Genomic DNA, 56,224 nt, shown 5'->3' with positions numbered 1-56,224 from the left:
GGAGTGGACCTGCCGGAACAGCCCCGGCAGTTCGCGCGGCAGGAAGTGGCCGAACGCGCCGAAGCTGACGACCAGGTCGAAGGCGGAAGCGAACGGCAGGGCACGCGCGTCACCGCGCACCAGGTGGCGGCGCGGCCCCGCCGGGCGGGCCTGCCGGCCGGCCACGGCGAGCATGCCGGCGCTGAAGTCGACACCGGTGACGCTCCGTCGGCACACCCGCGCCAGCATCTGTGTCCCGGCGCCCGTGCCACAGCACAGGTCGAGGCCGTCGTCGAACGGGCCCAGCCGGCCGAGCGCCGTGGCCACGGCATCCAGGATGTCGTCCGGGGTGCGGAAGGGGGTGTGGTCGAACTTCGGGGCGAGCAGGTCGTAGCCGTGCTCGACCGACGACAGCGCCTGGACGGCGAGCTCGCGCAGGCTGGGACCCTCGGGGCGGAACATGCGTTCAGCCTAAGCACTCCGCTGGAAATGCCGCGCTATGCCGTCTGTCGCCTGTCGTCTGTCGTCTGTCGTCTGTCGTCTGTCGTCTGCGGCACCATCGTGGCTGGTCGCGCAGTTCCCCGCGCCCCTTCGGAGCGCATCGAACCGCGGCAGACTTGCGCACCGGCGCGTGGTACTGTCTAACCAGCACTTGTGTACGCCCCGTCGCGGGCGCCGGTGCGGTTCCCTTCAGTTCTCTTCTCGGTTCGCCGATGTGGCCGCCGTCTTCCGGGCGGCTCCCCGGCTTCCCGCACACCTCGTCGGCAGTGGCCGTGGCCCTGCCCTCGCCGGGGTGTCGTCCGCCGCCAGGCGCTCTCGCGCGCCCTCCCCGCGGCCCTCTCCCTCTTCCCTCGCCCTTGTCTTCCCTCACCCGCCTGATGCCGGGCCCCGCGTCCGCGAAAGGACCACCCACATGACCATCGCACTCGAACATCCCCCGGTGCCGTCTCAGCCCGCGGCCGACCGGACCGTCACCGGTGTCCTCGACATCGACGCGCAGGGCAAGGGCCGGCTGCGGGCCGAGGACTGCCTGCCCACGCCGTCCGACCCGCAGGTGCCGCCCGCGCTGATCGGCCGGCACGGCCTGCGCAAGGGCGACCTCGTCGAAGGGGTACGCGGACCGCAGCGCGCGCTCACCGCCGTCGGCCGGGTCAACGGCCGCTCGCCCGAAGAGCCGTGCGGCCGGCCCCACTTCCGCGACCTCACCCCCCTGCACCCGCACCGACGGCTCCGGCTTGAGCACCCCGCGTCCGGTCCGGCCGGCCGGGTCATGGACCTGTTCACGCCCGTCGGCAAGGGCCAGCGCGGGCTCCTCGTGGCCCCGCCGAAGACCGGCAAGACCGTGCTGCTCCAGCAGCTCGCCGCCGCCGTCGCCGGCAACCACCCCGAGTGCCGCCTGATGGTCGTACTCCTCGACGAGCGCCCCGAGGAGGTCACCGAGATGCGGCGCTCGGTGCGCGGCGAGGTGTACGCCTCGACCTTCGACCGGTCGCCCAAGCAGCACATCGCGCTGGCGGAACTCGTGATCGAACGGGCCAAGCGGCTCGTCGAGGACGGCGCGGACGTCGTCGTCCTGCTCGACTCGCTGACCCGGCTGTGCCGGGCCCACAACAACGCGACGGCCGGCAGCGGCCGCACCCTCAGCGGCGGTGTCGACGCGGCGGCGCTGCTCGGCCCCAAACGGTTCTTCGGGGCCGCCCGCCAGGCCGAGGAGGGCGGCTCGCTCACCATCCTCGCCACCGCGCTGGTGGAGACCGGCTCCCGCGCCGACGAGTTCTTCTTCGAGGAGCTGAAGAGCACCGGCAACATGGAGCTGCGCCTTGACCGGCAGCTCGCCGCGCGCCGCGTCTTCCCGGCCGTCGACCTGCCCGGCTCCGGCACCCGCCGCGAGGAACTTCTCCTGACGCCCGCCGAGTTGACGACCGTACGCGGCCTGCGCCGGGCCCTGCGGGGCAGGGACGGCGGGCCGGCGCACGTGGAGACCCTGCTGGAGCGGATGCGGGAGACCCCCGACAACGCGACGTTTCTGCGCCGAGTCCAGCCGACGCTGCCGTCCGGGTGAGCCGTCCGGCCGAACACCCCGGCACAGCGGGCCGCCGGAACCGCCCGAACCGCCGGGACCGCCGGAAGCACAGTGCGTGTCCCGCGGCGTCCGGCGTGCCGGACGGGCATCCCGGACCTGCCGGACGGGCGTCCCGGTCCGCGCGGGGACGGCGGGTCCGAGGCGCCCCGTGTGGGGCATCCGGGTTGCTCGCGGACTCCATGCGGCCCAGACAGCGCGCGCCACGGCACCTCCGTTCCTACGTTTCTCATATGGAAATCGGACCTTCTTCCCGGTTGGCCGTGTCGGCCTGCGCCCTCTGTGTGGCGGGCATGCTGACCCTCACGCCCACCGTGGCCGTCGCCCAGCCGAGCACCGCCGCCTCCGCGCCGCCGGGCGCGCCCCGAGCCGCGGTGCCCGAGCCCTCGGTCCTCTTCGGCGACGGCACCCAGGTCAGGCCGCACCGCGACGCGCCCGAGCTGCCCGACCTCACCGCGCTGTCCTGGCTGGTCGCCGACGCCGGCACCGGCGAGGTGCTGGCCGCGCACGACGCGCACCGCGAGCTGCCGCCCGCCAGCACCCTGAAGACGCTGTTCGCCCTCACCGTGCTGCCGGTCCTGCCGGGCAGCACCCGGCACACGGTGACCGCGAAGGAACTGGCGGACATCGGGCCGGGCAGCAGCCTGGTCGGCGTCCAGGAAGGGGAGAGCTATCAGGTGTCCGACCTGTGGCGCGGCGTCTTCCTCAGCTCGGGCAACGACGCCGTGCACGTGCTGGCCTCGCTGGGCGGCGGCTGGGACGCCACGGTCGCCCGGATGCAGGCCAAGGCCCGCGCCCTGGGCGCCCGCGACACCCACGTCGTCTCGCCCGACGGCTACGACGCCCCCGGCCAGGTGTCCTCGGCGTTCGACCTGGCCGTCTTCGGCCGGGCCGGACTGCGCGACCCCGACTTCGCCCGCTACTGCTCCACCGTGTCGGCCGCCTTCCCCGGCCTCGGCGGTTCGTACGGGATCGAGAACACCAACCGGCTGCTGACCGGAGAGGACGGCGTGGAACGCTACCCCGGTCTGCTCGGCATCAAGAACGGCTACACCAGCGACGCCGGCAACACGCTGGTGGCCGCCGCCCACCAGGGCGACCGCACCCTCGTGGTGACCGTGCTCAATCCCCAGGAGGACGACGGCCTCACCGTCTACGAGGAGGCGCGCGCGCTGCTGGACTGGGGTTTCGCCGCCGCCGGGCGGGTCGACCCGGTCGGCTCGCTGGACGCGCTGCGGGACAAGCCACGCCCGGCCGCGGCCCCGTCCGCCGCGCCGTCCCCGGCGGCGGTCGCCGCCTCCGTGCCCGACACCGGCTCCGGCTGGTCGGAGACCGGTGTCATCGCGGGCGTGGCCGGGCTGGGCGCGGGCGCCGTGGCCCTGGCGCTGCGGGCCAAGAACCAGCGGGGAGCGCGGGACTGACCCACCGGCAGTCCGAGCAGCAGGCCGAGCGTGATCCACGTGTAGAGGTTGCTGCCGAGGAACCCGTCGACGCCGGAGGCGTCCTCGAACCACAGCCACACCACGCTGGTGCACAGCACCGCGTACAGGGCGCCCGCGGTCCGCGGGTGCCCGGTGCGGACCAGCACCGCGAAGGAGGGCAGCAGCCACACCAGATGGTGCACCCAGGTGATCGGGCTGACCAGGCAGGCCACCAGGCCGGTGAGGGCGAAGGCCGCCGCCCACTCCCCGGCCGCGGCGGCCCTGCGGGCCCGCCACGCCCACACGCACAGCACCAGCAGCACCGCCGCCGCCCACAGCGGGCGGCCCGGCTCGCCGAGGCGGGCCAGCACGCCCTGCACCGACTGGTTCGAGACATAGTCGAGGCGCCCCACCCGGGTGGTGTCCCACAGCGCCTCGGTCCAGTAGAAGCGCGAGGCCCGCGGGTCCGCCCAGGCCGCGAGTGCGGTGGCCGCGAGGGCGACGGCCGTCGCGGTCGCGGCGGCCCGCCAGCGACGGGTGAGCAGCAGCAGGCCGATGAAGACGGCGGGGGTCAGCTTGACGGCGGCGGCCAGGCCGATCCCCACGCCGGCCCAGCGGCCCCGGCCGGTGGCCAGCAAGCGGGCGTCGAGCAGGACCAGGGCCAGCAGCAGCAGGTTCACCTGGCCGAAGCTGAAGGTGTCGCGCAGCGGTTCGAACAGCGCCAGCAGGCAGGCGAGCAGCGACCAGCCGAACCAGCCGTGACGCCGCCAGTCGGGCCCGGCCAGCAGGCGCAGCACGACGGCCAGCGCCCCGAGGTTGAGCAGCAGACAGACCGCGATGGCGGTGTGCAGTCCCAGCAGGGCCATCGGCAGCATGGCGAGAGCCGCGAACGGCGGGTAGGTGAAGCCGTACGTCGTACCGGGGACCCGGTAGTCGTAGAGCCCGCCGCCGTGGTGGACCCAGGTGTCGACCGCCCCCTGGTAGACGCGCAGGTCGAAGAAGTCGCGCAGCAGCGGCACGGTGGCCGTGAACGCGGTCACGGCGGCGGCGAGGACCAGGACCAGCAGCAGCCGGCCCCGTTCGGTGCGCGGCGGCCTCATGCGGCCCGGCCCAGCGCCGGGGCCTGCGCGGCCTGGTGGGCCTGCCAGAGCACCACCACGGCGAGCGTGCCGCCGGAGACGGCGAGCACCAGTTGCCCGGTGTCGGCGGGGGCGCCGCTGGGCAGTACGGCCAGGGCGAGCAGGGCCGTCACCGCGGCCACCCGGTGCCGCACCGAGGTGCTGGGCGCGGCGGCCGCGATCAGGAACAGACCCCACAGGGCGTACCAGGGACGGATCGCCGGGCCGAAGGCGGCGACCGCGGCGAGGCTCAGACCGAGCGCGTACACCGGGCGCGGGCGCAGCCGCAGCCAGATGAGCAGGACGGCGACGGCGGTGGCGGCGAGGCCGAGCGCATGCCAGAAGGGGACGGCCAGCGGCGCCAGATCGCTGCCGAGGTGGGCGAGCAGCGCGCCGGTGGCCCGGCCCAGCAGGCTGGTGAGCGCCCAGTTGTGCGAGGAGACCGGGGTGTCGAGGGCGGCTATCCAGCCGTATCCCGTGCCGGCCACGGCCGTCGCGACGACCGTGGTCGCCGCGGCCGCGGCCGCCGTGGTCAGCAGGGCACGCAGCGGGCCGCGGCCGGCGCGTGCCTGGAGCGCCACGACGGCGAGCAGGCCGAGCGCGGCAGGCGCCTTGACCAGGGCGGCCAGCGTGACCAGGACGGCCCCGACGGCGGGCCACCGGCCGAGCGCCGCGACCAGGCCGGCACCGAGCAGACCGAGCATGATCGCGTCATTGTGGGCGCCCGCGACCAGATGCAGCAGGACCAGCGGGTTGAGGGCGCCGAGCCACAGCGCGGCGGCCGGGTCGGCACCGCTGTGCCGGGCGAGCCGGGGCAGCGCCGCCGCCATCAGCGCGACACCGAGGAGCGCCACGATGCGCATCCCGACGAGCCCGGCGGGCAGTTCGCCGCGGGTCGCACCGGACAGGGCCGAGGCGACGGCGAGGAAGGCGGGGCCGTAGGGGGCCGCTGTGTTCTGCCACACGGGGGCGACCTCGTCGGCGAGCGGCCCGCCGAGCTGTGCGGGCCCGTACGTGTAGACGTCCATGTGGGCGTCGACCATGGCGCCCTGCGCGAGATAGCTGTAGACGTCCCGGCTGAACAGCGGCGGTGCGAGCAGCAGCGGGCTCGCCCAGACCACGAGGACCAGCAGCAGGGCGCGCGGGCGGGGCGGTTCCGGGCCGCGGACGACCCGGCCGAGCAGCGCCCAGGCCGCGATCAGCAGGACGACGCCGAAGTACACCCCGACCAGGCCGAGGGCCGCCCTCGCCGACGCGGGGGCCACGAGTTCCCCGACGGGCAGGGCTCCGGCGCTCTCACCGCCCAGCGCGAGGAAGGCGGTACCGGCCAGGCCGAGCATCTGGCAGCGGCGGAGATCGACGGGAAAAGCCATGGCCAACACTCGGCAAGCGTGTCAACGCCGGGTGGCCGCGAGGCGACGGGCCACTCACCGGCGGGAGACCTGCTCGTGACCGGCGTGTGACCGGGCCCGCGCCCTGTGCCGGTCAGAAGACGGACAGCCCGGTGAGTGTGGTGAAACGGTCGAGGGCCGCCACCCCCGCCACGGAGTTGCCGCGCTCGTCGAGGCCCGGGCTCCATACGCACAGGGCGCACCGGCCCGGCACGACCGCGATGATCCCGCCGCCCACGCCGCTCTTGCCGGGCAGACCCACCCGGTAGGCGAAGTCGCCCGCCGCGTCGTAGGTGCCGCAGGTCAGCATGATCGCGTTGATCTGTTTGGCCTGGCTGCGGGTGAGCAGCCGGGTGCCGTCGGCGCGGACGCCGTGCCGGGCCAGGAAGGCGGTGGCGAGGGCGAGGTCGGCGCAGGACGCGGCGAGGGAGCACTGCCGGAAGTACTGGTCGAGCAGGACGGGGACCGGGTTGTCGATGTTGCGGTACGCGGCCATGAAGTGGGCGAGGGCCGCGTTGCGGTCGCCGTGCGCGCTCTCGGAGGCGGCGACCTCCAGGTCGAAGTCCAGGTCCGGGTTGCCGCTCTCGGCGCGCAGGAAGGCCAGCAGTTCGCCGGCCGCGTCCCCGGTGCGGGTCTGGAGCCGGTCGGTGACGACGAGGGCGCCCGCGTTGATGAACGGGTTGCGCGGGATGCCGTTCTCGTACTCCAGCTGCACCAGGGAGTTGAACGGGTTGCCGGAGGGCTCGCGGCCGACGTGCTCCCACAGTGCGTCGCCCTCGCGGGACAGGTCGAGGGCGAGCGTGAACACCTTGGTGAGGGACTGCGCCGAGAACGGCCGGCGCCACTCCCCCACCCCGTACACCGTCCCGTCCGGTTCGGCGACGGCCATGCCGAAGCTGCGCGGGTCGCGGGCCGCGAGCGCCGGGATGTAGTCGGCGGGGCGCCCGCGGCCCGGGGTGCGTTCGATCTCCTCGGCGATGCGCTCCAGGACCGGCAGGAAGGCGGGTGACGACGTCGTTGCCATGATCGCCATTGTGCCGCCGCAGGGGTCGGGTACGCCGCCGCGGCTCAGGCGGTGCGTGCGCCGTGGCCCGCGGCTCAGGCGGTGCCTGCGCCGTGGCCCGCGACGATCTCGGGGCGCAGCAGGCCGGACAGGGTGGCGGCGGGCAACAGGCCCTTCTCCAGGACGAGTTCGGCCACGCCGCGGCCGGTGGCCAGGGCCTCCTTGGCGATGTCGGTGGCGGCCGTGTAGCCGATGTGCGGGTTGAGCGCGGTGACCAGGCCGATGGAGTTCTCCACGTTCTCGCGCAGCTTCTCGGTGTTCGCGGTGATACCGGCGACGCAGCGCTCGGCGAGCGTGACGCAGGCGTTGCGCAGCTGGGTGATGCTCTGCGACAGGGAGTGCAGGATGACCGGCTCGAAGGCGTTGAGCTGGAGCTGTCCCGCCTCGGCGGCCATGGTGATGGCGACGTCGTTCCCGATGACCTCGAAGGCGACCTGGTTGACCACCTCGGGGATCACCGGGTTGACCTTGCCCGGCATGATGCTCGAACCGGCCTGCACGGGCGGCAGGTTGATCTCGCCGAGGCCGGCCCGCGGCCCGGACGACAGCAGACGCAGGTCGTTGCAGGACTTGGAGAGCTTGACCGCGACCCGCTTGAGCACGCCGGACACCTGGACGAAGGCGCCGCAGTCCTGGGTGGCCTCGACCAGGTTGGCGGCGGTGACCAGCGGCAGCCCGGTGATCTCGCACAGGTGGCGGCGGGCCGACTCGGCGTACCCGGCGGGCGCGTTGAGGCCCGTGCCGATCGCCGTGGCGCCGAGGTTGATCTCGTGGATCAGCTCGACGGCCTCCGCGAGCCGGCTGCGGTCCTCGTCGAGCATCACGGCGTACGCCGAGAACTCCTGCCCGAGGGTCATCGGCACCGCGTCCTGGAGCTGGGTGCGGCCCATCTTCAGGACGTCGCGGAACTCGACGGCCTTGCGGGCGAAGGCGTCCTGGAGGACCGCCATGGCCTTGAGCAGGCCGCGCACCGCGAAGACGGTCGCGATCTTCACGGCGGTCGGGTAGACGTCGTTGGTGGACTGGCCGAGGTTGACGTCCTCGTTGGGGTGCAGCCGCTCGTAGCGGCCCTTGTCGTGCCCCAGCAGTTCCAGGGCGCGGTTGGCGATGACCTCGTTGGCGTTCATGTTGGTCGACGTGCCGGCGCCGCCCTGGACGACGTCGACGACGAACTGGTCGTGCAGTTCGCCGGCCCGGATCTCCCGGCAGGCGGCCACGATCGCGGCGGCCTTCCGCGGTGCCAGCAGCCCCAGTTCCTCGTTGGCGAGGGCGGCGGCCTCCTTGACGGCGGCGAGGGCGTCGATCAGGTGCGGGTAGACGGATATCGGCGTGCCGGTGATGGCGAAGTTCTCCGTGGCGCGCAGGGTGTGGATGCCCCAGTACGCGTCGGCGGGGACGTCGCGGTCCCCGAGCAGGTCGTGTTCACGGCGGGTGGCGACGGCGGTCATGGCGCGGCGGGTCCTCTTTCGGGAGGGTGCGGGTGGGCGGAGGGTCGTTTCGCCGGGGCGGGGTGTCAGGCGCAGGCCGGCAGGGGCCGGGGGGCGAGTGCGGGCACCGGGCGTACGCGGCCGACCGGCGCGCCGCCGCCGAGCTGGGGCTCGCCCGCGAACCGGGTGAGCAGCGCCGGGTCGACCCCGGCGCGGGCCAGGGCCGCCGCGGCGACCGGGATCCGGGCCCGGGACGCGCCGTCGGCGATCTTGACGGCGATCGCGCGCCCGTCCGGCAGCGCGGCGACCTCGACCCCCTCGAAGCCGTCCTTGGCGAGCAGCCCGGGCACGGCCCGCATCAGCGCGGCCACGTCCCGCCGGGACCCGGAGGCCATCTCGGGGTGCTCGCGCATCGCGTCGGCGACGCGCGCCTCGGGCGTGCCGGGCGCGGCGGTGGCGATCCGGGCGGCGGCGCGGGCCAGTCCGCGCAGGGAGACGGCGAACAGCGGGGCGCCGCACCCGTCCACCGTGACCCGGGCGATCGGCTGCCCGGTGAGGTCCTCGACGGTCTCGGCGATCGTCTGCTGGAGCGGGTGGGCCGCATCCAGGTAGTCGGGCAGGGACCAGCCGTTGACGCGCGCGGTGTGGAGCATCGCCGCGTGCTTGCCCGAGCAGTTCTGGGCGAGCCGCGAGGGCGGCCGTCCCTCGCGCACCCAGGTGTCCCGGACGACGGGGTCGTACGGCATGTCCGGCACGTTGCGCAGGTCGTCCTCGGTGAGACCGGCGCGTTCGAGGATCCGCCGGGCGCCGGCGAGATGGCGTTCCTCGCCGGAGTGGCTGGCCGCGGCCAGCGAGAGCAGGGCGCCGTCCAGCGGCAGCCCGGCCCGCACCATGGCCACGGCCTGGACGGGCTTGACGGCCGAGCGCGGATAGAACGCGGCCTCGATGTCGCCGAGTTGGAAAAGGACCTCGCCGTCGGGGCCGAGCACGACGACGGAACCGTGGTGGATGCCCTCGATGACCCCGCCGCGCAGGACATGGGCGACGGGGACGTGGCGGGGTGCGCGGACGACGGGCGCGCCCGCGGGCGAACTGGTGTGCATCACTGCCTGGCCATGGGTGAGTCGGGACGAAGCGGCGCGGGGTGGACGCGTCGGCTTTGGTGGACGTGCGCGCCGTCCGGCCGCGGATGGCGTACGGGCCCGCCACGGGGCCTGCGACGATCGGCGGCGGGCACGGCGCGGGTGTGGCCTGTCCTGGGGAACCGCTCGCTCACGCATCGGGTCCGCCTTCCGTGGACAGGCCGGCGCGACCGCGGCGCACGATGTCGGTGAGGGTGTTCTCGACGCGGTCCAGATGGTGGGACATGGCGTCCACCGCGTCGCGCTCGGAGCCGTCGATCAGCGCCTCGACGATCGCCCGGTGCTCGCGGTTGGACTGCTCGCGCCGGCCGCCGAGTTCGTTGAGGAACGCGGACTGGCGGGCCAGCGCGTCCCGGATCTCCTCGATGACCCGGCGGAAGACGGGATTCTGGGCGGCCTCGGCCACCGCGAGGTGGAAGAGGGTGTCCATGGCGACCCAGGCGGTGGTGTCCGTCTCCCGTTCCATACGGTCGAGGAGGTGCGCGAGGTGGTCCAGGTTCTCCGGGGTGCGGCGCGCCGCCGCGTAACCGGCGACCGGGATCTCCACGTGCCTGCGGACCTCCAGCAGGTCGCTGGCCGCGTAGTCGCCGAAGGTGGGGTCCTCGACGGCGTTCGCGACGACGAAGGTGCCCTTGCCGGTCCGGGAGACCGTGAGGCCCATCGTCTGCAGCGCCCGCAGGGCCTCGCGGAGCACGGGCCGGGACACTTCGAGCGTGCGGCACAGCTCCGCCTCGGAGGGGAGCTTGTCGCCTATCGCGTAGGTGCCGCGCTCGATGGCACCGCGGAGGTGGGCGAGCACCGCTTCCATCGCGCTGACGCGCCGCGGGCCCTGGCCACCTGTCTGGCTGTCTGACAGGTTCACGAGAGTGATGTTCGGGGTGATGCCGGCCAAATGTCAAGACCGCCGGGTCCCTCCGGGGGTTGGGCGGGCGGGCGCCGTGGTGCGGGAGGCTCGGGGCCGGGTGCGGGTCTCGTCGTGGCTGGGCGCGCAGTTCCCGGCGCCCCCTACGGGGCGACGTGACTCCGTCGGGTTGGGCCGGGGCGGGCGGGCGCCGGGCGCGGCAGGCTCGGGGCCGGGTGCGGGTCTCGTCGTGGCTGAGCGCGCAGTTCCCCGCGCCCCCCTGCGGGGCGACGTGACTCCGTCGGGTTGGCCCGGAGCGGTCAACTCGCCGTAGTACGGCAGGGTGGTGGCCGGGTGCGGGCATCGTCGTGGCTGGGCGCGCAGTTCCCCGCGCCCCCTTCGGGGCGGCGGGGGCATCGGGGCGTATGGCCCGGTGGGGCCGTGCGCCCCGCGCTTGGCCGGTCGCGCGGGGGGGGGCCTGGGGCGTCAGCTGCCGAGTACGCCTGTGATCAGGAGGCCGAAGAGGGCTACGCCGATGACGAGGCGGTAGAGCACGAAGGCGTTGAAGGAGTGCCGGGCGACGAACTTCAGCAGCCAGGCGATGGAGGCGTAGGCGACGCCGAAGGAGACCACCGTGCCGATGGCGAGGGGGGCGGCGCCCACGCCGGCGCCCAGGGCGTCCTTCAGTTCGTACAGGCCGGCGCCGGTCAGGGCCGGAATGCCGAGGAAGAAGGACAGACGGGTGGCGGCGACCCGGTCCAGGTCGAGGATGAGCGCCGTCGACATGGTGGCACCGGAGCGGGAGAAGCCGGGAAAGAGCAGGGCGAGGATCTGCGAGCAGCCGACCAGCATCGCGTCCTTGAAGGAGGTGTCGTCCTCGCCGCGCTTGTGCCGGCCCATCTGGTCCGCGGCCCACATGACGCCGCTGCCGACGATCAGCGAGCCGGCGACCACCCACAGCGAGCCGAGCGGGCCGTCGATCAGCGGCTTGGCGGCCAGACCCACGACGACGATGGGGAGGGTGGCGTAGATCACCCACCAGGCGAACTTGTAGTCGTGGTGCACCCGCTCCTCGCGGTCGCGCAGACCGCGGCCCCAGGCGGAGACGATCCGCACGATGTCCTTGAAGAAGTACACGAACACGGCGGCGATGGCGCCGACCTGGATGACGGCGGAGAACCCGACGACCGACTTGTCGTCGACCGGGATGTCCATGAGCCCTTCGGCGATCTTGAGGTGGCCGGTGGAGGACACGGGAAGGAACTCGGTCACCCCCTCGACGACTCCGAGGACGACGGCCTGACCGACGGAGATGGCGCTCATGGGATCCAGTTCTGAGGAGTTGGTCGACAGTGCTGTAGACAGTCTTACTACGCCCGGGCGTACCGCAAGCACCCGCACCGGGACGGCCCCCCGGCCGTCGACGGCCCGGGACGGGGCGGCCTGCGGTGGGCGCCGCGCGAGCGCCCCGCGAGAGGGCAGGGTCGGGCCGCGACCCCACCGTACGGGCGGCCGGACGGCACGGCCCCCGCACCGGACCCGGCACCGCGGGGCCCCTCACCGGTTCACAACGACTTCTTACTCTTCACGCCCGTATCGTCCTGCTTTGTCGAACCCGGGGAGCGGGCGTCGACCGCCGGGCCAAGGCGGCGTCCCGGCCCCGAACCGCTCAGCGCCCACCCGGGGTGACCAGTCCGGTCTCATAGGCGAGGACGACGGCCTGGGCGCGGTCGCGCAGACCCAGCTTGGCGAAGATGCGGGCCACATGGGATTTGACGGTGGCCTCGCTCAGCGTCAGTTCGACGGCCAGCTCCGTGTTGGACCGGCCGTGGCCCAACAGGGTCAGCACCTCGCGTTCGCGGGGTGTGAGGGCGGCGAGGTCGGCGTGCACGGCGGGCCCCGACCCCGCCTCGGCGGCGTAGCGCTCCACCAGGCGCCGGGTGATCGACGGTGCCAGCAGCGCGTCGCCCGTGTCGACGAGCCGTACCGCCGCGGCCAGGTGCGCCGGGGTGACGTCCTTCAGCAGGAAGCCGCTCGCCCCGAGCGACAGGGCCGCGTACACATACCGGTCCAGGTCGAAGGTGGTCAGGATCAGCACACGGCAGTCCGGCGCCTGCGCCAGGATGCGCCGGGTCGCCTCCAGGCCGTCCATGACCGGCATCCGGATGTCCATCAGCACCACGTCCGGCCGCAGTTCACGGGCCGCGGCCACCGCCTCCGCCCCGTCCGCGGCCTCCCCCACCACCTCGATGCCGCGCGCGGTGAGGATCAGCCGGAAGCCGGTCCTGATCAGGGTCTGGTCGTCGGCGACCAGAACCCGGGGCGCGGGCTGCGGCCCGGCGTCCGGTCCGGACCGCGCTTCCCCCCGGACAGGGGCCGGCGCGGGCTGCGGCCCCCGCGGGCGCGCGGGCGCCGCCGGGGACGGGCCCTGCGCGCGCCCCGGGGACGGTGCGGCCGTCGCCTGCGCAGGCGCGGGCGACGGTATGGGTGCGGGACAGGTGGCCGCGGAGGGCGTCCTGCGCGGGCCTGCCGGGTGGGTGCCCGAGGTCACGGCCGGTCCAGGGGGATGCGTGCCCGCACCCGGTAGCCGCCGCCGAGCCTGCGGCGGGCGTCCAGGTCCCCACCGTAGACCGCGACCCGTTCGCGCAGCCCGAGCAGTCCGCGGCCGGTTCCGTCACGGGGGCGGGAGGGCGCCGGGCGGGCGGGTGCCGTTCCGGTCAGCACGCTCGGGCCGGTGTTGAGCACTTCGACCCGCAGGGCATGGGCGGCGTACCGCACCGTCACCTCCGCCTTGCCGCCGTCGCCGTGCCGGAGCGCGTTGGTCAGGGCCTCCTGGACGATGCGGTAGGCGGTGACGTCGATGCCCTGCGGCAGCGGGCACACCTCGCCGGATATCCGCACCTCGACGGGCAGGCCGGCGAAGGATATCCGGTCCACCAGCGGCCCCAGCCGGTCCAGTCCGGGCTGCGGGGCGGGCACCGTCCGCCGGCCGTCCTCGCCCGGTGGTCCCGGATCTGTGTCCGCGCCGTCCTGCGCGGGCGCGAGCAGGCCCAGCAGGTGCCGCAGGTCGGTCATCGCGCCGCGGCCCGCGTCCTCGACGGCTCTCAGGGCCGTGGCGGCCTCGTCCGGCATCGTGCCCAGCACCTCGCGGGCGGCGCCGGCCTGGACGACCATGAGACTGACGTTGTGACTGACGATGTCGTGCAACTCGCGGGCGATGCGGTCGCGTTCGGCCGCGACGGCGGCGCGGGCGGCACTCTCCCGCTCCCGTTCCAGCAGCCAGCCGCGCTCGCCCACGGCGCTCCGCCAGCGGCGCCGGGTGCGCACCAGCGCGACCGCCAGCCACGCCACGGCCGCACACGCCGCCACGAGCGCCGTCGCCCACACGTCCCGTTCCCCCATGCGCCCACTCTCCCAGAGGGCTCCGGCCTCCGCATCGGCCTGTGGATGCACCTTCCTGCATCCGCGGTATGACATACCCGCGGCGATGCCGTCCGGGGAGGGATGCCCGCGCCGCCGTCGCCGCCCTACCGTCCTGTCCATGGTCACTGAGGCGGGAACGGAAGACGCCGTCGTACGGCTCGACGGTGTGCGCAAGGAATACGGCGAGACGGTCGCCCTGGACGGCGTGTCGCTGCGGATCCGGTCCGGGGAGGCGGTCGCGGTGATGGGCCCGTCGGGGTGCGGGAAGTCCACTCTGCTCAATATGATCGCCGGCCTGGACCGTCCCTCGGACGGCTCGGTCCTCGTGCACGGCGAGAGAGTCGAAGAGCTGAGCGAGAAGGGCCTCGCGCTGTACCGGCGGCGGCGCATCGGCATGATCTTCCAGTTCTTCAACCTCGTCGACGACCTGTCGGCGCTCGACAACGTCGCGCTGGCCGCACAGCTGACCGGCTCCCCCGCCCGGCAGGCGCGCCGCCGCGCCCTGGAACTGTTCGAGGAACTGGGCATCGCGGACCGCCGCAACGCCTACCCGGCGGTGCTCAGCGGCGGCGAGCGGCAACGGGTCGCCGTGGCACGGGCGTTGATGAACCGTCCGGCGCTGCTGCTGGCCGACGAGCCGACCGGCGCCCTGGACAGCGCCGCGGGCGAGCAGGTGATGGACCTGCTCATCGACCTCAACCAGATCGGCCAGACGCTGATTCTGGTCACGCACGACGAACGGCTCGCGCGGCGGTGTGCCGGCCGGCTGGTGCGGCTCGCCGACGGCCGGGTGACGGACGAGCACACCCTGGAGCCGGCCGGATGAGCGCGGTGTGGCGGGCCGCCCGCGCGGCCGTGCGCAGGCGCAGACTCCAGACCCTGGTGATCTGGCTGGTCACCCTGGTGTCGACCGGGGCGATGGTGGTCGCGCTCGGACTGATCGACGCCGCGTCGGCGCCGTTCGACCGGGCCTTCGCCAAGCAGCGCGGACCCCATGTCGTCGCCGCGTTCGACCGGGGCGTCTCGGACGCCGAACTGGCCGACGCGGCGCGACGGCCGGGGGTCCTTGCGGCCGGCCCGTTCGCGCTGGCGACGGTCGGCCTCCCGCGCGGCCACGACGACTTCGGCCTCGGCGGCGAACTCACGGTCGTGGGGCGTCCCGGCCCGGACGGACCGGTGGGCCGGGTGAACCTGTGGGCGGGGCGCTGGGCCACCCGGCCGGGCGAGGTGGTGGTGAACCGGCAGCCGGACTGGACCGCGGACGACCTGGGCGGCACCCTGCGGGTGCCGTCGGGGCCTGACCTCACCATCGTGGGGTTCGCCTTCGACCTGAGCGGCACGGCGGACGCCTGGGTGGCCCCCGCCCAGATGCCGGCGCTGCACCCGTCGGCCACCCAGATGCTGTTCCGGTTCCAGGACGCGTCGTCCGAGGACCGGCTGCGCGACGCACTGGCCACGGTGACCGACGGCCTGCCCGACGGGGCGCTGACCGGTGCCCAGTCGTATCTCACCCTCAAGCATCAGATCGGGCGCTCGGCCCGGGCGTACACGCCGTACCTGATGGCCTTCGGCGTCCTCGGCCTCGTGGTGGCGGTCCTGATCGTGGCCAACGTGGTGGGCGGTGCGGTGGTCTCCGGTTTCCGGCACATCGGCATCCTCAAGGCGGTGGGCTTCACTCCGGGACAGGTGCTGGCGGTGTACCTGGTGATGGTCTCCGTCCCCGCGGCGGCGGGCTGTGCGCTGGGCACGGTCGCCGGCAACCTGCTGGCGCGTCCCCTCCTCCAGTTCGTGTTCACCGGACCGGACGCGGGCGTGTTCCACGACGACGTCGGCGTCGCGGCGTGGGTGAACACGGTGACGCCGGCCGGCCTGCTGCTGGTCTGCGTGCTCGCCGCGCTCGCCCCCGCGCTGCGCGCCCGCGGGCTGTCCGCGGCGCGGGCGATCAGCGCGGGCAGCGCGCCGCGGACCGGTCGTGCGCTCGCCGTGCAGCGGCGGCTCGCGGGCACCCGGCTGCCCCGGTCGGTGAGCCTCGGGGCGGGACTGCCGTTCACCCGTCCCGGCCGCAGCGCGCTCACCCTCGCCGCCGTCGTGCTGGGCGTGACCACCGTGACCTTCGCGACAGGGCTGGCCACGACGATGACCCGGTTCGGAGACGCGGGGCGGGACGCGTACGACGTCACGGTGTACGCGAGCAACGTCCGGGGCGGCGAGGAGGTCCAGCCGGTCCACGCCGACCGTGACCTCCAGGCGCTGCTCGCCTCGTTGCCCGGCGCGAGCCGCGCCACGGCCCGGGGCGACCTGGAGGTGGTGATCGCCGGATCGTCCCGGAAAGTCATGCTGGAGGGCCGCCGGGGCGATACGGAACTCGGCACGGTGCTCACCCGGGGCCGCTGGATGCGCGGGAGCGGGGAGGTCGTGGCGGGTTCGGCCTTCCTGCGGCGGAACGGGCTGCGGGTCGGGGACCGGCTGCGGCTGCAGAAGGGCGCACGCCAGGAAGAGACGACCATCGTCGGCGAGTTCATGATGGACGATCCGCGGCTGGTCGCCGGCGACTGGCGGACCATGACGGCCCTGTCCCCGGACGAGAAGCCCATCGCCTATCACGTCAAGCTGCGCGCCGGCGCGGATCCGGCCGCCTACGTCCGTGCGGCGCGGGCCGTCGATCCGGGGATCGATCCGGTGCCGAACGGCCCGAACAACGTCACCCGCACCGTCGTCGGCTCCGCCGGCGCGCTGACCCTGATGCTCGCCGCGGTCGCCTCCCTCGGTGTCTTCAACACGGCCGTACTCAACACCCACGACCGGCGCCGCGACCTCGGCATGCTCAAGTCGATCGGCATGACGCCACGGCAGGTCACGGTGATGACGGTGACCTCGATGGCGGTCCTTGGCATGGTCGGCTCGCTGCTCGGGATACCGCTGGGCGTGGCCGGATACGAACTGGTCGTGCCGCGGATGGCGGGCGCCGTGGACATCGCGCTGCCCTCGGCGATGACGGACGTCTGGCGGGCCCCGGCCCTGGCAGGACTGGCCTGTGCCGGGGTCGTCATCGCGCTGCTCGGCGCGGTGGTGCCGGCGCGGCGGGCGGCTCGGCTGACCGTCGCGGAGGTGCTGCACGGCGAATGACAGCCGAGGGGCCGGCCCCCAAGGCATGCGTCCACACTAGTTGCACACTCAACAATTGGCCGGATCGGTGTTACCGTGCGGGTATGGCAGTCAAGACGGCCGAGGCCCGGCTGGAGGATCGCTGGCGGGACATCCTGTCGGTCCACGCACGCACGATGTGCGAGATCGACCGGGTCCTGCACCCCTACGGCCTGGGCGCGAGCGACTTCGAGGTGCTGGACATCCTGGCCGCCGCGTCGCCCCGGGAGGGCGACCAGTGCCGGGTGCAGAACCTGGTCGGGCGCGTGCATCTCAGCCAGAGCGCGCTGTCCCGGCTGATCGGACGGCTGGAGAAGGACGGTCTGGTGGAGCGCTCGGTGTGCGCGGAGGACCGGCGCGGTGTGTGGGTCGCGCTCACCCGCAAGGGCCGCGACCTGCACACCGAGGTGCTGCCGCGGCAACGGGCGGTACTGGCCCGGATGCTGACCGATCCGGCCGGCTAGGCTCGGTCCCGGCAGACAGGACTCCCCCGCCGACCGCCGCCTGTGCGCGGGCCGGTGACGCGGGGCCGGTGACGCGGGGTCGGGCAGCGGGTTCGGGGCGCCGGCGCGGGTGCCGGCCCTGGAACGGCCCGGGTGACGGACCGGCCCGGCGAGGCCGGCGTGCGCGCGCCCGCGACCGGCAGATGCGACCCGCCGGCCGGGCGCCCGGTGCCGTCCGGGAGCAGGCAGCGGGGCACGGCTCGTCCGGCACGGGGCGACGAGCGCCGACACGAGACTGCGGGCGCCGACACGAGGCTGCGGGCGCCGACACGAGGCTGCGGGCGCCGACGCGGGGCACGTACCGCGGGACCCGGCCGGGGCCAGGTCCCCGACACGGTAGTCCGTCGCCCACGGGACATCCGGGGCCGCCGCCCGGACCGGTGCGTACGCCGGGACCCGTACGCCCATCGAGTACGCGGCGCGGACCGGACCACGGCCGGCGCGAAGCAGCCGCCGGTCGGAGGGTCGGCCCACCCTCAAGGCGCGTAGTGACGGCGTGGTCGGCTCTCGGCGTCCGTCAGGAGCGCGCCACGCAGCGGGTTCGCATGCTCCGGCGCCCGGGCACCGCACGAAGGCGGCGGTGAGCCGGGCACGAGGCTTGGGCGGCCGCCGCTGCGGGCCGCACACTCCTGGCCGCGAGGGCAGTTCGCCGTCCCGGGCGAGCGCGGACCGGCGGCGCGGGCGGTGTCCGCCGCGGCACGCGGACGAGGCCGCCCATCCCTCGGCGACCCCCGAACGCCGTGCCCGAGCCGCGGACGCACAGAACGACAACGGCACTGCACACAACGCGGCCCGCCTCCGCCGTCGACCCGCCGTGGCGCGCGGAGGTCCGCCGCCGCCCGCTTGCGCCGCGGCGCGCGCCGTCGGGCCCTGTGACGGGCCGGACCTCTCACGGGACTCCGGCCGGTGGGCGCCGTGTCTCCCCAACTGGGCTCATCCGCAACCCGGTTGGCCCCGGTCGATTTGACAGCCGCTCCGCGCCCGCAGCACGCTACGCTCATGAATTCCATTTCCAATAGGAACGGCTAGACATGCGCGTGGCATTCGTCGGCAAGGGCGGCAGCGGCAAGACCACCCTGTCGGCCCTCTTCTCCCGCCGTCTGGCCCACTCCGGCGCGCCGGTCGTGGCCATCGACGGCGACATCAACCAGCACCTGGCCCACGCCCTGGGCCTCGCCGAGGGCGAACGCCTCGCGGTGCCGCCGCTGAGCGCGCGCACCGGCGAGATCAAGGACTATCTGCGGGGCACGAATCCGCGGATCCCCTCGCGCGACGCCATGGTCAAGACGACCCCGCCCGGCCGCGGCTCACGGCTGCTGCGGCCGCTCGGTGACGACGAGGTCCACTCCCGTCATCTCCAGGTGGTCGGCGGCGTACCGCTCATGGTCACCGGCGCGTTCGACGAGAGCGACCTCGGCGTGGCCTGCTACCACTCCAAGCTGGGCGCGGTCGAGCTGTATCTCAACCATCTCGTGGACGGGCCCGGCGAGTACGTCGTGGTCGACATGACGGCGGGCGCCGACGCCTTCGCCTCGGGCCTGTTCACCCGGTTCGACCTCACCTTCGTGGTGGTCGAACCCACGCGCAAGAGCGTGTCGGTGCTCCGCCAGTACCGGGAGCACGCGGCCGAGTTCGGCATCCCGGTCGCCGTGGTCGGCAACAAGGTCACGGACGCGGCGGACCTGGACTTCCTGCGCCGGCACGTCGGCGAAGGACTGCTCGCGCACTGCGAGGTGTCGCCCTTCGTGCGCGCCCAGGAGCAGGGCCGCGGCCAGGGGACGCTGGAGCGGCACAACGCCGACGCCCTGGACCGGCTGCGCGCCGCCGTGGACGCCCGTCCCAAGGACTGGACGGCCTTCCAGCGGCACGCCGTCGACTTCCATCTGCGCAACGCCGCCGCCTGGGCCGACGCCGCCACCGGCCATCGTCTGGCCGACCAGATCGACCCGGAGTTCGAGCACGGCCCGGCCGCCCTGGGGGCCCTCGTCTGACCTGGCCCGCCAGGACCGGCCTCCTCGCAGCACCGTCCGTACACCAACCCGACAGAACAGGACACCTCATGTCGCTCGACGTCTCCCCGCAGCTGCTCGCCGAAGCCGAGAACGGCGACGTACGGGAGGAGGACTTCGTGGCAACCGTCCGCGCCTCCCTGCCGTACGCCTATGACCTCATCGCCCGTCTGACCTCCGAACTGCAGGGCGGCTCGGCGGAGTTCGCGGACAACCAGACGCCGCCGCCCTCGGAGCGGGAGCGCGGACAACTGCTGCGGGCCCTGTCCAGTGACGCGATCCGTGGCTGCCTGGAGCGCCACTTCGGCGTCGCCCTGGCGTTCCAGAACTGCCACCGCGTCGCGGTCTTCCGGCCCGGGGCCCGCGGCGGGGCGGTCCACAGCCGCTTCACCTCGCTCCGCGCCCAGATCCTCAACCAGTCACCGCAGCTGCGGGACTGCTGAGCGAGCACGGGGCCGGGCCGTCCCGGGTCAGCGGTCGAGGAGTTCGGCGAACCGCCGGACGTCGATGTTCCCGCCGGAGACGATGACGCCGACCCGGCGGGGAAGCGGCTCGACCCGGTGCGCCAGCAGTGCGGCCAGGGCGCTCGCGCCGCTCGGTTCGACGACGGTCTTCATCCGCTCGAAGGCGAACCGCATCGCCTCCCTGATCTGGTCGTCGCTCACCAGCGCGATGCCGTCCAGCAGGCGCCGGTTGACGGAGAAGGTGAGTTCCCCGGGGATCTCCGCGGCCTGGCCGTCGGCGATGGTGCGGGGCACCGGGACGGCGACGCGCCGGCCGGCCTCCAGGGACCGCCTGGTGTCGTCGCCGGTCTCCGGCTCCACCCCGACGACCCTGATCCCGGGGAGCAGCGCGGTGGCCGCCACCGCGCTGCCCGCGATCAGCCCGCCGCCCCCGACCGGCACCACCAGCGCATCCAACTCCCCCACTTCCTCGATGAGTTCGAGGGCCGCCGTGCCCTGTCCCGCGATGATGTGCGGATGCTCGTACGGCGGCACGAGCGCCAGCCCACGCTCCGCGGCGAGCGCCTGCCCGATCGCCACCCGGTCGCCGGTGTACCGGTCGTAGGTGACGATCTCGGCGCCGTAGCCCGCGGTCGCCTCGCGCTTGGAGCGCGGGGCGTCCTCGGGCATCACGATCACCGCGGTGGTGCCCAGCTCGCGGGCGGCCAGCGCGACGGCCTGCGCGTGGTTGCCGGAGGAGTAGGCGGCGACGCCCTTGGCGAGCCGGTCCGCGGGCAGCCGGGAGACGGCGTTGTAGGCGCCGCGGAACTTGAACGCGCCGACGCGCTGGTGGTTCTCGCACTTCACATGGACCTCGGCGCCGACGAGCCGGTCCAGGGTGCGTGAGCGCAGCACGGGGGTGCGGTGGGCCACCCCGGCGAGCCGGGCCGCGGCGTCCCGGACGTCCTGGAGGATGACGGGCATCCGGTCGGGCATGTGCGTCCTCCGTTCCGTGCGGGGCGTCGGGACGCCGGTGCGTTCGGCCCCGTCCATGTGAGAACCCTGCACCGCGGTGCCCCGCCCGGGCAATGCCCGCCCGCACCGGGGGCGGGTGCCGAGACCGCGGGGGCGGGTGCCGAGACCGCGCCGCCCGGGACCGTACCCGGCCGGTCCGCGCACCCCGGGGTACGCGCCGCTCGCCGCGGCGGTCACCATAGGGTTCGACCGATGTCCGGCCGGCGCACCAGCGTGAGCGTGGGGCTCGGCACCGCCGTCCATCTGGCCTGCTCGACGCCCTGTGAGCGGCCCGGGAAGAGGAGTCCGTTGAACACCGGCAGCTACTACGAGCGCATCGACGAGCACCGCTTCAAGCCCACCCCGCACGCGAGCGGCGCCTGGGGCCCCGACGAGCAGCACTTCAGCCCGCTCGGCGGGCTCATCGTGCACGCCGTCGACGGGTATCTGGCCGGGCGCCCGGACACCGGTCTGGTTCCGGCCCGGATCAGCTATGACATCCTCGGGCGTCCGGCGCTCGACGAGTGCGAGATCCAGGTGGAGAGCGTACGCCCCGGGCGCACGATCGAACTGCTCGAAGCCGTCGTCCTGATCGCGGGCCGCCCGGTGGTCAGGGGCCGTCTGTGGCTGCTGGCCGGCCTGGACACCACGAGGGTGGCCGGCGGCGCCGGCGACGGGCTCCCCGCCCCGGACCGGTGCGACCGGTGGACGATGAGCGAGCTGTGGCCCGGCGGCTACATCGCCTCCCTGGACGTGCGCACCGTCGCCCCGCCCCGGCCGGGCCGCACCACCGCCTGGGTCACCACGGACCTCGACCTGGTGGCGGGCGAGCGGGCGAGCGCGCTCGCCCGGTACGTCACCCTCGTCGACACGGCCAACGGCATCGCCGTACGCCAGTCGCCCACGGCCTGGATGTTCCCCAACGTGGACCTGACCCTCCATCTGCACCGCCGCCCCACGGGCCGCTGGGCCGGCCTCGACACGACGGTCGTCTTCGGCCCCACCGGACAGGGGCTGACCAGCACGGTCCTGCACGACGCCGAAGGACCGGTCGGCCAGGCCCAGCAGATCCTCACCGTCCGCCCCCTGCCCGGCAACGACACCTGACCGCCAGCCGTGCGGAAAGGGCCGTTCGGCACTGGACTCGGGGCGGGCCGGCGCGGCAGCGTGGCGGGGGAAGGGCTGTTCGTGGGAGGTGGACGCGGTGGAAGCCAAGCAGTGGACCGTGCAGATCTACATCACCGAGGAGGGCGACGACACGCATGCGCGTGCCGTGCTGACCACCCGGGACACGTCCCGCCTGACCGGGCGGGGCCTCGCCCGGCGCAATCCGGTCGACCGGCCGATCCCGGAGGTCGGCGACGAACTGGCCGCCAGCCGGGCCCTGGAGGACCTTGCCGTACGGCTGCATGACGTGGCCGCCGACGACATCGTGCAGATGGCCGGGCCCGTCCACCGCTGACACCAGTGGGTGCCGGGCACATGGGCGCCCCTGTGGGCGACGGCGCCCGCGGGGGCGCCTCGGCGTGCGCGCGGGTGCCGGCCGTCAGTCCGGGAGCATCAGGAGGAACGTCTCACCGGGGTGGACGCCGACCGTGCGGTCGGGCAGCCGGAGCTCGACCGGGGGAAGGTCGGACGGCGGGACGGCGACCTCCAGTTTCCCGTGCTCCAGGCGCAGCCGGACGCCCCAGTGACCCCGGTAACGCAGCGAGAACCCGTACGACGACAGCTGCGGCAGCGGCACCGGATCGAGCCACAGCGCCCCCTGCCGGGTCTCCAGTCCGGTCAGTCCGCGCTGGACGAGGTCCAGGGTGCCGGCCATGGCACCCAGGTGGATGCCCTCGCCGGTGGTGCCGCCCTGGAGGTCGGCGATGTCACCGCGCAGGGCCTCCTGGCAGAACATCCAGGCGTCCGCGCGCCTGGCCCGGGCCAGGATCCAGCCGTGGACCAGGCCGCTGAGGGTGGACCCGTGGCTGGTGCGGCGCAGGTAGTACTCCACGGTGCGCCGCCACGTCTCCTCGTCCAGCCGATGCCCCAACCGCTCGAAGAGGGAGCACAGTTCGGCGGGTGAGAAGAGATAGCCGAGCATCAGCACGTCGGCCTGCTTGGACGCCTTGTAGCGGTTGACGGTGTCGCCCTCGGCCTCCAGGATCCGGTCCAGGCGCCGGATGTCGTCGTAACGCTTGCGGTAGTACTCCCAGTCGAGTTCGGCGAGGTCGCCGTACCCCTCGAACTGACTGATCACCCCGTCGTGGAACGGCACATGGAGGGTGCGGGACACCTCCTCCCAGCGCTCGGGCTCGTCGTCGGCGAGGCCGATGCCCTCGACCAGTTCGCCGCGCCGCGGCTCGGGCAGGGTGCGCAGCAGCTCCACGGCGCGGGCCAGCACCCAGGCGGCCACCACATTGGTGTACGCGTTGTCGTCCAGGCCCGGGCGCGGCGCGTCGGGATAGGCGTCGTGGTACTCGTCGGGGCCGACCACGCCGAGGATGCGGTGCCCGCCCCGGTGGGTGTCATGGTGGGCGGAGTCCGCCCAGAAACGGGCGATCTCCAGCACCATCTCGGCGCCCTCGGAGTGCAGGAACTCCGTGTCGCCGGTCGCCTCGCAGTACTGCCACACGTTGTACGCGATCGCCGAGCCGACGTGCCGCTGGAGGTGGGAGTGGTCCGGCAGCCAGTGCCCGGAACGCGGGTTGAGATGCAGCCGCTGCGCCTCCTCGCGGCCGTCGCTGCCGCTCTGCCACGGGTACAGCGCGCCCCGCCGGCCGATCGCGCGGGCCGCCGCGCGGGCCTGGCCCAGGCGCCGGCGGCGGTAGCGGAGCAGGGCCCGGGAGACCTCCGGGAAGTGCAGGTTGAGGTAGGGAAGCACAAACAGTTCGTCCCAGAAGACATGGCCGCGGTACGCCTCCCCGTGCAGCCCGCGGGCGGGCACGCCCACGTCCAGGTCGGCGGTGTGCGGCGAGAGCGTCTGGAGCACATGGAACAGGTGCAGCCGCAGGATGTGACCCGCCCGGCCGGGTACGTCGAGGCCGGTACGGGTCCACAGCCGGTCCCAGGCCGTACGGTGCCCCGCGAGCAGTTCGCCGAAGCCGCCCGCGGCGCCGACCCGGTCGGTGGCGGCGCGCAGCGGGTCGCTGATCGCGAGGTCGCGGGAGGTGTGCAGGGCGACGGTCTTGTCGACGCGGACCGTGCGGCCGGGGGTGAGGCTCAGGCGCAGCCGCTGCACGGCCCGCAGGTGTTCGTGCGCGACGGTCACCGGCACGTCCGCGCTCAGACGCGCGGCCAGGGCGATCCGGATGTCCGAGGTGCGGGTGCGGCAGTGCAGCCAGATGGTGTCGGGGGCGGCGGCACCGGTGAGCACATGGGTGAGATGGCGGCCGTCCAGATCGCGGTAGCGGGCCACGCCCGAGGTGCTGACCCGGCCGTCGAGGGCGGCTTCGACGTCGAGTGCGCCGGCGAAGCCCTCGGCGGTGAACTCGGTGCGCAGCGCGGCCAGATGGGGGTCGGCCATGTGGACGAGGCGCAACTGCCGCACGAACAGCACCCGGCCGTCGCCGAGCCCGTAGCGGGTGTGCCGCTCCAGCAGGCCGGAGTCCAGGTGCAGGACCTTGCGGTGGCCGAGCACTGTCGCGGTGTCGGGGGTCAGCCAGTCGTGCCCCGCGGGGCGAAAGCGCAGCGGCAGCCAGTTCGGCAGGTTGACCAGGTCCTCGTTCTCGATCTGCCGGCCCGCCACCTCGGAGGTGAGCCGGTCGTAGCAGCCCGCCGCGTACGTGCCGGGGTAGTGCACGTCGTCGGCCACGCACTCGGGCAGCGCGCCGCGCGTGCCGAAGTAGCCGTTGCCGAGGGTGCACAGCGACTCCCTGAGCCGTTCGTCAGCGGGGTCGTAGCCGTCGTACTCCCAGGTCCAGCCGGTCACTGCGGCCCCCTTCGTCGCGTCCTGCGGGCCCGTCCGGTCCTTCTTCTCCAGGGGCCACGTCATCGCCGCCGCCTCTCCTCGGGCCGCCGGTGGTGCGGCACGGGGACGCCCCTCGTCTCACCCTCGCACCGGTGGGCGGACGGTGCGAGGCGGTTCGTCCGCCACCGGGGCCGAACGACCCGGGGTGCGGTCCGTGCGGCCCGTGGCGTCCGGCCGGGCGCGCGGACACGCTTGAACAAAGAGCCCCACGGCGCTGGGCGCCGCCCCGCCTCGGGCAGCGAACGAAAGGAGCCGGTGCGATGACCTCCGCCACCACCCTGAACGCGGCCCTCGCGGCCGAGCACCGCGAACGACTGATGCGGATCGCCCGCGAGGTCTCCTTCGAGGCCGGCACGCGGCTGTTCGAGGAGGGCCGACGGGCCGACCGGCTGTGGATCGTGCGCACCGGTACCGTCGCCCTCGACCTGCATGTGCCGGGGCGGCGTGCGGCCGTCGTCGAGTCCCTCGGCCCGGGTGAACTGGTCGGCTGGTCCTGGCACTTCCCGCCGTATCTGTGGCAGCTGGGGGCCGAGGCGGCGAGTCCGGTGCGGGCGTACGAGTTCGATGCGGGGACCGTGCGGTCTCTGTGCGCGCAGGATGCGGAGTTCGGGCGGGCCGTTGCGGTGTGGGTGGGGCGGGTGGTTGCGCAGCGGTTGCATGCGTCGCGTATCCGGTTGCTCGACTTGTACGCGCCGTACGGCAGTGGGCTTCGGCCCTGACCTCGGGTTTGGCGGGGACGCCTATTGACTCGGAGGTTGCGGGGGTTCGGCGGGTGCGGGAGCTTTCGCCTATTAGCTCGGGGGTTCGGGAGAGTGGCGGGTGCGGGGGCGTTGTGGTTGATCGCGCCGTTCCCCGCGCCCCTGTCGGGGCGGCTATCGGGTGGGGAGGGGGGCTTGCCAGGTCAGGGTGGTGCCGCCCTTGGGGGGTGTGGTGAGGTGCAGGTGGCCGCCCAGTTGTTCGGCGCGTTCCGCCAGGTTGCTCAGGCCGCTGCGCCGGCCCCCGGGCGGGATGCCCACGCCGTTGTCGGCGACCGTGAGCCGCACCTCCCGGCCGTCCGTGGTCAGCACCACCTCGGCCCGGTCGGCGTGCGCGTGCCGGGCGACGTTCGTCAAGGCCTCGGAGAGCACGGCCACGACATGGTCGGCGACGTCCCGCGGCACATCGGTGTCGACCAGTCCCTCCATGCGCACACTGGGCGCGAACCCGAGCACCGGCGCGGCCTCCCCGGCCACCCGTACCACGCGGGCCCGCAGCCCCCCGCCGTCGGCCCCGCCCTCCCGGGCGCGCAACCCGAAGATGGTGGACCTGATGATCTTGATGGTCTCGTCCAGGTCGTCCACGGCCCGCAGCACCCGTTCGGACGCCTCCGCGTGCTCGATGAACCGGCCCGCGCTCTGCAAGGTCATCCCGGTGGCGAACAGCCGCTGGATCGCCAGGTCGTGCAGATCGCGGGCGATCCGGTCGCGGTCCTTGAGCACCGCGATCTCCTGGGCGTCCTGGCGGCGCTCGGCCAGTTCCAGGGCGATCGCGGCCTGGGCGGCGAAGCCCTGCAGGGTCTCGGTCTCCTGCGCCGAGAACAGCGCCTGCCCCAGCTCGCGCACCAGCAGGACCACGCCCCGCACACCGCCGCCCGTGCCGATCGGGACGGCCACGGCGGGCCCGAGCCCGTCGAACCGCGGGGGCTGCTGGGAGACCCGGTCGTCGTCGGAGACGTCCGCGCTGGTGACCGGCGCGGCGGCGGCGAAGGCGAGCCCCATCAGGCTCTCCTCCATGGGCAGCACCAGACCGCGGTGCGCGTCGGAGTCCGTCCCGACGGCGATCTCCACGGTGAGTGACCCGGTCTCCTCCATCGGCAGCGCCACCGCCGCCAGGGCCGAGCCGGTGATCTCCCTGGCCCGGTCGGCGATCAGAACGAGGGCCTGGGCGCGCTCACTGCCCGCCATCAGGCTGTGGGTGATCTCCGCGTTGGCCTCAAGCCATCGCTCACGCAGCCGGGACTCCTCGTACAGCCGGGCGTTGTCGATCGCCACGCCCGCCGCCACGGCGAGCGTGGACAGCACCGACTCGTCCTCCTCGTCGAACTCCGCCCCGCCGCGCTTCTCGGTCAGGTACAGGTTGCCGAAGACCTGGTCGCGTACCCGGATCGGGACGCCGAGGAAGGTGTTCATGGGTGGGTGGTTCGGCGGGAAGCCGTAGGACGCCGGGTGCTGGGAGATCTTCGCCAGCCGGAGCGGTTCGGGGCGTCGGATCAACTCGCCCAGGATGCCGTGTCCTTCGGGGAACGGGCCGATCTCGGCGATCTGCTCCCCGGTGACGCCGACCGTGTGGAAGGCCGACAGCCGCCGCCCGTCCGGGCCGATCACGCCGAGGGCGCCGTACTCGGCGTCGACCAGCACCAGGGCGGCCTCCACGATGGAGTGCAGGGCCTGTTCGAGATCCAGTTCCCGGCCGACCGAGAGCACCGCCTCCAGCAGGCTGTGCACACGGTCACGCGTGCCGCGGGCCGCGTCGATACGGGCCTGAAGTTCCTCCAGCAGCTCGTCCAGCTTCAGCTGCGGCAGCCGGACGCGGGCCTCCCGGAACTCGCCTGAGCTTCCCACCTGCGTTCCTCCAGCTGCCCTCGTGGGCACCGCCCGGCCTGTCATGTGCCACGGTAATGGTCCACGGCCCCGGGCGGTACGGGTACGGGATTCCCGGCGGGGCCGCACGGCGCACCGGGCAGGGCCGGTCGGCCCTGGTGGCGGGCGCCCGGCAGCGGCGACAGTGGGCTCAGGAGCGGCACCGATCCCCCGCGGTGTCGCTCCGTCCGTACCCGGTGCCCCGGCGCGGCCCGAGCCCGGTGCCGCGGCACCGCCGCTGACCGCCCGACCGCCCCGGGCGCGGCCGGCCGACGGGACTCGGCCGGCCGGGCGAAGGTCGTTTCCTGGGCCGAAAGACCCTAGCGAAACCGCCCGCGGCGCGGTTCGAATGATCTGTCCGATCCGTCCACGGCCGCTCGCGATGTCACCGCGGCACCGCGCAGCGCGCCGCGCACCCGTACGGAAAGCCGCGATGACCAGCAACGACGACCGACCGCGCCGGAGCGTGGAACTCGACCGGGCCGAAGCCCTGCGGCTGCTCGGCAGCGTGCCGCTGGGCAGGATCGTCTTCACCCGGCACGCGCTGCCCACGATCCGCCCGGTCAATCACGTCCTGGACGGCGGCGACATCGTCATCCGCACCCACGAGGGCGCGGAGCTGACGTCGCACGCCCGGTGGGCCGACGGCTCGGGCGTGGTCGTCGCCTACGAGGCCGACGCCATCGACCCGGACACGCGCCTCGGCTGGAGCGTGGTGGTCACCGGCTACGCCCGGCTGGTCACCGACGCGGACGAACTGGCCCGCTACCAGCGGCTGCTGCACCCGTGGGTGGCGCGCACCATGGACCACGCGGTCCGTATCCGCCCGGACCTGGTCTCCGGGATCCGTCTCACCGCGGACGGCGCGCCGCCGTCCCGGCCCGTGCCCGGGTGAGGCGGTTCACGGGGCGAGGTCCAGTCGGTAGAGGGTGCGGCCGCCGACCAGTTCCCGCCCGGTGACCAGTTCCGGCGCGATGCGTACGAAGACCTCGTGCGGCGAGGGCGCCCAGGAGCGCGGGCCGGTGCGCACCAGCCGTTCGTGTTCGGCGGCGTCGGTGACCACGGTGGCCGCGCCGGTGACGACGACGCTCCAGCCGGACTGCCGGTCCGGGTCGACCTGGTCGGCCTCGAAGGCGACCACCGATCCGTGGATCGCCCGCACGAGTTCCGAGGCCGCGGAGGTGCGCAGCAGCACGGTGCCGTCGGCGTCCAGGGAGAAGTTCACGGGAAGCACCGCCGGCAGCGCCTGACGCGTGTGCACGATGCGGCCGACGGGCGCCTTCGCCAGCAGCCGCAGGCACTCCTGCCGGTCCAGCTCGCGGAATCCGTCGTTCGCGTACATCTGCGTCCCGCCTCTCACCTGGGTACGGCCGTGGTGGCCCGTCCATCCTGCGCGCGGGTCCGCACCGGGCACGAGGGCCGTCGGTCCCGGCGGCCCCGGCGAAGGACCCGGGACCGGACCGGTCCTGGGCCGGACCGGTCCTGGGCCGGACCGGTCCCGGTTCAGACGGTGATCCGGCGCCCGGTGAGGGTGTACGGGTCGATGCGCACCCACAGGTTCCGGTGGCCGCCCGCCCACGGCGTGCTGTACGCCCGGGCCACGAGCCGGCGTTCCTCATCCGGGTCCGTGACGGCCCGGGCGTGTCCGCGCGCCAGGACGCTCCAGCCCCGGCTGAACGCGTCGTCGATGCGGTCGACCTCGAAGGCGACCTGGCAGCCGGCGGCCAGCGCCGGCGTGGTGCCCTGCGCGGTCCGGAAGACGATCGTGTCGTCGACGACGCTGTAGTTGACGGGCACGATCACCGGGCCTGAGACCGTGGGCACGCCGAGCCTGCCCACGCCGTGCGAGGCCAGCAGGGAGCGGCACTCGTCCGCGCTCAGCTCCGTGAACTCGGGGGCGCGGGCGGCCCGTCCGGGACCCGGCGGCAGGTTCGCCGTGCCGCCCGTGAGATCGTTCACCGTGGTCTCAAGGACCTCGGCGAGCCGCATGAGGGTGCCGCTGCCCGGTGCAGCGCCGGGATGTTCCTCCAGGTAGCGGAGGTAGCTGGGCGCCATGCCGGCCCGCGCGGCCGTCTGCCGCCGCGACAGGCCGAGCTGGGTGCGCCGGGCCGCCAGCCGCCGGCCCAGATCGCCCAGGGGCGTGCCCTCCGCCACGTTGGTCAGGGAGTGTTCCGTCATGGCCGTCACGTCCTCTCGTCAGGCGTCCCGAACGGCCACGTCGCGCGCTTCCGCACCGAGCGCCGCCTTGAACGGGCGGTCTCGGCGGCCCGCGCCGACCGGCGGATCCGGGTCCGGAACCGCCCCCGGATTCAGCTTGTGCGCGGTCCTGGGGCCGCGCTTGGGCCGGTCGGGCCCCGTTGTCCGGCCGACGGGGCCCAGCCGTCCGCGGGCCCGCCGGGACCGATGGACCCTGCGGGCCCCTCGTCGGGTACCGACCGGCCCTTCCGCAGGCCGGTTCCACGGGCTTACCTCGTTGCATGACGCAGAACCGGACCGGTTCCGGCCCGCCGCCCACGGCGCGGGTCGTCGACGGGGCGACAGTCGTGACGCTGCACGGTGAGATCGATCTGCTGGTCGCCTCCCACCTGTCCGCACGGCTCGACGCACTGACCGCCGGACCCCGCCCCGACCTGGTGCTCGACCTGCGCACGGTGGACTTCATCGACTGCGCAGGGCTCGGCGTGCTGTGCCGGACCCGCAACCGGGTGCACGACCGGGCCGGCCGGCTGCGCCTGGTGACCGACAGCGCCGCCTTCCTGCGGCTGCTGAAGGCCACGGGTCTGATGGACGTCTTCGAGGTGTACCCGCGGCTCCCGGTCCTCGGCGACGACTGACCGACGCGGCCGGGACACGGCCGGCCCGGCCGGAGCGCTCCCCGGGGACGCGGGTGGTGGTCCGCGGGGCGGGCAGGGAGGTGCCGCATGCGATTCGAGGACCGCACCGACGCCGGACGCCGCCTGGCCCGGCGGCTGGAGCCGCTGCGCGGCACGGACGTGACCGTGCTCGGGCTGCCCCGGGGCGGCGTGCCCGTCGCCTACGAGGTGGCCCGGGAACTGGCCGCGCCCCTGGACGTGCTGGTGGTGCGCAAGCTCGGCGTGCCCTGGCAGCCCGAACTGGGATTCGGCGCGATCGGCGAAGGGGGCGTGCGGGTGCTCAACGACGACGTCGTCGCGGACACCGGCCTCGGACCGGGCGAGCTGACCGCCGTCGAGGAGGCGGAACGGGCGGAACTGGAACGGCGGCTGCACCGGTACCGGGCCGGCCGCGACCCGGTGCCGGTACCCGGGCGGACGGTGGTGATCGTGGACGACGGCGTGGCCACCGGTGCCACCGCGGAGGCCGCCTGCCGTGTCGTGCGGCACGCGGGCGCGGCCCGGATCGTGCTCGCCGTGCCGGTCGGCGCGCAGCACACGCTCGCCCGGCTGCGGGGCGTGGCCGACCAGGTCGTGTGCCTTCAGACACCGCGCCATCTGGGCGCGGTCGGCGCCTGGTACCACGACTTCACGCAGACCGGTGACGACGAGGTCGCCGCGCTGCTCGGGCGGGCCGCCGGGCCCGCACCCGCCGCCCGGCCGCACCCGCCGAACCGGGAGGTCGAGGTGCCGGCCGGGAAGGTGCGGCTGGCCGCCCGGTTCGTGCTGCCCGACCGGGCCCCCGCCGTGGTGGCGTTCGCGCACGGCAGCGGCAGCGGCCGGCACAGTCCGCGCAACCGGTATGTGGCCGCCGTACTCAACCGGGCCGGTCTTGGCACGCTGCTGCTCGACCTGCTCACCGAGGACGAGGAACGCGACCGGCACAACGTGTTCGACATCGTGCTGCTGGCCCGCCGGCTGCAGGGCGCGTCCGCCTGGCTGCGCCGGGAGACCGGGCTGCCGGTCGGCTACTTCGGCGCGAGCACCGGCGCCGGGGCGGCGCTGGAGGCCGCCGCCGGCGACCCCGGTGTCGGCGCCGTGGTCTCCCGCGGAGGCCGTCCCGACCTCGCCTCCCCCGCCGCGCTGGCCCGGGTCCGGGCGCCGACGCTGCTGATCGTCGGCAGTCGCGACACGCGGGTGCTGAGCCTGAACCGGCTGGCCGCGGACTGGCTGCGCTGCGAGCACCGGCTGGCGGTCGTGCCGGGCGCGAGCCATCTGTTCGCCGAGCCCGGCACCCTCGCCGCGGCCGCGGCCCTGGCCCGCGACTGGTTCGACACCCACCTCGGGCACCCGGGGGCGACGAGTCGCGAACCCGCGAAGCCCGAAGCGGAGGCGCCGGGAACGGAGCGCGGCTGAGCGCTCCGCTGGAAATGCCGCGCTGTGCCGTCGGTCGTCTGCGGCGCCGTCGTGGCTGGTCGTGCCCGCGCGGCGGAGCCGCATATCAATGCAGCCCCGCGCCCCTTCGGGACGCGGTCGAACCGCAGCGCCCGGCGCCCACTCTGCCCGTTTTATCCGCCCTGTCTGTTCCATTTGATCCATCCGGTCTGTCCGGTTTGCCGGGTGGCGCCGGACAATGGACGTACCGCGGGAGTGCTCCGCGGGGCGGCACCGTCCGGCCTTGTCCGCCGGGCGGGCGGTGGCTCGGGGACCGGGAGCCGGAGGGCGAGGCGAGAGGTTCGTGAAGGAGACGCTGTCCCTCGGCCGGATCGCCGGCGTGCGCGTCGGGCTGCACTGGAGCGTGCTGGTCATCGTCGTACTGGTGACGCTCGTCCTGGCCCGTGGCCGCTTCCCCGCGGCCCATCCGGGCCACTCCGCCACGGTCTACTGGGCGCTCGCGCTGCTGACCGCGGTGGTCTTCCTCGTCTCCCTGCTCGTCCACGAACTCGCGCACGCGGTGGTCGCGCGGCGCAACGGCGTGCAGGTCGACGGCATCACCCTGTGGATGCTGGGCGGCGCGGCCCGGCTGCGCGGTGAGGCACCGTCGCCAGCCGCGGAGCTGCGCATCGCGGGTGTGGGGCCGCTGACCAGCGCCCTGGCCGGCGGGGTGTTCGTCGGCCTCGCGGAGTGGCTGGCGGCGCTGCGGGTCTCCGGGCTGCTGGTGGAGGCCGTGGCCTGGCTGGCCGCGATCAACGTCGTACTGGCCGTGTTCAACGCGCTGCCCGCGGCCCCGCTGGACGGCGGACGGCTGCTGCGGGCGTTCCTGTGGCACCGCACCGGCGACCGGCTGCGGGCCACCCGGGGCGCGTCGGCCGCGGGGCGGGGGCTCGGCTGGTTCCTGGTGGCGGCCGGTTTCGCGGCCGTCCTGTTCGCCGGGAACCTCTCGGGCCTGTGGTCGGCGCTGATCGGGTGGTTCCTGATCGCGGCGGCGACCGCGGAGGTGCGGCAGGCGGAGATGCAGGGCGCGCTGAAGGGCGTGCCGGTCGGCCGGGTCATGACCGCGGACCCGGTCACGGTCCCGTCCTGGACGACGATCGCCGGCTTCCTCGCCGAGGGGCCCTTCGGCCCCTACCGGCACTCCGCCTTCCCTGTGGTCGCGCCGGACGGCTCGGTGGCCGGGCTGTTCACCATGGCCATGGCCGACCGCACCCCGCAGCGGGCCCGGTCCCGGACGACGGTGGGCGACGTGATGCGCCGCCTGCCGGACGTCGTGACCGTCGCCCCCGACGAGCCGGTCGTGGACCTGCTGCCCCGGTTGCAGGGCAGCGGCATTCACCGGGCCCTCGTGCTCGACGGCGATCGGCTGGTCGGCATCGTCACCCTCGCCGACATCACCCGCGCCCTGACCTGGCCCACCACAGCACCCCGCCAACCGCTCTGACCCGGCCCCGCCGCCTGCGGGCCCGCCGCCTGCGGGCCCGCCGCTCCCGACGGGGTGCACGCACGCGCCCGGACCGGTCCGTCGCCCCGCCCGGCCGGCCCACGACGCCCGGCACGCTTCGCACGGTCCGCGAGCAGGAAGACACCCACTCGGCGCCCCGGACACAGCCGCGACCACGTCCGCCGCGCAGACCGCTGCCCGGCACAACAGGGCAGGCTCTCGCCCTTCGCCGGAGCGGCGGGCCCGTGCCGCCGCCGCAGGGTCGTGCTCCGGGCGACGGCGGGCGGCGGGGTGGCGTCAGGCGGTCCAGCTCCAGTCCGCGACCTCGGGCAGATCCGCACCGTGCTCACGGATCCAGGCGTGATGACGGGTACGCGCGTCCACCATCGCCTGACGCACCCCGGCGGCCCGCACGGCGAGCCCCGGTACCCGGTCGATGACGTCCATGACCAGCCGGAAGCGGTCGAGGTCGTTGCGGACCACCATGTCGAACGGGGTGGTCGTGGTGCCGGACTCCTTGTAGCCCCGTACGTGCAGATGCCCGTGGCCGTGGCGGCGGTAGGCGAGCCGGTGGATCAGCCACGGGTAGCCGTGGTAGGCGAAGATCACCGGTTTGTCGGCGGTGAACAGGCCGTCGTACTCGAAGTCGGTCATACCGTGCGGGTGCTCCTCGTGGGGCAGCAGCCGGGTCATGTCGACGACGTTGACGACGCGCACGGCGAGCTGGGGCAGATGCCGGCGCAGCAACTGCGCGGCGGCCAGCACCTCCTGGGTGGGCACGTCACCCGCGCAGGCGAGCACCACGTCGGGTTCGTCGCCGTTCTCGGTGCCGGCCCACTCCCAGACGCCGGCGCCGCGCGCGCAGTGGACGCGGGCCTGGTCCATGGACAGCCAGTCGTAGCACGGCTGTTTGCCGGCCACGATGACATTGACGTAGTCGCGACTGCGCAGGGCGTGGTCCGCGACGGACAGCAGCGTGTTCGCGTCCGGCGGCAGATAGACCCGGACGACCTCGGGGCTCTTGTTGAGCACGTGGTCGACGAAGCCGGGGTCCTGGTGGGAGAAGCCGTTGTGGTCCTGCCGCCACACATGGGAGGTCAGCAGGTAGGTGAGGGAGGCGACCGGCGCCCGCCAGGGCAGTTCGCGGGACGTCTTGAGCCACTTGATGTGCTGGTTGACCATCGAGTCGACGATGTGCACGAACGCCTCGTAGCAGGAGAACAGCCCGTGCCGGCCGGTCAGCAGATAGCCCTCAAGCCAGCCCTGGCACACATGCTCGGAGAGGATCTCCATCACCCGGCCGTGCCGGTCGAGGTGTTCGTCCACCGGAAGGATCCGTTCCTGCCACGCCTTTCCGCTGGCCCCGAAGACCGCCTCCAGCCGGTTGGAGGCGGTCTCGTCCGGGCCGACCAGCCGAAAGTCCCGGCGGTCCCGGGTGTCCGCCATGATCCGTTCGAGGAGGCCGCCGAGGACCCGGGTCGGTTCGTGCGGGCCGCCGCCCGGCTTGTCCACCGGTACGGCGAAGTCGTCCAGGGAGGGGATGGGCAGTTCGCGGACGAGCAGGCCGCCGTTGGCGTACGCAGTGGCGCCGAGCCGCGCCCGGCCGGCCGGAACGCAGGCGAGGACGTCGGCGACCGGCCGGCCGGCCGCGTCGAACAGCTCCTCGGGCCGGTAGGAGCGCAGCCACGCCTCCAGTTGCCGCAGATGCCCGGGGTTCTCCCGGACGCCGGGCAGCGGAACCTGGTGGGCGCGCCAGGTGCCCTCGACCGGTACGCCGTCGACCTCGGCGGGCCCCGTCCAGCCCTTGGGGGTGCGCAGCACGATCATCGGCCAGTGCACGCGCTCGGTGCCGCCCTGCTCGCGGGCGGCGTGCTGGGCCCGTGCGATGCGGTCCAGGGCGTCGTCGAAGGCGGCGGCCAGAGCGCGGTGCACCTGCGCCGGGTCGTCGCCGGACACATGGATCGGTTCGTGTCCGTAGCCGCGCAGCAGCGCGTCCAGTTCGGGCTCGGGCAGCCGGGCGAGCACGGTCGGGTTGGCGATCTTGTAGCCGTTGAGGTGGAGGATCGGCAGGACGGCCCCGTCGTGCACCGGGTCGAGGAACTTGTCGGAGTGCCAGGATGCGGCCAGCGGGCCGGTCTCCGCCTCGCCGTCACCGATGACGCAGGCGACCAGCAGACCGGGGTGGTCGAACGCGGCCCCGTAGGCGTGGGCGAGGGAGTAGCCCAGTTCGCCGCCCTCGTGGATCGAGCCGGGCGTCTCCGGGGCGACATGGCTCGGCACGCCGCCGGGGAAGGAGAACTGCCGGAACAGCCGCGCCATCCCGGCGGCGTCCCGCGACACGTCCGGATAGGTCTCGCTGTAGCTGCCCTCCAGCCAGGAGTTGGCCACGACGGACGGCCCGCCGTGCCCGGGGCCCCACACGCACAGGGCGTCGAGGCCACGCGCCTTGATCACCCGGTTGAGGTGGGTGTACACGAGGTTGAGGCCGGGTGAGGTGCCCCAGTGGCCGAGCAGCCGCGGTTTGATGTGCTCGGGGCGCAGCGGCTCGGTCAGCAGCGGGTTCGCGAGCAGGTAGATCTGCCCGGCCGCGAGGTAGTTGGCGGCCCTCCAGTGGGCGTCCAGGGTGCGCAGTTCCGCGTCGGAAAGTACGGTGGCGTCCTGGTGTTCGGCAGGGGACATGGGGGGCTCCGGAAGTCATCGGCACGGGTCATCGGGGTGGAGGCGGCATGGCCGGCAAGCAGGCGGCAAGGCTGCCGCGCAAGACGTACGAGAAGGAACTGCTGCGGCTGCAGACGGAGTTGGTCAAGCTCCAGGAGTGGGTGCGCATGCGGGGCGCGCGCCTCGTCGTCATCTTCGAGGGGCGGGACGCGGCGGGCAAGGGGAGCACCATCAAGCGGGTCACGGAGTATCTGAACCCGCGGGTGGCGCGGATCGTGGCGCTGCCCAGGCCGACCGAGCGCGAACGCACCCAGTGGTACTTCCAGCGGTACGTGGCGCATCTGCCGGCCGCCGGGGAGATCGTGCTGTTCGACCGGTCCTGGTACAACCGGGCCGGTGTCGAGCAGGTGATGGGTTTTTGCACCACGGAGGAGTACCGGCTTTTCCTGCGGCAATGCCCGCTCTTCGAACGGATGCTGGTGGAGGACCGGATCCTGCTGCGCAAGTACTGGTTCTCGGTGAGCGACACGGTGCAGCAGGAGCGGTTCAGGCGGCGCCTTGAGGATCCCGTGCGGCGCTGGAAACTGTCGCCGATGGACCTGGAGTCGATCACCCGCTGGGAGGCGTACTCCCGGGCGAAGGACGAGATGCTGGTGCACACGGACATCTCCGAGGCGCCGTGGTACGTCGTGGAGAGCGACGACAAGCGCCGTGCGCGGCTGAACATGATCGCCCATCTGCTGGGCTCGGTGCCGTACCACGAGGTGCCTCCGCCGGTGCTTGAGCTGCCGCACCGGCCGCCGTCGACGGGTTACGAACGCCCGCCGCGCGATCTGCAGACCTATGTACCGGACCATGCGGCGAGTCTGTGAGCCGCTCATCCCGGCTGCGGGACGACGGCGACCGGGCAGGCGGCGTGGTGCAGCACACCGTGGGCGACCCGGCCCAGCCTGAGACCGAAGTGACCGTCACGGTGTCTGGCCCCGACGACCAGCAGGTCGGCGCCGGCGGAGAACTCGGCCAGCACCCGCCGGGCCGGACCCTCGACGGTGTGCCGGTGCACCCGCACGTCGGCCGGTGCCAGGCGCAGTGCCTCATCGAGCGCCTCGGCGGCCAGTTGCGCGTACAGCCGGGCGGGTTCGTCGGCGAACAGCGGGCTGTCGGCGCTCGCGAACGCGGGGGTGCGCCAGGCCCGTACGACGTCCAGCGGCACCCCGCGCAGCCGCGCCTCGTCCAGGGCGAAGCGCACGGCCGCCGAGTCGGCGGGCTTCTCGCCGACGCCCACCACGACCCGGCCGCGCGCTTTTGAGCCGGCTGGGTCGCCGGGGCCGCCGCGCACCACGATCACCGGGCCGTGCGCGCGGCCGGCGACCGTCGTCGCGACCGAGCCGAGCAGCGCCTCGGCCAGGCCGCCGCGTCCGCGGGAGCCCACGACCACCGCGGCGGCCAGTCGGCTCTCCCGGATCAGCGCGTACTCCGGTTCCTCGGGCACCGACTCGGCGGTCACCCGCAGCCCGTCCTGGCGGCGCCGGGCGCGCAGCACCGCGCTCGCGAGGACGTGTTCGCCGGTGACCTGCCCGGACGGCCTGCCGAGGTCGTGGGCGAGCGCGGCGCCCTCGTAGCGCTCCCACAGGGAGCCGTACACCACTTTGAGCGGCGCCCCGCGCAGCGCGGCCTCGTCGGCGGCCAGGTCGACCGCCCGCAGGCTGTGCTCGGAGCCGTCGGCACCGACGACGACCGGCCGGTCCATCGCGCTCACCGTTCTGCGCTCGAATCGAGGCCGATCCCGGCGAGTGCGCCGGAGGTGCCCGGGGTGCGCGGGCCGATGACGCGGGCCATGTTCGTCCACCTCCGCGGTAAGGGGACAGGCGGGGCAGGGGGTTGCTGTATGCCGTCCGGTGCCAGCCTGGTGGTCGCGGGGCGCCGCGCGGCAGGGGCCGCTGGTCCCGTGTCGGGTCCGCCCGGCCCGTGCGGCGGCCGGGGCGAGGGGGCCGGTCGGCCCTAGTGCCGACGGGCCGGACGGGTGATGATCCTTGTCGTGGGCAGCCGGCCGTCTGCCCTCAACCCGGGAACGAGGGACGCATGACCGAGACACGCACCTTCACGGAGCAGGACCCCATCCGCGTGTTCCTGCTGGACGACCACGAGGTCGTACGACGCGGGCTGGCCGATCTGCTCGACTCCGAGCCCGACATCACGGTGGTCGGCGACGCGGACACGGCGGAGCACGCGCTCGTCCGCGGTCCGGCGCTGCGCCCGGACGTCGCCGTGCTCGACGTGCGCCTCCCGGACGGCGACGGCATCACGGTCTGCCGCGAACTGCGCGACCGCATGCCGGACCTGGCCTGTCTGATGCTGACGTCGTTCGACGACGAGGACGCGCTGCTCGACGCCATCATGGCCGGTGCCTCGGGCTATGTCCTCAAGCAGATCAGGGGCTCGGACCTGGTCTCGGCGGTGCGGACCGTCGCCTCGGGCCAGTCGATGCTGGACCCGGCGACGACGGCCCGGCTGATGCGTTCCCTGCGCGCCGATCCCGCGGAGACTCCCGCCGTGCCGTCCGAACTGGCGAGTCTGTCGCCGCGCGAGCGGGACATCCTCGCCCTGATCGGCGACGGGCTGACCAACCGGGAGATCGGCAGGAGGCTCTATCTGTCGGAGAAGACCGTCAAGAACCACATCTCGCGGCTGCTGGCCAAGCTGGGTGTGCAGCGGCGGGTGCAGGCCGCGGTGCTCGCCTCCCATCTGGACCAGCCGGAGCCGGGCGGACGCCCGGCCGGATGACGGCCCCGAAGGCCCGGGGCGTCCCCGCGGGACCGCCGGGGCCCGCGGGGCGGCGGATCAGGCGCCGTGGTGGATCTCGACGTGCCTGGCCTCGGCCTTCTCGCTGCCCATCCCCACGCTGACGGTGAGGATCCCGTCGGTGTAGTCGGCCCTGACGTCGTCCTCGTCGGCGCCGGGCGGCAAGGTGACGCTGCGGCTCATGGTGCCGTAGCGGATCTCGCTGCGGTTCTTCTCCACGTCCCGTTCGCTGCGTTCGGCCTTGACGGTCAGCATCCCGTCGCCGATGACCACGTCGATGTCCTCCGGGGACAGTCCTGGCAGTTCCGCCCGCAGGACGTAGCGGCCCTGCTCCATGTAGTCCTCGACGCGGACCGTGTACAGGTCGCCCATGGTCGGCATCGCGAACCGCGCGGGGAAGGTCTCGAACCAGTCGGGAATCTCCGGGAAGGAAAACCTCTGCCTGCGTGTCAGTGACGTCATCGCCGTACCTCCTCGGCCGTGGTTGCGGCTGCTGGCACTTCCAGTGCACCGCGCCGCCCGTCGGCCCGCTGAGGCCGAACAGCCCATGCCCGGGGCCCCAAGGTCCCTTTGCGGTCCGCGACGCGGGTCACGGCCCCTCGGGGCGCACGATCACGACGGGACAGCGCGCGTGCTGGGCGATGTGCTGGCTGACGGAGCCCAGCAGGGCGCGGGCGAAACCGCGCCGCCCGTGACTGCCGACGACCAGCGCCTGAGCGCCCTCCGCCGCCCGCAGCAGCACGTCCACCGGATGGCCGCGCACCAGCAGTGCCCTGACCGAGCCCGCCGGCTCGGCCCCCAGGGCCTCGCGCAACTGCTCGGCGAGCCGTCGCCGGGCGTTGTCCTCGTCGAAGTCGCTGTCAACGGGTGGCGCCGACCAGCTCTCGATCCCGGGCATCTCCCATGCGGCCACCGCGTCCACACGGCCGCCGACGAGGCCGGCGTAGCGTACGGCCCAGCGCACCGCCGCGTGCGAGGACGGCGAACCGTCGACGCCCACCACGATCCGCGGCTCCGTCCGAGTGTCCATCCGTCCCGCCTCTCCCGCGGCCCACTGCCCGCCGCGCCGAGCGTCCCGCTGCGTCCTTCTGCGTCCTCCCGCGTCCTTCTGCGTCCTCCTGCGTCCTCCTTCCTCCACGCTGCGCCGGTCCCGGCCGCACCGCCACGGAAGAGCGGCCGGGGGCGGCGCGTCCGGGTGGCCCGGCGCGCGGGGTCAGCCGGCCCGGGCCGCCGGCCGCGACCAGGTGACGGCGAGCCGCTCGCCCTCGTCGACGACGTCGGTGCCCAGTTCGGCGCAGGCGCGCCCGAGCCGGTCGGCGATCCAGGCGTACTCCGCCCGGTCGGCGAGCCGGGTGTGGCAATGGTCGAGGGCGAGGGGGACCGCCTCGGTGCGCAGCGGGCCGTGCCCGTCGAGGGTGACCAGCCAGAGCAGGCCGAGGTCGTTGCGGAGCGCCGGGTGGACGGCGTAGTCGTCGATGAAGTCGCCCAGATCGAACAGGACGTGCCGGGTGAAGCCGTGGAAGACGTGGGCCGAGTGCCCGGCGACCAGACCGGCCCCGGCCCCGGTGAGCACGGGCGCGGCCCGCAGGACGTGCGGGACCGGGCGCGCGGTCATGTTCGGCCCCCAGTGCGCGCTGACCAGCACCAGGTCCGTCTCCTCGCAAAGGGCGCCGATCGTCTCGGTGAGCCAGGCCGGTACGTCCTTGCGCCACAGGTCGGCGTAGGCCACGCCGGGGCGGTCGGTGTCCGCGGCGAACTCGGGGGGATGGTCGGTGACGGCGACGACGCCGATGCGCAGTCCGCCGGCGTCCAGGCGCAGCGGTGCGCGGGCCTCGGTGCGGGTGGGGCCGGCGCCGACGCTGCGGATGCCCGCCCGGGCCAGCCGGGTCCTGGTGTCCAGGAGCGCGTCGGGCCCGTAGTCGAGGGCGTGGTTGTTGGCCAGGACCGCCACGTCGACGCCCAGTGCGGCCAGTACGTCGGCGGCCCGCGGCGGGGCCCGGAAGAAGAAGGTCTTTCCGGGCAGGTCCACCGGGCGCCCGCGGTCGGAGACGCAGCATTCGAGGTTGAGCAGGAACAGGTCGGCGTCCCGTACGGCGTGGTGCACGGCGGGGCTGAACAGGGGGCGGGGTGTCTTGTGGGCGAGGGTCTGGGCGACGTCACGGCCCAGCATGGCGTCGCCCGCCAGGGCGAGGGTGACGGCCATGACACGCACCTCCGCTCGCTCGCCCGGTGCCGCCCGCCCCGCGCGCCGCGGACGGGGCGGCGATGCCGGCCGGCCGGCCGGCCGGTCGACGCAGTGGGGGCTCCGCCGCGTGCCGGGGCGGGAGCCGGGCCCGCGCGGCCGTCCGGGGGTACGCGACGACGGACACCGCCGTCCTTGCGTTCCCGCGCGCGGGCCCGCCCCGCCCGTGATCACCGCCGCTCCGCGCCGTCACGCTGCACGGGCGGGGCGAGGTGCCGAGGAGGCAAGGGGCACCCGACGGACGGGCGCCCGCACCGCGGATCTCCCGGGCCTGTGGCCACCCTCGCACCCGGTGCGTCACCCCCGCAGGGGCCGAACGGCCCCACCCCGGGGCCGATCGCCCCCTGCATGCCGCACGAATCCCGCCGGCCGGCGCCGTGGCCGTGCCGGTCAGTGTCCGGCGGATCCCGGGGCGCCGCCCGCTCCTCCCCCGGCGCCCGGTCCGCCCCCGGTGCCGGCACCGGCGCCGTGTCCTGTCAGCACCAGTTCCTTGGCGCGGCGGAACTCGTCGTCCGAGATGTCGCCGCGGGTGCGCAGCTCGGAGAGCTTGGTGAGTTCGTCGGCGCTGCTGGGGTGCGGCGCGCCCGCGGCGGTCCTGCGGACGTAGCTGTCGAACGCCTCCTGCTGCGCATGCGCCTGCGCCAGTTCGCGGCGCCCCATGTCCCTGCCGCGGACGACGAGGTAGACGAAGACGCCGAGGAAGGGCAGCACGATGACGAAGATCAGCCAGCCCGTCTTGGCCCAGCCGTTCAGGGCGTCGTCGCGGAAGAGGTCCAGGACGACCCGGAACAGCAGGACGAACCACATGATCCACAGGAAGAACCAGAGCATCGTCCAGAACGCGCTCAGCAGCGGATAGTCGTACGCGAGGTACGTCTGCGCGGTCATTGCCGTCCTCCGTCCCGGGCAGCCGCCCACCGGGTACCGCCTCGTCGTGTACCGCTTCGTGGCCAGCGTGCACGGGGCGACGGCGGGACGGCCTCACCCGGGACGGGTGAGCGTACGCGTCGGTAACGGGCACCCAGGCAGCCCGGACCCGGCCGAGGGCGGGCGTGCGGTGCGGGCGCGGGGCCCGGTCACCACCCGCTCGACTCGACCGCGACCACCGGCACCAGGTCGTTGCGCAGGGTCTCCAGGAAGGTGACGGTCTCGGCCGCCACCGAGCGGTGCTGCACGTCGTTCAGGACGTCGTGGTGGGCCCCGCGGACCACGGCGAGGCGGGCGCGGGGCAGGGACTTGGCGAGGTGGGCGACGGCGTCGCGGTCCGCCAGCGGGTCGGCGTCGCCGATCAGGAGCAGGGCCGGGACGGTGAGGCCGGCGCCGTACGCCGCCGTGAGCAGCGCCTGCGGCACCGGGGCGGCGAGCCGGCCGCGCCGCACCAGGGGGTCGTGGGTGAGGGTGTCCCGGTGCACGGGGCAGGAGGTGCGTACGTCCAGTTCGTCCTCCCAGTCGCCGCCCGCCGCCGCGGTACGGCCCGGCAGCCCGGCGAGGACGACGGCCCGCGGCAGCCGCGCCGCGGCGAGGTCCGTCCGGCCGAGCAGCGCGGCGACCGCGGCGGCGCCGGTGTCGGCGGCGACCAGGACGACGGGCTCGACCACGCCGTCGCCGGACGCGGTGGCCGCGACGGCGTCGGCGAGCCGGGCGCCGAAGCGGGCCAGCGACCCGGACAGATCGTCCGGGTCGATGTCGGGCGCGTCGACGACGCGGACGCGGTAGGCGTCGGCGGCGAGCCGCCTGCCCAGCCGGGCGTAGGTCGCCGGGCTCTCGCCCCTGCCGGGCACCACGACGACGGTGCCGCGGGTGCGGACGCCGTCGGGGGTGTGGTGGTCGGCGTGGCCGGCGCTCTCGCCCGGCTGTTCGGTGTTCTCGGTCATCTCGCGCTCACTCTCCTGAGTGCTCGGGCTCGGTCGGCGGCGCCGCCGACCCGGTACGGACGCCACGTCGGGCGCGCCGCGTTCCGGACCCGTACACCGCGCTGCCGGGCAGCGGATCGGGCCGCACACGGTGGTGCCGGGCTTGCGGGGGCGGATCCGGTCGGTGAAGTCGGCGGCGGCCATGCGTGCCGCGGCTCGGCCGCTGGTGTGGCTGTCATGTCTGGGCGGGGTGGCTGTGGCGGTTGGCGGGGACCGGCAGGCCGAGGTTGCCGCGCAGCGTGTCGGCGGTGTATTCGGTGCGGAACAGCCCGCGCTTCTGCAGCAGCGGGACCACTCCGTCCACGAAGAGGGCGAGGTCGTCGTCGGTGCGGAAGGCGAGGTTGATGCCGTCGAAGGTGCCGGCGGCGAACCAGCGCTCGATGGTGTCGGCGACGGTCTCCGGCGCCCCGACGAACGGCGACCGGCGGAACTCGCTCACCGACTCCGCCACTTGACGCAGCGTCAGGTTCTGTGACCGGGCCCGTTCGATGATCTTCGCGGCGCCGGTCCTGCCGCCCTTCTCGGCGAGGTGCGCCACGTCGGGGAACGGCGCGTCCACATCATGTGCGCTGAAGTCGTAGGCGCCGAAGGAGCGGCCGAGGAGCGCGAGGTTGCGGTCGAAGTCGTTGTCCTCCTCGAAGATCTCCCGCTCGCGCCGCCGGGCCTCCTCGTCGGTCGGGGCGACGACCGGGCCGCCGTGGATGAAGATCTTGATGTGCTCGGGGTCGCGGCCGTGGGAGGCGGTGCGGCGCTTGATGTCCGCGTAGTACTCCTGGGCCTGCTCCAGCGAGCCGCCGGGCGCGTAGATGCCCTCGGCGACCCGCGCGGCGAGGTCACGGCCCTCCTCGGAGACCCCGGCCTGGAAGATCACCGGCTGGCCCTGCGGGGAACGGGAGATGTTGAGCGGCCCGGCGACCTTGAAGTGCTCGCCCTCATGGTTGAGTTCGTGCAGCTTGGCCGGGTCGAGGAAGACGTTCCGTGCGACGTCGGCGGGAAACGCGTCGTCCTCGTAGGAGTCCCACAGCCCGCGGGCGACCTCGACGAACTCCAGGGCCCGGCCGTAGCGGGTGGCGTAGTCGGGGTGCTCGTCCAGCCCGAAGTTGCGGGACGCGCCGGTGTCGAAGCTCGTGACGACGTTCCAGCCGGCCCGGCCGCCGCTGATGTGGTCCAGGGAGGCGAAGCGGCGGGCCAGGTTGAACGGCGAGTTGTACGTCGAACTCGCCGTGCCGACCAGCCCGATGTGCCGGGTGTGGGTGGCGACGGCCGACAACAGGGTGAGTGGTTCGAGCCGGTTGAGGTAGTGGGCCGGGTAGGTGGCGTTGATGAACTGGCTGTCCACGATGAACAGCGCGTCGAACAGTGCGTGTTCGGCGGCCTTGGCCTGGCGGATGTAGTAGTTGATGTCGATGCTGGCGTTCTTCGCGACGCGCGGGTCCTTCCACAGGCCGTGCTGTCCGGGGCCGCCGACGCCGTAGGGGTGCAGCGCGAGGTGGATCGTGCGGGACATGGCTGTTCCTCTCCGTGGTGTGGTCAGGCGTTCAGCAGCGCGCGCAGCGCGGCGCGGCCGGCCCGGTCGGTGGCAGCCGCGCGGAGCGTGGGGGCGGAGCCGACGAGCAGGCGCGTGTACGGGTGCCGGGGGTGGTTGACGACGTCCCGGGCGGCCCCGGACTCGACCAGTTCGCCCCGGTAGAGCACGGCGATGCGGTCGGAGGTCCCGACGACGGAGCCGAGGTCGTGGGAGATGAGTACGAGGGCGACCCCGGCGGCCCGCAACTCCTTGAGGATTTCCAGGACTTGTACGCGGTTGGCGGAGTCGAGGGCGCTGACCGGCTCGTCCAGGATGACCAGTCGCGGCTCGGTGACCAGGGCACGGGCCACCGCGACGCGCTGCCGCTGCCCGCCGGACAGTTCGCCGGGCAGCCGGTCGAGCAGGTCCGCGGGGAGCCGGACACGGTCCAGGAAGGCGCGCGCCCGTTCGGCCGCCGCGGCGGCCGGGACGCCCTGGACGAGCAGCGGCTCCGTCAGGGACTCGGCGACGGTGAGGTCGGGGTCGAGGCTGCGCAGCGGGTCCTGGAAGACGTACTGGACGAGACCGCGGCGGCGCAGTCCGCGCCACTGGCGGCGGCCGTATCCGCTGACGTCCTCGCCGGCGATGCGGATCGTGCCGGCCGCGGCGGGCACCAGGCCGAGCACGGCACGGGCGAGGGTGGTCTTGCCGGAGCCGGTCTCGCCGATGACGCCGACGGTCTCGCCGGCGGTGACGGCGAGCGAGACGCCCTTCAGCGCGGGCCGGGACCGGCGGCGCGGGCCGTAGCGGACGTCGAGGCCGGTGACCTCCAGGACGGGGTCGGTCGTTCGCCGCTGGTCGCCGGTCACGTCGCCTCCGGGGGTGTCAGGAACTTCTCCAGGCCGTACTGCTCGTGTTCGGCGATGAGCAGCCGGGTGTACTCGTGCCGGGGATCGTGCAGGACCTGCCGGGTCGGACCCTGCTCGACCACCTCGCCTTCGCGCAGGACGACGACCTCGTCGCACAGCTGGGCGACGACGGCCAGGTCGTGCGAGACCACCACCAGGGCGAGGCCGGCCTGGTCGCGCAGGTCGGCGAGCAGGTCCAGGATCTCCGCCTGCACGGTCACATCGAGGGCCGTCGTGGCCTCGTCGGCGATGAGGACGCGCGGGTCGGCGGCGACGGCCGCGGCGATCAGTACGCGCTGGAGCATGCCGCCGGACAGTTCGTGGGGGTACTGGGTGTAGACCAGTTCCGGGTCGTGCAGCCGTACCGCGGCCAGCAGTTCCACGGCGCGGTGCCGGGCCGCCCGCCGCTTCAGTCCCTTCTTGACCCGGACGACCTCGGCGATCTGGGGGCCGACCCGGATCGACGGGTTGAGGTAGGACGCCGGGTCCTGGAAGACCGCGCTGATCGTGGCGCCGCGCAGGGCGGTCCACTGAGCGGGGGTCAGGGTCGCGATGTCGGTGCCGGCGATCTCGATCGAACCGCCGGACACCTCGAAGTGCGGCGGCAGGATGCCCAGCGCGGCCCGGCAGGTGAGGGTCTTGCCACTGCCGGACTCGCCGACGATGCCGACCACCTTCCCGGGAGTCAGCTCGAAGCTCACCCCATGAACGATCTCCCGGCCCCCGGCCCGATCACTGACCCGCACCCCCCGCACAGCCAGCACCGGCACACCACCGCCGGGGCCGGATGCCCCGCCGACAACAACGCCGACCGACGCACCAGCGGCACTGTCCAACCCGTCGGCCCCGCCACCCGGATCGTCGCCGGCGCCCACCCACTCGACCTCAGCGCCATGCGACCCACCACCGGCGCCAGCCGGTCCGGCGGCGGCGGCCGGTCCGGCGGCGTCGGCCGGTCCGGCGGCGTCGGCCGGTCCGGCGGCGTCGGCCGGTCCGGCAACGGCGCCCACCGACCCACCGGCAGCACCATCCGGTCCGACGGCGGCGACCGCAGACGTACCGGCGGTGCCGGCCGACGCACCAGCGGCATCCACCGACGTACCGGCGGCACCGCCCGGACCGCCACCGGCGCCCGCCCACTCGGCGGCAGCGCCCTGCGTCCCGTCGCCTACAGCCGGTCCGGCAGCGGCGCTGACCGCCCCACCACCGGCGCCCACCGATCTACCGGCAGCGCCAACCGGCCGGCCACCGGAACCAGCCGACGAACCAGCGGCACCGTCCAACCCGTCGGCCCCGCCACCCGGATCGTCGCCGGCGCCCACCCACTCGACCTCAGCGCCATGCGACCCACCACCGGCGCCAGCCGGTCCGGCGGCGGCGCCGGTGGGGCGCGGGGTGTCCCGGAGGGCGTTCGTGTTGTTCGGGAGGGTCGTCATCGTGTGCCTCCGGTGGCGACGGAGTCGGTCGCGGCGCGGCGGTTGGCGCGGGCCTTGCGGGAGTTGACCAGTGCGCGCCCCGCCTCGCCGGAGACGTCGCGGATGGCGTCGGCGAGCAGGTTGGCGGCCCAGACGGTCGCCATGATCAGCAGCGCGGGCACCACCGGCGCCCACGGCTGGTGGCTGAGATAGCCCAGGTCCGAGGCGAGCAGCCCGCCCCAGGTCGGCTCGGGCGGCTGCACCCCGATGCCGAGGAAGGTCAGGCTGGAGACGATGACGAAGCCGACGCCGATCGTCTGGGCGAACGCGACGGCGAGGGGCGGGAGCACCTTGACCCACACATGCCGGCGCACCACCCAGCCGATGGACGCGCCGGAGATGAGCGCCGCCTCCACATACTGCGAGCGGGCGACGGAGAGCGTGGCGGCACGGGCGACCCGGTAGAAGAGCGGGGAGACCAGCGCGCCGGTGACGAGCATGGCCTGGGTGATGCCGTTGCCGAGCAGCGCGATCACGGCGACCGCGAACAGCAGGAACGGCAGTGCGACCAGCGTGTCGGCGAGGCGCAGGGTGACCCACTCGAAGACCCGGCCGAGGTAGACCGACAGGATGCCGGGGACCGCGCCGACGACGAGGGCCATCACGGCGACCTCAAGCGATCCGAGCACACTGACGCGGGAGCCGTCGAGCAGCCGGCTGAGCACGTCGCGGCCGAGGTAGTCGGTGCCGAGCCAGTGCGCGCCGGACGCGGCGGCGAGCGTGTTGTCGCTGGTGGCCAGGGGGTTCTGGGGGGCGAGCAGCGGGCCGAGGAGCGCGAGCAGCGCGATCACGGCGAGGATGCCGACGGCGATCCGGGCGGAGGTCAGGGCGAGGACACGGCGCACCATGGTCACACCCCCCGCCGGGCGGCCGGCGTCACCCGCGCCAGCACGAGGTTGACGACCAGGTTGAAGGAGACGACCAGGACGATCGACACCACGAGCACCCCTTGTACGGCGGGCACGTCCCCGGCCTGCGCGGAGTCGTTGGCGAACCGGCCGAAGCCTTGCAGGCCGAAGATCCACTCCGTCACGACGGACGCCCCGACGAGTGCGGGGAACTTCAGGCCGAGGGTGGCGAGCACGGGCCCGAGGCCGTTGCGCAGGACGTGCCCGAAGAAGATCCGCCGGGGGCTCAGCCCGCGGACGACCGCTCCGGTCACGTAGTTCTCGCGGTAGGCGGCGATGAGACTCGTACGCAGTTGGCGTGCGACGTCGGCGACGACGTCGAGGCTGAGGGCGAGCGCGGGCAGCGTGATGTGGGCGAGCCAGGGGCCGATCCCCTGCCGGGCCGGTACGTATCCGGCGGACGGGAACAGGTGCAGCCCCACCGCGAGGACGGCCACCAGGACGATGCCGACGACGAACGCCGGCATCACCGAGATCACGGTGACGAACCCGGTGATCGCCCGGTCGATCCACGTGGTGCGGCGCAGCGCCGCGACCGTGCCGAGGACGAAGCCGACGAGCACGCCGAGGATCAGGGCGAACGTCGCGATCGACAGGCTCACGCCGAGGCCGAGGCCGATGAGCGTGGAGATGTCGGCGCCGTTGACCCAGCTGGCGCCGAGCTGTCCGTGCAGGACCCCGGTGAACCAGTCCCAGTACTGCGTCAGGAACGGCCGGTCCAGCCCCCATTGGGCCTCGACCCGGTGGATCGCCTCGGGGGTGGCCTCCTCGCCGAGCTGGATCCGTGCCGGGCTGAGCCCGCTCAGCGACCGGAGCGCGAACGTCACGAACGTCGCGACCAGGAACACGGGCACGAAGATCCCGACCGACCGGGCGACGGTGGCCAGGACGCGGCCGAGCGTGTGCCGTGCCCGGATCGCGGCGGCCCCCCGGCGGCGGGCCGGTGTCGCCGGTGCCGCGGTGGTCGTCATGGGGATCGCCCCCTTTCTGTTGCTGTCTGTCGTGGACGGGTTGTCGGTGGCGGGGGCCGGGTCAGCTGCCGCCGATGGTCACGCCGGTCCAGTCGAGGTGGGCCGGGTTCTTCGGCAGGGCGGAGACCGACTTGCTCTTGGCGAAGAGGTTCGGCGAGGAGTAGGTGAACACCAGCGCCCTGCTCTGCAGACCGGCGCGGGTCGCCGCTTGCAGGACCTTCGGGTAGGCGGGCGCGTCCAGCGGGGTCCGGCGCACCCTGGCGACGGCCGCCTCGAAACCGGCGGGCTGGTACGGCGAGCTGAGGTTCAGCGGGCCGTCGGGGCCGAAGTGGGCGGTGAGCGTCTGCACGGCGGAGTCCCGGCCCGTGGTGCTGTACAGGGAGAACGTCAGGTCCTTGGCGAAGAACGGGGTGGCCCAGTTCTTGTCGATCTTGATGGTGACCTTGATCCCGACCGCGGCGAGCTGTGACTGGACGATCTCGGCCGCGGGGTCCTCGGAGGGTATGACGAGGTCGAGCCGGAGTTCGCCGCCGCGGTAGCCGGCTTCGGCGAGGAGCCGCTTCGCCTTCGCCGGGTCGTAGGGGTAGGCGTCCGCGGACCGCGGGTCGTAGGCCACGTATCCCTTCGGGAACGGCTGGTCGGTGGCCTCCCCGTAGCCGAAGGTCAGTTTGTCGACGAATTCCTTGCGGTTGACGGCGTGCCGCACTGCGTCCACGACCTTGTCGTCGTCGAACGGCGCCTTGTTGACGTTGAGGCTGATGTTGGAGGCGTTGAACCCCGGCTGGATGAAGACGTCCAGGCCGGCCTGTTTCGCCGACCTGGCCTGGCTGGGGTCGATGTCGGCGAAGTTGTAGACACCGGTCTGCAGGCCGGAGACCACGGTGGCGGCGTCGGGGGCCGAGGTCAGTTCGACGTTGTCGATGTGGATGTTCTTCGCGTCCCAGTAGTCCGGGTTCTTCTTCAGCAGCACCTTGGTGCCCGGCACCAGTTGTTCGACGACGAACGGTCCGGCGCCGACCGGGTTCTGGTCCAGCTTCGACGGGTCCGCCGCGGCCTTGGGGCTGGCGATCTGCAGCACGCGCTCGCCGAGGAGTTGGGGGATCTGGTAGTCGACCTGGGTGAGGTGGACCACGGCGTCGAGCCCCTTGGCGTCGACGGACTTGATGGAGGTCAGGTCGCCGAAGAGCGCCGAGTTCTGCTGCTTCTTGGCCCGCTCGACGGCGGCCTTGACCGCGCTCGCGTCGAGGGGCGTGCCGTCGCTGAACTTCAGGCCGGGGCGCAGGTGGAAGGTGATCCGGTCGCCCCTGGCGTTGTACTTCCAGCTCTCGGCGAGGTCCGGGACGGCCTTTCCGCTCGCGTCCGTGCGGGTCAACGAGGCGTATACGAGCGCGAGTTCACGGAACTGGGCGCCGCTGCCCGAGACCACCGGGTCCCAGTGGGCGGGGAAGTAGGAGGAGGCCCACTTCAGCGTGGCGTTGCCGGACGCGGAGGCGGTGTCGCCGCCGCAGCCGCTCAGGGCGGGCGTGAGCAGGGCGAGGAAGGCGGTGGCGAGGGCGGCGGGCCGCAGCCGGCCGGGGCGCGGTTCGGCGCCGCGGCGGGCGCCGGGTTCGGGGCGGCGGAAGGTGACTCGTGCGGGCATCTCATTCTTTCTGTGACGGTCCCGGGCCGGGGCGGGCGGTCCGGGCGCGCGGGACGGCCCGCCGTGGCGGGTGCGGGCGTCGGCACGCACCCGGGCGGGCGGGGCCGGGGAGGCTTGGCGGCACACGTCGGACGCCACCGGGACGGCGGGCAGGGCAAGTTCACCGCAGGGCGGCTACCGGTGGCCGGGCGTGTGCCGTGCGGCGGTGGGCGGCAGACGGGGGGATGACGGACGCGCTCGCCTCGTAGGGCGCGGGCGTGGGCGGCGGCCGGCGGTCGGCGTCCGTGGGCGGAAGTGGACGGCGGTCAGCGACAGAGGGCGCTACAGGTGCGCCGCAGGTCCACGTAGCGGCACACCACACCGGGGTGCGTCGTGAGCATGCTGTTCATCCTGGGGGCAGCCGCAAGCCACTGTCAATGGACACCAATTGATGTCTCATTCGGTGGACCGGATCGGGAGGGCGGCACAGGAGAAGCCCCCTGACCGAAGCCAGAGGGCTGGTGCGTCCGTACGGACAGGGGCGCGCGCCGCGGACGGCGCCCGTGGGCGGAGGGCGGGCGGGCAGACGACACCTCGCGGCATCCTTGCCCGGCGTCACTCCGGCTGCTGCTCCGTGCCCAGCACGTACAGCTCGGGCAGGTTGACGACGATCGCCTCCTGGGTGCTGCGGGCGATGACCACGACCGCCTCGCTGTCGGGGCTGGGGTTCTCCTCGCGGTGCGGCACGAACGGCGGTACGAAGACGTAGTCGCCGGGTGCCGTGCGGATCCGGATCTCCTCGGGCGTCCCGCAGGAGTCGTCGAGGAAGACGAACTCCGGGTTGCCCGCGACGACATGGATGGCGGTCTCCGAGGCGCCGTGGTGGTGGTTGGAGGAGGCGGTGCGGGGCGAGACATGGGTCTGGCCCATCCAGATGCGCTCCGAGCCGACGGTGGCCCCGCTGATGGCGGCGAAGCGGCGCATGCCCTCGGTCTGCGCGGTGCCGTCGTCGAGCGCGTCGGCGCGGATGTGGTGCAGCCGCGCCCGCAGCGGCCGGGCGGGGCCGGCGGGCCGGGTGAGGTCGGGGTGGAACGCGTCGCGCCCGCCTTGCGGGCGGGGCTCGGCGGCGGGGGGTGTCTCGTGCGAGGTCATGGCGGTTCCTGCTCGTCGACGGTGCGGGGGCGGCCGGGCCGGGCGGGACGCGCGGCCGGGACGGAACGGATCAGGGGGCTCGGGCGGCTCGGGCGGCCTCGACGGATGGGCCGTGGGGCCGACCGCGGCGACGCGGATGCCGTCCGGCGCTCGGCGCGTACGCGCACGATCCTGCGGTGACGGTAGAGAGCCCGCCAAATGGATGTCAAGATGTGTCCAATGCCGGCTCGCCCGTTCGGCGGCCGGGACGCGGTCCGGCGCCGCGGCGTGCGACCGACGAGACGGAAGACGGTGCAGATGCATATCTCGGCGAAGGCCGACTACGCGGTGCGGGCCCTGGTGGAGCTGGCCGCGGACAGCACGCGTCCCCTGACCTGTGAGGGGATAGCCGCGGCCCAAGAGATCCCGTTCCGGTTCCTCAAGTCCGTCTTCCGCGACCTGCGGGCCGCCGGACTCGTGCGCAGCCAGCGCGGCTGCGAGGGCGGCTACTGGATCGGGCGGGACGCCGACCGGATCACGGTGGCCGAGGTGATGACGGCCGTGGACGGGACGTTCTTCACGGTGCGCGACGAGGCACCGGCCGACCTGGTGTATCCCGGTACGGGCCGTGCGGTGCCCGGCGTGTGGCAGGACGTGGAGGCCGTCGCCCTCGCGCTGCTGCGGCGCACCACGATCGCCGAACTCGCCCTGCGGGGCGCGGCGGGCGCGCCGGACGAGGCCGGCGCCGGGGCCCCGCGGCGGGCGGTCGGCGTATGACGGACGCGCCGCCGGACACCGAACCCCTGGTCGCGGTCACCGAGTTCACCGACCCGGCCTGCCCGTGGGCCTGGGGCTCCGAGCCCGTCGTACGGCTGCTGCGCACGGTCTTCGGGGACCAGCTGCGGTGGCGGCGGGTGTTCGGCATCCTCTTCGACGACACCGACGATCCGGCGCCCGACCCCGCGGCCGAGGCCCGCTGGTACGAGGGTTTCGTGCGGGACGTCACCGCGCACACCGGCGCCCCGCGCCCGGCGCGGCTGCACTGGCTGACCCGGACGAGCTGGCCCGCCTCCCTCGCCGCCAAGGCCGCGCAGCGGCAGGGTGCGCAGCCGGCCGAACGGGTGCTGCGCCGGCTGCGGGAGAGCACGTTCGTCGCGGGGACGCCGGCGGACACGGCGGCGGGCGTGGCCTGGGCGGTGCGCGGGATTCCCGGGCTCGACCCCGATGTGCTGCGCGCCGACTCGGCCTCGGCCGGGGCACGGGCGGCCGTCGCGGCCGACCACGTTGAGACTCGCAGGCCGTGCCACGAGGTGCGGCAACTCGATGCCCCAGGACCCCATCCGGGCCGGGCCAAGGAACTGGCCGACGGCATGCGCTACGCGCTGCCCACGCTGCTCTTCGACGGCCCCGGAGGACGGGTCTGTGTGCCGGGCTGGCGTCCGGCGCCGACCTACCTGGAGGCGGCCGAGAGAGCGGCGGGCACCGCACTGCGTACGGCGGGACCGGTGCGGGCCGAGGCGGCGCTTGAGCGGTGGCGCACCCTCACACTGCCCGAGCTCGAACTACTCACGGGCGGCCGCACCCCGCCGGCCGGCGCGGTCGAACTCGCCACCGCGCACGGGGTGTTGTGGCTTCATCCGGAGGAGGCGGCCTGCCATCCGGCGCTGTGCGAGCCGCACCCGGAGGCGCCGGCCGGGACGGGAGAACGGGCGGCGGGGGCGGTCTCGGCGAATGAGACACCATGAGGTGTCCATTGACAGGGCCGTGACGGCGACGTGAGGATGTGGACCATGCATCCGCTGCACCCCGGCGTCGCCTGTCGTCACGTCGACCACTGCCGCACCTCCAGCGCCCTCTGTCGCTGAGCGACCGCGTCGTCCCGGCGCCCGGGCGTCCCGGCGGGACCAGCCCCTCGCGTCCGTCCGGCCGGCCGTCCCCGGCATCCGCCCGGACGCGGGCGCCGCGGACCCGCGCCGCCCCACCCCACCCGGTGCACGACCGTACCCGGACACCGCTGCCCACCGCGCCGACCGGCACGACCGCCGCGCGCCCACCGGACCGCACACCCGCATCCCCCGCACCGACGGCCCGCCGCCGCGCCGTCGGTGGCCCGTGCCGGTCGACGACCACTCCGTCCTGTCCCGCACCGGCCCGCTCCGCGGGCCGGCCGCCGTACTGCCCGAAGGGAAGCCGCGTGACCGCCTCCGCCAGCCCCCGCCTCCATCCCCGTGCCGCCGGTCCCGAATCCGCCGAGATACTGCGCAGCACCCTGCGGCGCCATGCCGCGGGCGTCACCGTGATCACCGTCCCCGGCCCGGCCGGCTTCACCGCGACCTCCTTCACCTCGGTGTCCCTGCGCCCGGCCCTGGTCTCCTTCTGCGTCGGACTCACGGCGTCGGCGACACCGGCCGTACGGGCCGCGGACCGGTTCGCGGTGCACCTGCTCGGCACCGGGGACACCGCCCTCGCCGACCGGTTCGCCACCAGCGGCATCGACCGGTTCGCGGATGTCCCCTGGCGCCGCGGCACCGCCGGAGTGCCCCTGCTCGACGGGGTGAGCGCCTGGCTCACCGCACGGGTCACCTCGCGCCAGACCCTCGGCGACCACCTCTTCGTGGTCGGCCAGGTCGACGACGGCACCGTCGTCGACGAGGCCACGCCGCTGGTCCACCACGCGGGTTCCTTCGCCTCGGCGCTGCCGCTCGCCTGACCACCCGCCTGCCCGACTGCCCGACCACCCGTCCCGGCTGTCCCCAGGCGGACTGAGTACGCGTGCTCAGGACACGGGCCGCGGCGGCTCCTACGGTCAGTCCCGACGGGCGGCCACGGACGTGCGGCCCGCGGGACTTCGGGGGAACCATGAGCGCCGGCGGCCACCACTACGACTACCACCGGCACGCCTACGCCATGGCCCCCGCTCGCGGGCGGTGGCCGGCCGCCTACCTCACCGTGGTGGGGCTGCTGGCCGGCTGCGGCGCCCTGATCGACGCGATCGCTTTCTACATCTCGATCTTCGCCACGGACGACTGCTCGTCCCAGAACCCGGCGTTCCGGTGCACGACGGCCGGGGTCCTGACGATGCTGGGACTGCCCTGGCTCGGTCTCGCCCTGGCGGTGGCCGCCTCGGTGGTGCCCGGCCTCGTCGTGCACCGCGGCGGCGGCTCGCCGTGGTGGTTCCTGCCGCTCGGGGCCGCGCTGTACGTCGCCTCGCTGGGCGGCACCTGGCTGGTGATGACGTCCTGACCGGGCCGGTTCGCGTCCGTGCTCGCGCCCCTGTCGGACGCGGTGCACTGTGGGAGACATGTTCTCCTCGCAGCAGCTGTTCGCGCGGCCCTGGCAGCCGTGGCGGCCGAGCCGTCTGCTGCTGTTGGTCCCGGTGGGACTCATCGTCGTGATCACCGTGGCCGACACCGTGTCACCGGCGGACATCGTGCTGGGCCCCCTGCTGGTCATCGCGCCCGCGGTCACCGCGTGGTTCGAGGGCCCGGGGGTGACGGGGGTCATCGGGGCCACCGCGGCGGCGGCCCAGGCGTTCATCGGCTGGCGTTCCGGCATGCTGCTGTCGCGGAACATCCTGGTGCAGATCGTCGCCCTGGTCGTGCTCTCGCTGCTGATCGTGGTGTTCTGCGCGGTGCGTGAGCGACGCACCCGCGAACTGGCCCAGGTGCGGTCCGTGGCCGAGGCGGCCCAGCGGGTGCTGCTGTGGCCGCTGCCCCAGCGGCTCGGCACCCTGCAGCTCGCCTGTGTCTACATGGCCGCCGAGGAGGAGGCGGAGATCGGCGGCGACCTGTACGCCGCGGCCCGCAACGCGGAGGGCACCCGGGTGGTCATCGGTGACGTACGGGGCAAGGGTCTGTCGGCCGTCGGGGAGGCGGCCCTCCTGCTCGGCGCGTTCCGCGAGGCCGCGCACCACAACGCGGCCCTGCCCGAGCTGGCCGTCTCGCTGGAACAGAGCGTGACCCGGTATCTGGCCGATTTCGAGCCCGCGGACGAGGCGGGTGAGCGTTTCGCCACCGTCCTCCTGCTGGAGATCCCCGACCGTGATCCCGTCGTCCGGCTGACCAGCTGCGGTCATCTGGCGCCGCTGCTGCTGACCGCCGGCCGGCCGGTGACCGCCCCCGAACTGGTCCCCTCGCCTCCGCTGGGGGTCGGTCTGACCGGCCCCGATGACATCTCGGTGGCCGTGCTGCCGTTCGCCGCCGGGGACACGCTGCTGCTGTACACCGACGGGGTGGTCGAGGCCAGGGACCGCGGCGGCGCCTTCTACCCCCTCGCGGAACGCGTCGCCCAGTGGGCCGGGCACTCCCCGCAGTCGCTGCTCCACCACATCCAGCGCGATCTGCTCGCCCACACCGGCGGCCGGCTCGGCGACGACGCCGCCCTGATCGCCATCCGCCGCGCCCCGGCCCTTGACCACCTCACCGGACCGGCCCGGCTGCTCCCCCACGCCCGGTGAACCACCGCCCGCCCGCACTCCGGCGACCGGCCGCCCCGCCCCGGACCGAGTCATGGCGCCGCTCGGCGGGCACCGGTGTGGGCGGGCGGTCGCGCCCTCGTGGGCACGGCGGCCCGCGCCCGCGGCGGAGCGCCGCCCCCGGACGCCGGCCCGGTCGGGCGGCCATGGCCATGCCCCTGCGCCGGTCGGGGCAGGCGCGGGCGAACCGGGCGCCGGACGTGCGACACCGCCGAGGCACCCCCGAACCGTACGTGCGCGACCAGTCACGACGACGCCGCGGACAACCGACGACACACCACGGCACTCCCAGCGGACCACAGGCATGCGCAGATGC

General features: G+C 74.1%; 49 protein-coding genes and 1 pseudogene (1 of these 50 only partly in view). 21 read left to right on the top strand and 29 right to left on the bottom strand.

Features of this window, described 5'->3' with window-relative positions; genetic code table 11:
* Window positions 1–441: the 5' portion of a class I SAM-dependent methyltransferase gene (locus AC27LF_RS09390; RefSeq protein ID WP_479663397.1), read on the bottom strand. The gene continues 285 nt to the left of window position 1, outside the view; only the first 441 of its 726 coding nucleotides appear in the window; its start codon is at window positions 439–441; its stop codon lies off the left edge, out of view.
* Between the two features lie 451 nt (window positions 442–892).
* Between AC27LF_RS09390 and rho the strand changes: the two genes are divergently transcribed.
* Window positions 893–2,041 (top strand): transcription termination factor Rho, encoded by a 1,149-nt coding sequence (rho, locus tag AC27LF_RS09385; RefSeq protein ID WP_479663396.1) that lies wholly within the window; start codon window positions 893–895, stop codon window positions 2,039–2,041.
* Window positions 2,042–2,241: 200 nt separating this feature from the next.
* Window positions 2,242–3,177: pseudogene (locus AC27LF_RS09380) on the top strand (D-alanyl-D-alanine carboxypeptidase family protein); the annotation flags it as partial.
* Window positions 3,178–3,212: 35 nt separating this feature from the next.
* Here AC27LF_RS09380 and AC27LF_RS09375 read toward each other — a convergent pair.
* The 9 genes from AC27LF_RS09375 to AC27LF_RS09335 form a co-directional block, all read right to left on the bottom strand.
* The gene (locus AC27LF_RS09375) at window positions 3,213–4,580 is read right to left on the bottom strand and encodes a glycosyltransferase family 87 protein (RefSeq protein ID WP_479663395.1); all 1,368 of its coding nucleotides are present in this window, start codon (window positions 4,578–4,580) and stop codon (window positions 3,213–3,215) included.
* A complete protein-coding gene (gene mptB, locus AC27LF_RS09370; RefSeq protein ID WP_479663394.1) occupies window positions 4,577–5,971 on the bottom strand; it encodes a polyprenol phosphomannose-dependent alpha 1,6 mannosyltransferase MptB in 1,395 nt (464 codons plus the stop codon). The genes AC27LF_RS09375 and mptB overlap by 4 nt, the downstream gene beginning before the upstream one ends.
* Window positions 5,972–6,083: 112 nt before the next feature.
* On the bottom strand, window positions 6,084–7,022 hold the full coding sequence (locus tag AC27LF_RS09365; protein WP_479663393.1) for a glutaminase: 939 nt from the start codon (window positions 7,020–7,022) through the stop codon (window positions 6,084–6,086).
* A 65-nt stretch (window positions 7,023–7,087) separates the two neighbouring features.
* Complete coding sequence (gene aspA, locus AC27LF_RS09360; protein WP_479663392.1) at window positions 7,088–8,500, bottom strand: aspartate ammonia-lyase; 1,413 nt, start codon at window positions 8,498–8,500, stop codon at window positions 7,088–7,090.
* 65 nt (window positions 8,501–8,565) lie between these two features.
* The gene (locus tag AC27LF_RS09355; RefSeq protein WP_479663391.1) at window positions 8,566–9,582 is read right to left on the bottom strand and encodes an asparaginase; all 1,017 of its coding nucleotides are present in this window, start codon (window positions 9,580–9,582) and stop codon (window positions 8,566–8,568) included.
* A 169-nt stretch (window positions 9,583–9,751) separates the two neighbouring features.
* Window positions 9,752–10,429, bottom strand: a complete 678-nt coding sequence (locus AC27LF_RS09350; RefSeq protein WP_479663433.1) for a FadR/GntR family transcriptional regulator — start codon at window positions 10,427–10,429, stop codon at window positions 9,752–9,754.
* A 519-nt stretch (window positions 10,430–10,948) separates the two neighbouring features.
* On the bottom strand, window positions 10,949–11,785 hold the full coding sequence (locus AC27LF_RS09345; protein WP_479663390.1) for an undecaprenyl-diphosphate phosphatase: 837 nt from the start codon (window positions 11,783–11,785) through the stop codon (window positions 10,949–10,951).
* 346 nt (window positions 11,786–12,131) lie between these two features.
* Window positions 12,132–12,776: a response regulator gene (locus AC27LF_RS09340; RefSeq protein WP_479663432.1), complete on the bottom strand. Its 645-nt coding sequence runs from the start codon at window positions 12,774–12,776 to the stop codon at window positions 12,132–12,134.
* A 233-nt stretch (window positions 12,777–13,009) separates the two neighbouring features.
* Complete coding sequence (locus tag AC27LF_RS09335) at window positions 13,010–13,864, bottom strand: sensor histidine kinase (protein WP_479663389.1); 855 nt, start codon at window positions 13,862–13,864, stop codon at window positions 13,010–13,012.
* A 139-nt stretch (window positions 13,865–14,003) separates the two neighbouring features.
* Between AC27LF_RS09335 and AC27LF_RS09330 the strand changes: the two genes are divergently transcribed.
* The 5 genes from AC27LF_RS09330 to AC27LF_RS09310 all read left to right on the top strand — a co-directional run bounded on the left by AC27LF_RS09330 (window position 14,004) and on the right by AC27LF_RS09310 (window position 19,984).
* Window positions 14,004–14,711: an ABC transporter ATP-binding protein gene (locus AC27LF_RS09330; RefSeq protein WP_479663388.1), complete on the top strand. Its 708-nt coding sequence runs from the start codon at window positions 14,004–14,006 to the stop codon at window positions 14,709–14,711.
* Window positions 14,708–17,011 (top strand): ABC transporter permease, encoded by a 2,304-nt coding sequence (locus AC27LF_RS09325; RefSeq protein WP_479663387.1) that lies wholly within the window; start codon window positions 14,708–14,710, stop codon window positions 17,009–17,011. Before AC27LF_RS09330 ends, AC27LF_RS09325 begins: the two co-directional genes overlap by 4 nt.
* An 83-nt stretch (window positions 17,012–17,094) precedes the next feature.
* Entirely contained in the window at window positions 17,095–17,493 is a 399-nt protein-coding gene (locus AC27LF_RS09320; RefSeq protein WP_479663386.1) for a MarR family winged helix-turn-helix transcriptional regulator, read from the top strand.
* 1,070 nt (window positions 17,494–18,563) lie between these two features.
* Window positions 18,564–19,523, top strand: a complete 960-nt coding sequence (locus tag AC27LF_RS09315; RefSeq protein ID WP_479663385.1) for an ATP-binding protein — start codon at window positions 18,564–18,566, stop codon at window positions 19,521–19,523.
* Between the two features lie 68 nt (window positions 19,524–19,591).
* Entirely contained in the window at window positions 19,592–19,984 is a 393-nt protein-coding gene (locus AC27LF_RS09310) for an SCO5389 family protein (protein WP_479663384.1), read from the top strand.
* A 27-nt stretch (window positions 19,985–20,011) separates the two neighbouring features.
* On the opposite strand, the gene AC27LF_RS09305 is transcribed toward AC27LF_RS09310, so the two are convergent.
* The gene (locus AC27LF_RS09305; RefSeq protein ID WP_479663383.1) at window positions 20,012–20,980 is read right to left on the bottom strand and encodes a threo-3-hydroxy-L-aspartate ammonia-lyase; all 969 of its coding nucleotides are present in this window, start codon (window positions 20,978–20,980) and stop codon (window positions 20,012–20,014) included.
* Window positions 20,981–21,307: 327 nt separating this feature from the next.
* On the opposite strand from AC27LF_RS09305, the gene AC27LF_RS09300 reads away from it, so the two are divergent.
* Window positions 21,308–22,105 carry a thioesterase family protein gene (locus tag AC27LF_RS09300; protein WP_479663431.1) on the top strand — a complete coding sequence of 266 codons (798 nt, stop codon included), beginning with the start codon at window positions 21,308–21,310 and terminating at the stop codon, window positions 22,103–22,105.
* Window positions 22,106–22,193: 88 nt separating this feature from the next.
* Window positions 22,194–22,460, top strand: a complete 267-nt coding sequence (locus tag AC27LF_RS09295; RefSeq protein ID WP_404026800.1) for a DUF1876 domain-containing protein — start codon at window positions 22,194–22,196, stop codon at window positions 22,458–22,460.
* A gap of 84 nt (window positions 22,461–22,544) precedes the next feature.
* On the opposite strand, the gene AC27LF_RS09290 is transcribed toward AC27LF_RS09295, so the two are convergent.
* The gene (locus AC27LF_RS09290; protein ID WP_479663430.1) at window positions 22,545–24,914 is read right to left on the bottom strand and encodes a glycoside hydrolase family 65 protein; all 2,370 of its coding nucleotides are present in this window, start codon (window positions 24,912–24,914) and stop codon (window positions 22,545–22,547) included.
* Between the two features lie 299 nt (window positions 24,915–25,213).
* Between AC27LF_RS09290 and AC27LF_RS09285 the strand changes: the two genes are divergently transcribed.
* Window positions 25,214–25,672: a Crp/Fnr family transcriptional regulator gene (locus AC27LF_RS09285; RefSeq protein WP_479663382.1), complete on the top strand. Its 459-nt coding sequence runs from the start codon at window positions 25,214–25,216 to the stop codon at window positions 25,670–25,672.
* 153 nt (window positions 25,673–25,825) lie between these two features.
* Here the strand turns inward: AC27LF_RS09285 and AC27LF_RS09280 are convergent, their stop codons facing one another.
* Window positions 25,826–27,553 (bottom strand): sensor histidine kinase, encoded by a 1,728-nt coding sequence (locus AC27LF_RS09280; protein WP_479663381.1) that lies wholly within the window; start codon window positions 27,551–27,553, stop codon window positions 25,826–25,828.
* Between the two features lie 451 nt (window positions 27,554–28,004).
* On the opposite strand from AC27LF_RS09280, the gene AC27LF_RS09275 reads away from it, so the two are divergent.
* Window positions 28,005–28,466 (top strand): pyridoxamine 5'-phosphate oxidase family protein, encoded by a 462-nt coding sequence (locus tag AC27LF_RS09275; protein WP_479663380.1) that lies wholly within the window; start codon window positions 28,005–28,007, stop codon window positions 28,464–28,466.
* A 6-nt stretch (window positions 28,467–28,472) separates the two neighbouring features.
* On the opposite strand, the gene AC27LF_RS09270 is transcribed toward AC27LF_RS09275, so the two are convergent.
* Together AC27LF_RS09270 and AC27LF_RS09265 are read right to left on the bottom strand one after the other, a co-directional pair.
* A complete protein-coding gene (locus AC27LF_RS09270; protein WP_479663379.1) occupies window positions 28,473–28,913 on the bottom strand; it encodes a pyridoxamine 5'-phosphate oxidase family protein in 441 nt (146 codons plus the stop codon).
* A gap of 161 nt (window positions 28,914–29,074) precedes the next feature.
* A complete protein-coding gene (locus AC27LF_RS09265) occupies window positions 29,075–29,749 on the bottom strand; it encodes a helix-turn-helix domain-containing protein (protein ID WP_479663378.1) in 675 nt (224 codons plus the stop codon).
* 299 nt (window positions 29,750–30,048) lie between these two features.
* On the opposite strand from AC27LF_RS09265, the gene AC27LF_RS09260 reads away from it, so the two are divergent.
* The 3 genes from AC27LF_RS09260 (at window position 30,049) to AC27LF_RS09250 (ending at window position 33,301) form a co-directional block, all read left to right on the top strand.
* The gene (locus tag AC27LF_RS09260; protein ID WP_479663377.1) at window positions 30,049–30,405 is read left to right on the top strand and encodes an STAS domain-containing protein; all 357 of its coding nucleotides are present in this window, start codon (window positions 30,049–30,051) and stop codon (window positions 30,403–30,405) included.
* A gap of 87 nt (window positions 30,406–30,492) precedes the next feature.
* Entirely contained in the window at window positions 30,493–31,839 is a 1,347-nt protein-coding gene (locus tag AC27LF_RS09255; RefSeq protein ID WP_479663376.1) for a phosphoribosyltransferase family protein, read from the top strand.
* A gap of 322 nt (window positions 31,840–32,161) precedes the next feature.
* Window positions 32,162–33,301: a site-2 protease family protein gene (locus tag AC27LF_RS09250; protein WP_479663375.1), complete on the top strand. Its 1,140-nt coding sequence runs from the start codon at window positions 32,162–32,164 to the stop codon at window positions 33,299–33,301.
* 297 nt (window positions 33,302–33,598) lie between these two features.
* Here AC27LF_RS09250 and AC27LF_RS09245 read toward each other — a convergent pair whose 3' ends face one another.
* Entirely contained in the window at window positions 33,599–35,980 is a 2,382-nt protein-coding gene (locus tag AC27LF_RS09245) for a phosphoketolase family protein (RefSeq protein ID WP_479663374.1), read from the bottom strand.
* A gap of 47 nt (window positions 35,981–36,027) precedes the next feature.
* Here AC27LF_RS09245 and ppk2 point away from each other — a divergent pair, with 47 nt between their 5' ends.
* The gene (gene ppk2 / locus AC27LF_RS09240; RefSeq protein ID WP_479663373.1) at window positions 36,028–36,831 is read left to right on the top strand and encodes a polyphosphate kinase 2; all 804 of its coding nucleotides are present in this window, start codon (window positions 36,028–36,030) and stop codon (window positions 36,829–36,831) included.
* Window positions 36,832–36,836: 5 nt separating this feature from the next.
* Here ppk2 and AC27LF_RS09235 read toward each other — a convergent pair whose 3' ends face one another.
* Window positions 36,837–37,709 carry a universal stress protein gene (locus tag AC27LF_RS09235; protein ID WP_479663372.1) on the bottom strand — a complete coding sequence of 291 codons (873 nt, stop codon included), beginning with the start codon at window positions 37,707–37,709 and terminating at the stop codon, window positions 36,837–36,839.
* A gap of 332 nt (window positions 37,710–38,041) precedes the next feature.
* Here AC27LF_RS09235 and AC27LF_RS09230 point away from each other — a divergent pair, with 332 nt between their 5' ends.
* Complete coding sequence (locus AC27LF_RS09230) at window positions 38,042–38,743, top strand: response regulator (RefSeq protein WP_479663371.1); 702 nt, start codon at window positions 38,042–38,044, stop codon at window positions 38,741–38,743.
* Window positions 38,744–38,800: 57 nt separating this feature from the next.
* On the opposite strand, the gene AC27LF_RS09225 is transcribed toward AC27LF_RS09230, so the two are convergent.
* The 12 genes from AC27LF_RS09225 to AC27LF_RS09170 all read right to left on the bottom strand — a co-directional run bounded on the left by AC27LF_RS09225 (window position 38,801) and on the right by AC27LF_RS09170 (window position 51,455).
* Entirely contained in the window at window positions 38,801–39,223 is a 423-nt protein-coding gene (locus AC27LF_RS09225; protein WP_404026770.1) for an Hsp20/alpha crystallin family protein, read from the bottom strand.
* 127 nt (window positions 39,224–39,350) lie between these two features.
* A complete protein-coding gene (locus AC27LF_RS09220) occupies window positions 39,351–39,791 on the bottom strand; it encodes a universal stress protein (RefSeq protein ID WP_479663370.1) in 441 nt (146 codons plus the stop codon).
* Between the two features lie 183 nt (window positions 39,792–39,974).
* On the bottom strand, window positions 39,975–40,964 hold the full coding sequence (locus AC27LF_RS09215) for a CapA family protein (RefSeq protein WP_479663369.1): 990 nt from the start codon (window positions 40,962–40,964) through the stop codon (window positions 39,975–39,977).
* 429 nt (window positions 40,965–41,393) lie between these two features.
* Window positions 41,394–41,891 carry an SHOCT domain-containing protein gene (locus tag AC27LF_RS09210; protein WP_479663368.1) on the bottom strand — a complete coding sequence of 166 codons (498 nt, stop codon included), beginning with the start codon at window positions 41,889–41,891 and terminating at the stop codon, window positions 41,394–41,396.
* Between the two features lie 188 nt (window positions 41,892–42,079).
* Window positions 42,080–42,877, bottom strand: a complete 798-nt coding sequence (locus AC27LF_RS09205; RefSeq protein WP_479663367.1) for an alpha/beta hydrolase — start codon at window positions 42,875–42,877, stop codon at window positions 42,080–42,082.
* A 214-nt stretch (window positions 42,878–43,091) separates the two neighbouring features.
* Complete coding sequence (locus AC27LF_RS09200) at window positions 43,092–44,423, bottom strand: LLM class flavin-dependent oxidoreductase (protein ID WP_479663366.1); 1,332 nt, start codon at window positions 44,421–44,423, stop codon at window positions 43,092–43,094.
* Window positions 44,424–44,446: 23 nt separating this feature from the next.
* The gene (locus AC27LF_RS09195; protein WP_479663365.1) at window positions 44,447–45,292 is read right to left on the bottom strand and encodes an ABC transporter ATP-binding protein; all 846 of its coding nucleotides are present in this window, start codon (window positions 45,290–45,292) and stop codon (window positions 44,447–44,449) included.
* Window positions 45,289–46,101, bottom strand: a complete 813-nt coding sequence (locus AC27LF_RS09190) for an ABC transporter ATP-binding protein (protein ID WP_479663364.1) — start codon at window positions 46,099–46,101, stop codon at window positions 45,289–45,291. The genes AC27LF_RS09195 and AC27LF_RS09190 overlap by 4 nt, the downstream gene beginning before the upstream one ends.
* Window positions 46,102–46,763: 662 nt before the next feature.
* Window positions 46,764–47,654, bottom strand: coding sequence for an ABC transporter permease (locus AC27LF_RS09185; RefSeq protein WP_404026750.1), 891 nt, complete (start codon window positions 47,652–47,654; stop codon window positions 46,764–46,766).
* 2 nt (window positions 47,655–47,656) lie between these two features.
* The gene (locus tag AC27LF_RS09180) at window positions 47,657–48,685 is read right to left on the bottom strand and encodes an ABC transporter permease (RefSeq protein WP_479663363.1); all 1,029 of its coding nucleotides are present in this window, start codon (window positions 48,683–48,685) and stop codon (window positions 47,657–47,659) included.
* A 61-nt stretch (window positions 48,686–48,746) separates the two neighbouring features.
* Window positions 48,747–50,324 (bottom strand): ABC transporter substrate-binding protein, encoded by a 1,578-nt coding sequence (locus AC27LF_RS09175; protein ID WP_479663362.1) that lies wholly within the window; start codon window positions 50,322–50,324, stop codon window positions 48,747–48,749.
* Window positions 50,325–50,918: 594 nt separating this feature from the next.
* Window positions 50,919–51,455 (bottom strand): cupin domain-containing protein, encoded by a 537-nt coding sequence (locus AC27LF_RS09170; RefSeq protein ID WP_479663361.1) that lies wholly within the window; start codon window positions 51,453–51,455, stop codon window positions 50,919–50,921.
* A 297-nt stretch (window positions 51,456–51,752) separates the two neighbouring features.
* On the opposite strand from AC27LF_RS09170, the gene AC27LF_RS09165 reads away from it, so the two are divergent.
* The 5 genes from AC27LF_RS09165 to AC27LF_RS09145 all read left to right on the top strand — a co-directional run bounded on the left by AC27LF_RS09165 (window position 51,753) and on the right by AC27LF_RS09145 (window position 55,890).
* Window positions 51,753–52,211, top strand: coding sequence for an RrF2 family transcriptional regulator (locus AC27LF_RS09165; protein ID WP_479662287.1), 459 nt, complete (start codon window positions 51,753–51,755; stop codon window positions 52,209–52,211).
* The gene (locus AC27LF_RS09160; protein WP_479662286.1) at window positions 52,208–53,179 is read left to right on the top strand and encodes a DsbA family oxidoreductase; all 972 of its coding nucleotides are present in this window, start codon (window positions 52,208–52,210) and stop codon (window positions 53,177–53,179) included. Before AC27LF_RS09165 ends, AC27LF_RS09160 begins: the two co-directional genes overlap by 4 nt.
* Window positions 53,180–53,628: 449 nt before the next feature.
* The gene (locus AC27LF_RS09155; protein ID WP_479662285.1) at window positions 53,629–54,144 is read left to right on the top strand and encodes a flavin reductase family protein; all 516 of its coding nucleotides are present in this window, start codon (window positions 53,629–53,631) and stop codon (window positions 54,142–54,144) included.
* 149 nt (window positions 54,145–54,293) lie between these two features.
* Window positions 54,294–54,677: a DUF1190 domain-containing protein gene (locus AC27LF_RS09150; protein WP_479662284.1), complete on the top strand. Its 384-nt coding sequence runs from the start codon at window positions 54,294–54,296 to the stop codon at window positions 54,675–54,677.
* A 58-nt stretch (window positions 54,678–54,735) separates the two neighbouring features.
* Window positions 54,736–55,890 (top strand): PP2C family protein-serine/threonine phosphatase, encoded by a 1,155-nt coding sequence (locus AC27LF_RS09145; protein ID WP_479662283.1) that lies wholly within the window; start codon window positions 54,736–54,738, stop codon window positions 55,888–55,890.
* Window positions 55,891–56,224 lie beyond the last annotated feature (334 nt).

This window comes from Streptomyces diversicolor, assembly GCF_057537855.1.
This window is presented reverse-complemented; position numbering and strand designations above follow the sequence as displayed.

Bases quoted from the DNA above. Each gene is read 5' to 3' on its own strand.
- AC27LF_RS09220 (WP_479663370.1), bottom strand. From the start codon at position 39,791: ATGGACACTCGGACGGAGCCGCGGATCGTGGTGGGCGTCGACGGTTCG.
- AC27LF_RS09230 (WP_479663371.1), top strand. From the start codon at position 38,042: ATGACCGAGACACGCACCTTCACGGAGCAGGACCCCATCCGCGTGTTC.
- AC27LF_RS09325 (WP_479663387.1), top strand. From the start codon at position 14,708: ATGAGCGCGGTGTGGCGGGCCGCCCGCGCGGCCGTGCGCAGGCGCAGA.
- aspA (WP_479663392.1), bottom strand. From the start codon at position 8,500: ATGACCGCCGTCGCCACCCGCCGTGAACACGACCTGCTCGGGGACCGC.
- AC27LF_RS09210 (WP_479663368.1), bottom strand. From the start codon at position 41,891: ATGACCGCGCAGACGTACCTCGCGTACGACTATCCGCTGCTGAGCGCG.
- AC27LF_RS09185 (WP_404026750.1), bottom strand. From the start codon at position 47,654: ATGGTGCGCCGTGTCCTCGCCCTGACCTCCGCCCGGATCGCCGTCGGC.
- AC27LF_RS09270 (WP_479663379.1), bottom strand. From the start codon at position 28,913: ATGTACGCGAACGACGGATTCCGCGAGCTGGACCGGCAGGAGTGCCTG.
- AC27LF_RS09265 (WP_479663378.1), bottom strand. From the start codon at position 29,749: ATGACGGAACACTCCCTGACCAACGTGGCGGAGGGCACGCCCCTGGGC.
- AC27LF_RS09335 (WP_479663389.1), bottom strand. From the start codon at position 13,864: ATGGGGGAACGGGACGTGTGGGCGACGGCGCTCGTGGCGGCGTGTGCG.
- AC27LF_RS09320 (WP_479663386.1), top strand. From the start codon at position 17,095: ATGGCAGTCAAGACGGCCGAGGCCCGGCTGGAGGATCGCTGGCGGGAC.
- AC27LF_RS09275 (WP_479663380.1), top strand. From the start codon at position 28,005: ATGACCAGCAACGACGACCGACCGCGCCGGAGCGTGGAACTCGACCGG.
- ppk2 (WP_479663373.1), top strand. From the start codon at position 36,028: ATGGCCGGCAAGCAGGCGGCAAGGCTGCCGCGCAAGACGTACGAGAAG.
- AC27LF_RS09310 (WP_479663384.1), top strand. From the start codon at position 19,592: ATGTCGCTCGACGTCTCCCCGCAGCTGCTCGCCGAAGCCGAGAACGGC.
- AC27LF_RS09260 (WP_479663377.1), top strand. From the start codon at position 30,049: ATGACGCAGAACCGGACCGGTTCCGGCCCGCCGCCCACGGCGCGGGTC.
- AC27LF_RS09205 (WP_479663367.1), bottom strand. From the start codon at position 42,877: ATGACCGAGAACACCGAACAGCCGGGCGAGAGCGCCGGCCACGCCGAC.
- rho (WP_479663396.1), top strand. From the start codon at position 893: ATGACCATCGCACTCGAACATCCCCCGGTGCCGTCTCAGCCCGCGGCC.
- AC27LF_RS09315 (WP_479663385.1), top strand. From the start codon at position 18,564: ATGCGCGTGGCATTCGTCGGCAAGGGCGGCAGCGGCAAGACCACCCTG.
- AC27LF_RS09245 (WP_479663374.1), bottom strand. From the start codon at position 35,980: ATGTCCCCTGCCGAACACCAGGACGCCACCGTACTTTCCGACGCGGAA.
- AC27LF_RS09165 (WP_479662287.1), top strand. From the start codon at position 51,753: ATGCATATCTCGGCGAAGGCCGACTACGCGGTGCGGGCCCTGGTGGAG.
- AC27LF_RS09215 (WP_479663369.1), bottom strand. From the start codon at position 40,964: ATGGCCGTCACCCTCGCCCTGGCGGGCGACGCCATGCTGGGCCGTGAC.
- AC27LF_RS09285 (WP_479663382.1), top strand. From the start codon at position 25,214: ATGACCTCCGCCACCACCCTGAACGCGGCCCTCGCGGCCGAGCACCGC.
- AC27LF_RS09375 (WP_479663395.1), bottom strand. From the start codon at position 4,580: ATGAGGCCGCCGCGCACCGAACGGGGCCGGCTGCTGCTGGTCCTGGTC.
- AC27LF_RS09150 (WP_479662284.1), top strand. From the start codon at position 54,294: ATGAGCGCCGGCGGCCACCACTACGACTACCACCGGCACGCCTACGCC.
- AC27LF_RS09305 (WP_479663383.1), bottom strand. From the start codon at position 20,980: ATGCCCGACCGGATGCCCGTCATCCTCCAGGACGTCCGGGACGCCGCG.
- AC27LF_RS09235 (WP_479663372.1), bottom strand. From the start codon at position 37,709: ATGGACCGGCCGGTCGTCGTCGGTGCCGACGGCTCCGAGCACAGCCTG.
- AC27LF_RS09355 (WP_479663391.1), bottom strand. From the start codon at position 9,582: ATGCACACCAGTTCGCCCGCGGGCGCGCCCGTCGTCCGCGCACCCCGC.
- mptB (WP_479663394.1), bottom strand. From the start codon at position 5,971: ATGGCTTTTCCCGTCGATCTCCGCCGCTGCCAGATGCTCGGCCTGGCC.
- AC27LF_RS09330 (WP_479663388.1), top strand. From the start codon at position 14,004: ATGGTCACTGAGGCGGGAACGGAAGACGCCGTCGTACGGCTCGACGGT.
- AC27LF_RS09200 (WP_479663366.1), bottom strand. From the start codon at position 44,423: ATGTCCCGCACGATCCACCTCGCGCTGCACCCCTACGGCGTCGGCGGC.
- AC27LF_RS09170 (WP_479663361.1), bottom strand. From the start codon at position 51,455: ATGACCTCGCACGAGACACCCCCCGCCGCCGAGCCCCGCCCGCAAGGC.
- AC27LF_RS09255 (WP_479663376.1), top strand. From the start codon at position 30,493: ATGCGATTCGAGGACCGCACCGACGCCGGACGCCGCCTGGCCCGGCGG.
- AC27LF_RS09145 (WP_479662283.1), top strand. From the start codon at position 54,736: ATGTTCTCCTCGCAGCAGCTGTTCGCGCGGCCCTGGCAGCCGTGGCGG.
- AC27LF_RS09160 (WP_479662286.1), top strand. From the start codon at position 52,208: ATGACGGACGCGCCGCCGGACACCGAACCCCTGGTCGCGGTCACCGAG.
- AC27LF_RS09350 (WP_479663433.1), bottom strand. From the start codon at position 10,429: ATGGAAGCGGTGCTCGCCCACCTCCGCGGTGCCATCGAGCGCGGCACC.
- AC27LF_RS09175 (WP_479663362.1), bottom strand. From the start codon at position 50,324: ATGCCCGCACGAGTCACCTTCCGCCGCCCCGAACCCGGCGCCCGCCGC.
- AC27LF_RS09180 (WP_479663363.1), bottom strand. From the start codon at position 48,685: ATGACGACCACCGCGGCACCGGCGACACCGGCCCGCCGCCGGGGGGCC.
- AC27LF_RS09225 (WP_404026770.1), bottom strand. From the start codon at position 39,223: ATGACGTCACTGACACGCAGGCAGAGGTTTTCCTTCCCGGAGATTCCC.
- AC27LF_RS09345 (WP_479663390.1), bottom strand. From the start codon at position 11,785: ATGAGCGCCATCTCCGTCGGTCAGGCCGTCGTCCTCGGAGTCGTCGAG.
- AC27LF_RS09365 (WP_479663393.1), bottom strand. From the start codon at position 7,022: ATGGCGATCATGGCAACGACGTCGTCACCCGCCTTCCTGCCGGTCCTG.